General features: G+C 38.8%; 54 protein-coding genes, 3 tRNA genes and 4 pseudogenes (2 of these 61 cut by a window edge). 32 read left to right on the top strand and 29 right to left on the bottom strand.

The window, feature by feature from the left end; translation table 11 throughout:
• Positions 1 to 335, bottom strand: partial view of an arylsulfatase gene (locus EGS47_RS02165; RefSeq protein WP_004990260.1) — the start only. Its footprint begins 1,348 nt before the window's first position; 335 of the gene's 1,683 nt are visible here — the first part of the coding sequence; the start codon lies at positions 333 to 335; its stop codon lies off the left edge, out of view.
• Positions 336 to 519: 184 nt separating this feature from the next.
• Complete coding sequence (locus EGS47_RS02160; RefSeq protein WP_044435967.1) at positions 520 to 1,137, bottom strand: rhomboid family intramembrane serine protease; 618 nt, start codon at positions 1,135 to 1,137, stop codon at positions 520 to 522.
• Positions 1,138 to 1,299: 162 nt separating this feature from the next.
• Between EGS47_RS02160 and nfuA the strand changes: the two genes are divergently transcribed.
• The 3 genes from nfuA to EGS47_RS02145 all read left to right on the top strand — a co-directional run bounded on the left by nfuA (position 1,300) and on the right by EGS47_RS02145 (position 6,550).
• A complete protein-coding gene (gene nfuA, locus EGS47_RS02155; RefSeq protein WP_004996571.1) occupies positions 1,300 to 1,938 on the top strand; it encodes a Fe-S biogenesis protein NfuA in 639 nt (212 codons plus the stop codon).
• A 187-nt stretch (positions 1,939 to 2,125) separates the two neighbouring features.
• The gene (locus tag EGS47_RS02150; protein WP_005003355.1) at positions 2,126 to 4,270 is read left to right on the top strand and encodes a TonB-dependent receptor domain-containing protein; all 2,145 of its coding nucleotides are present in this window, start codon (positions 2,126 to 2,128) and stop codon (positions 4,268 to 4,270) included.
• A gap of 210 nt (positions 4,271 to 4,480) precedes the next feature.
• On the top strand, positions 4,481 to 6,550 hold the full coding sequence (locus tag EGS47_RS02145) for a TonB-dependent receptor domain-containing protein (protein ID WP_005003358.1): 2,070 nt from the start codon (positions 4,481 to 4,483) through the stop codon (positions 6,548 to 6,550).
• Between the two features lie 53 nt (positions 6,551 to 6,603).
• Here EGS47_RS02145 and gspG read toward each other — a convergent pair.
• The 4 genes and pseudogenes from gspG to EGS47_RS02125 all read right to left on the bottom strand — a co-directional run bounded on the left by gspG (position 6,604) and on the right by EGS47_RS02125 (position 8,646).
• Positions 6,604 to 6,954 (bottom strand): annotated as a pseudogene (gene gspG, locus EGS47_RS02140) (type II secretion system major pseudopilin GspG).
• Between the two features lie 9 nt (positions 6,955 to 6,963).
• The gene (locus EGS47_RS02135) at positions 6,964 to 7,401 is read right to left on the bottom strand and encodes a DUF6334 family protein (RefSeq protein ID WP_005003363.1); all 438 of its coding nucleotides are present in this window, start codon (positions 7,399 to 7,401) and stop codon (positions 6,964 to 6,966) included.
• Positions 7,402 to 7,575: 174 nt separating this feature from the next.
• Positions 7,576 to 7,920 carry a DUF3969 family protein gene (locus EGS47_RS02130; RefSeq protein WP_005003366.1) on the bottom strand — a complete coding sequence of 115 codons (345 nt, stop codon included), beginning with the start codon at positions 7,918 to 7,920 and terminating at the stop codon, positions 7,576 to 7,578.
• Positions 7,921 to 8,646 (bottom strand): polymorphic toxin-type HINT domain-containing protein, encoded by a 726-nt coding sequence (locus tag EGS47_RS02125; RefSeq protein WP_035272015.1) that lies wholly within the window; start codon positions 8,644 to 8,646, stop codon positions 7,921 to 7,923.
• Between the two features lie 41 nt (positions 8,647 to 8,687).
• Between EGS47_RS02125 and EGS47_RS02120 the strand changes: the two are divergent.
• The 6 genes and pseudogenes from EGS47_RS02120 to EGS47_RS02095 all read left to right on the top strand — a co-directional run.
• Positions 8,688 to 8,798: pseudogene (locus EGS47_RS02120) on the top strand (IS5/IS1182 family transposase); the annotation flags it as partial.
• Positions 8,799 to 8,888: 90 nt separating this feature from the next.
• Positions 8,889 to 10,021, top strand: a protein-coding gene (locus EGS47_RS02115) for an IS3 family transposase (RefSeq protein WP_223235881.1) whose coding sequence is annotated in 2 segments (ribosomal slippage) — positions 8,889 to 9,141 and positions 9,141 to 10,021 — 1,134 coding nt in all. Because the reading frame shifts where the segments join, the coding sequence is not laid out codon by codon here.
• A gap of 84 nt (positions 10,022 to 10,105) precedes the next feature.
• Entirely contained in the window at positions 10,106 to 12,061 is a 1,956-nt protein-coding gene (locus tag EGS47_RS02110) for an alkyl/aryl-sulfatase (RefSeq protein ID WP_004986921.1), read from the top strand.
• Positions 12,062 to 12,367: 306 nt separating this feature from the next.
• Positions 12,368 to 12,985, top strand: a complete 618-nt coding sequence (locus EGS47_RS02105) for a TetR/AcrR family transcriptional regulator (RefSeq protein ID WP_004986924.1) — start codon at positions 12,368 to 12,370, stop codon at positions 12,983 to 12,985.
• Positions 12,986 to 13,163: 178 nt separating this feature from the next.
• A protein-coding gene (locus tag EGS47_RS02100) for an IS3 family transposase (protein ID WP_223235881.1) occupies positions 13,164 to 14,296 on the top strand; the annotation gives its coding sequence in 2 pieces (ribosomal slippage) (positions 13,164 to 13,416 and positions 13,416 to 14,296; 1,134 coding nt in all).
• 60 nt (positions 14,297 to 14,356) lie between these two features.
• A pseudogene (locus tag EGS47_RS02095) lies at positions 14,357 to 15,181 on the top strand (IS5 family transposase); the annotation flags it as partial.
• Positions 15,182 to 15,238: 57 nt separating this feature from the next.
• On the opposite strand, the gene EGS47_RS02090 reads toward EGS47_RS02095, so the two are convergent.
• Positions 15,239 to 16,234 (bottom strand): hypothetical protein, encoded by a 996-nt coding sequence (locus tag EGS47_RS02090; RefSeq protein ID WP_005003370.1) that lies wholly within the window; start codon positions 16,232 to 16,234, stop codon positions 15,239 to 15,241.
• A 177-nt stretch (positions 16,235 to 16,411) separates the two neighbouring features.
• Entirely contained in the window at positions 16,412 to 17,461 is a 1,050-nt protein-coding gene (locus tag EGS47_RS02085; RefSeq protein WP_005003372.1) for an alpha/beta fold hydrolase, read from the bottom strand.
• A 320-nt stretch (positions 17,462 to 17,781) separates the two neighbouring features.
• On the opposite strand from EGS47_RS02085, the gene EGS47_RS02080 reads away from it, so the two are divergent.
• Complete coding sequence (locus EGS47_RS02080; protein WP_010588747.1) at positions 17,782 to 18,396, top strand: carbonic anhydrase; 615 nt, start codon at positions 17,782 to 17,784, stop codon at positions 18,394 to 18,396.
• A 35-nt stretch (positions 18,397 to 18,431) separates the two neighbouring features.
• On the opposite strand, the gene EGS47_RS02075 is transcribed toward EGS47_RS02080, so the two are convergent.
• Positions 18,432 to 19,019: an arylesterase gene (locus EGS47_RS02075; protein WP_005003374.1), complete on the bottom strand. Its 588-nt coding sequence runs from the start codon at positions 19,017 to 19,019 to the stop codon at positions 18,432 to 18,434.
• Positions 19,020 to 19,112: 93 nt separating this feature from the next.
• Between EGS47_RS02075 and EGS47_RS02070 the strand changes: the two genes are divergently transcribed.
• Positions 19,113 to 19,850 (top strand): ABC transporter ATP-binding protein, encoded by a 738-nt coding sequence (locus tag EGS47_RS02070; RefSeq protein WP_005003376.1) that lies wholly within the window; start codon positions 19,113 to 19,115, stop codon positions 19,848 to 19,850.
• The gene (locus EGS47_RS02065; RefSeq protein WP_005003379.1) at positions 19,847 to 22,312 is read left to right on the top strand and encodes an ABC transporter permease; all 2,466 of its coding nucleotides are present in this window, start codon (positions 19,847 to 19,849) and stop codon (positions 22,310 to 22,312) included. Before EGS47_RS02070 ends, EGS47_RS02065 begins: the two co-directional genes overlap by 4 nt.
• A 32-nt stretch (positions 22,313 to 22,344) precedes the next feature.
• Here EGS47_RS02065 and EGS47_RS02060 read toward each other — a convergent pair whose 3' ends face one another.
• Positions 22,345 to 23,157, bottom strand: coding sequence for a rhomboid family intramembrane serine protease (locus EGS47_RS02060; protein WP_005003380.1), 813 nt, complete (start codon positions 23,155 to 23,157; stop codon positions 22,345 to 22,347).
• 80 nt (positions 23,158 to 23,237) lie between these two features.
• Here EGS47_RS02060 and mtgA point away from each other — a divergent pair, with 80 nt between their 5' ends.
• Both mtgA and ppk1 read left to right on the top strand, forming a co-directional pair.
• A complete protein-coding gene (gene mtgA, locus EGS47_RS02055; RefSeq protein ID WP_005003381.1) occupies positions 23,238 to 23,912 on the top strand; it encodes a monofunctional biosynthetic peptidoglycan transglycosylase in 675 nt (224 codons plus the stop codon).
• A gap of 138 nt (positions 23,913 to 24,050) precedes the next feature.
• Positions 24,051 to 26,144 carry a polyphosphate kinase 1 gene (gene ppk1 / locus EGS47_RS02050; RefSeq protein WP_004990233.1) on the top strand — a complete coding sequence of 698 codons (2,094 nt, stop codon included), beginning with the start codon at positions 24,051 to 24,053 and terminating at the stop codon, positions 26,142 to 26,144.
• Between the two features lie 61 nt (positions 26,145 to 26,205).
• Here ppk1 and EGS47_RS02045 read toward each other — a convergent pair whose 3' ends face one another.
• Positions 26,206 to 26,649, bottom strand: coding sequence for a universal stress protein (locus tag EGS47_RS02045; protein WP_005003383.1), 444 nt, complete (start codon positions 26,647 to 26,649; stop codon positions 26,206 to 26,208).
• A gap of 251 nt (positions 26,650 to 26,900) precedes the next feature.
• Here EGS47_RS02045 and EGS47_RS02040 point away from each other — a divergent pair, with 251 nt between their 5' ends.
• Positions 26,901 to 27,209, top strand: coding sequence for an MGMT family protein (locus EGS47_RS02040; RefSeq protein WP_005003387.1), 309 nt, complete (start codon positions 26,901 to 26,903; stop codon positions 27,207 to 27,209).
• Positions 27,210 to 27,226: 17 nt separating this feature from the next.
• Here EGS47_RS02040 and EGS47_RS02035 read toward each other — a convergent pair whose 3' ends face one another.
• Positions 27,227 to 27,664 carry a universal stress protein gene (locus EGS47_RS02035; protein WP_005003393.1) on the bottom strand — a complete coding sequence of 146 codons (438 nt, stop codon included), beginning with the start codon at positions 27,662 to 27,664 and terminating at the stop codon, positions 27,227 to 27,229.
• Between the two features lie 181 nt (positions 27,665 to 27,845).
• Between EGS47_RS02035 and EGS47_RS02030 the strand changes: the two genes are divergently transcribed.
• Positions 27,846 to 28,544 carry a toxin-antitoxin system YwqK family antitoxin gene (locus EGS47_RS02030; RefSeq protein ID WP_004990225.1) on the top strand — a complete coding sequence of 233 codons (699 nt, stop codon included), beginning with the start codon at positions 27,846 to 27,848 and terminating at the stop codon, positions 28,542 to 28,544.
• A gap of 95 nt (positions 28,545 to 28,639) precedes the next feature.
• Here EGS47_RS02030 and greA read toward each other — a convergent pair whose 3' ends face one another.
• The 3 genes from greA to carA all read right to left on the bottom strand — a co-directional run bounded on the left by greA (position 28,640) and on the right by carA (position 33,593).
• Entirely contained in the window at positions 28,640 to 29,116 is a 477-nt protein-coding gene (greA, locus tag EGS47_RS02025; RefSeq protein ID WP_004990223.1) for a transcription elongation factor GreA, read from the bottom strand.
• A gap of 89 nt (positions 29,117 to 29,205) precedes the next feature.
• Positions 29,206 to 32,439, bottom strand: coding sequence for a carbamoyl-phosphate synthase large subunit (carB, locus tag EGS47_RS02020; protein ID WP_004990222.1), 3,234 nt, complete (start codon positions 32,437 to 32,439; stop codon positions 29,206 to 29,208).
• A 14-nt stretch (positions 32,440 to 32,453) separates the two neighbouring features.
• Positions 32,454 to 33,593 carry a glutamine-hydrolyzing carbamoyl-phosphate synthase small subunit gene (gene carA, locus EGS47_RS02015; RefSeq protein ID WP_005003402.1) on the bottom strand — a complete coding sequence of 380 codons (1,140 nt, stop codon included), beginning with the start codon at positions 33,591 to 33,593 and terminating at the stop codon, positions 32,454 to 32,456.
• Positions 33,594 to 33,914: 321 nt separating this feature from the next.
• Here carA and EGS47_RS02010 point away from each other — a divergent pair, with 321 nt between their 5' ends.
• The gene (locus tag EGS47_RS02010; protein ID WP_004990217.1) at positions 33,915 to 34,340 is read left to right on the top strand and encodes a hypothetical protein; all 426 of its coding nucleotides are present in this window, start codon (positions 33,915 to 33,917) and stop codon (positions 34,338 to 34,340) included.
• Between the two features lie 62 nt (positions 34,341 to 34,402).
• Here EGS47_RS02010 and EGS47_RS02005 read toward each other — a convergent pair whose 3' ends face one another.
• Both EGS47_RS02005 and yhbY read right to left on the bottom strand, forming a co-directional pair.
• A complete protein-coding gene (locus EGS47_RS02005; protein WP_004990215.1) occupies positions 34,403 to 34,939 on the bottom strand; it encodes a DOMON-like domain-containing protein in 537 nt (178 codons plus the stop codon).
• Between the two features lie 13 nt (positions 34,940 to 34,952).
• Positions 34,953 to 35,276, bottom strand: coding sequence for a ribosome assembly RNA-binding protein YhbY (gene yhbY / locus EGS47_RS02000; protein ID WP_004990213.1), 324 nt, complete (start codon positions 35,274 to 35,276; stop codon positions 34,953 to 34,955).
• A gap of 219 nt (positions 35,277 to 35,495) precedes the next feature.
• Here yhbY and rlmE point away from each other — a divergent pair, with 219 nt between their 5' ends.
• The 5 genes from rlmE (at position 35,496) to EGS47_RS01975 (ending at position 39,867) form a co-directional block, all read left to right on the top strand.
• Entirely contained in the window at positions 35,496 to 36,146 is a 651-nt protein-coding gene (gene rlmE, locus EGS47_RS01995) for a 23S rRNA (uridine(2552)-2'-O)-methyltransferase RlmE (RefSeq protein ID WP_004990210.1), read from the top strand.
• A gap of 134 nt (positions 36,147 to 36,280) precedes the next feature.
• Positions 36,281 to 38,176 (top strand): ATP-dependent zinc metalloprotease FtsH, encoded by a 1,896-nt coding sequence (ftsH, locus tag EGS47_RS01990; RefSeq protein WP_104794804.1) that lies wholly within the window; start codon positions 36,281 to 36,283, stop codon positions 38,174 to 38,176.
• Positions 38,177 to 38,307: 131 nt separating this feature from the next.
• Positions 38,308 to 39,159 carry a dihydropteroate synthase gene (gene folP, locus EGS47_RS01985; RefSeq protein ID WP_004990207.1) on the top strand — a complete coding sequence of 284 codons (852 nt, stop codon included), beginning with the start codon at positions 38,308 to 38,310 and terminating at the stop codon, positions 39,157 to 39,159.
• A 126-nt stretch (positions 39,160 to 39,285) separates the two neighbouring features.
• The gene (locus EGS47_RS01980; protein WP_010588745.1) at positions 39,286 to 39,480 is read left to right on the top strand and encodes a hypothetical protein; all 195 of its coding nucleotides are present in this window, start codon (positions 39,286 to 39,288) and stop codon (positions 39,478 to 39,480) included.
• A 72-nt stretch (positions 39,481 to 39,552) separates the two neighbouring features.
• Positions 39,553 to 39,867: a DUF5713 family protein gene (locus EGS47_RS01975; RefSeq protein WP_004990204.1), complete on the top strand. Its 315-nt coding sequence runs from the start codon at positions 39,553 to 39,555 to the stop codon at positions 39,865 to 39,867.
• A 472-nt stretch (positions 39,868 to 40,339) separates the two neighbouring features.
• Here EGS47_RS01975 and EGS47_RS01970 read toward each other — a convergent pair.
• Together EGS47_RS01970 and EGS47_RS01965 are read right to left on the bottom strand one after the other, a co-directional pair.
• Positions 40,340 to 40,425 (bottom strand) — tRNA-Leu (locus EGS47_RS01970).
• A 73-nt stretch (positions 40,426 to 40,498) separates the two neighbouring features.
• Complete coding sequence (locus EGS47_RS01965) at positions 40,499 to 41,662, bottom strand: glycerate kinase (protein WP_004990202.1); 1,164 nt, start codon at positions 41,660 to 41,662, stop codon at positions 40,499 to 40,501.
• Between the two features lie 105 nt (positions 41,663 to 41,767).
• Here EGS47_RS01965 and EGS47_RS01960 point away from each other — a divergent pair, with 105 nt between their 5' ends.
• Positions 41,768 to 42,013: a hypothetical protein gene (locus EGS47_RS01960; protein ID WP_010588743.1), complete on the top strand. Its 246-nt coding sequence runs from the start codon at positions 41,768 to 41,770 to the stop codon at positions 42,011 to 42,013.
• A gap of 73 nt (positions 42,014 to 42,086) precedes the next feature.
• On the opposite strand, the gene EGS47_RS01955 is transcribed toward EGS47_RS01960, so the two are convergent.
• Together EGS47_RS01955 and EGS47_RS01950 are read right to left on the bottom strand one after the other, a co-directional pair.
• Positions 42,087 to 42,172 (bottom strand) — tRNA-Leu (locus EGS47_RS01955).
• Positions 42,173 to 42,185: 13 nt separating this feature from the next.
• Positions 42,186 to 42,259: transfer RNA gene (locus tag EGS47_RS01950), tRNA-Cys, on the bottom strand.
• 153 nt (positions 42,260 to 42,412) lie between these two features.
• Between EGS47_RS01950 and folD the strand changes: the two genes are divergently transcribed.
• Both folD and EGS47_RS01940 read left to right on the top strand, forming a co-directional pair.
• Positions 42,413 to 43,261 carry a bifunctional methylenetetrahydrofolate dehydrogenase/methenyltetrahydrofolate cyclohydrolase FolD gene (gene folD / locus EGS47_RS01945; protein ID WP_004990201.1) on the top strand — a complete coding sequence of 283 codons (849 nt, stop codon included), beginning with the start codon at positions 42,413 to 42,415 and terminating at the stop codon, positions 43,259 to 43,261.
• A 1-nt stretch (position 43,262) separates the two neighbouring features.
• Positions 43,263 to 43,931: a class I SAM-dependent methyltransferase gene (locus EGS47_RS01940; RefSeq protein WP_125269135.1), complete on the top strand. Its 669-nt coding sequence runs from the start codon at positions 43,263 to 43,265 to the stop codon at positions 43,929 to 43,931.
• A 41-nt stretch (positions 43,932 to 43,972) separates the two neighbouring features.
• Here the strand turns inward: EGS47_RS01940 and EGS47_RS01935 are convergent, their stop codons facing one another.
• Positions 43,973 to 44,401, bottom strand: a complete 429-nt coding sequence (locus EGS47_RS01935; protein WP_004990195.1) for a hypothetical protein — start codon at positions 44,399 to 44,401, stop codon at positions 43,973 to 43,975.
• A gap of 241 nt (positions 44,402 to 44,642) precedes the next feature.
• Between EGS47_RS01935 and glpD the strand changes: the two genes are divergently transcribed.
• On the top strand, positions 44,643 to 46,163 hold the full coding sequence (gene glpD, locus EGS47_RS01930) for a glycerol-3-phosphate dehydrogenase (protein ID WP_125269134.1): 1,521 nt from the start codon (positions 44,643 to 44,645) through the stop codon (positions 46,161 to 46,163).
• A gap of 57 nt (positions 46,164 to 46,220) precedes the next feature.
• Here glpD and EGS47_RS01925 read toward each other — a convergent pair whose 3' ends face one another.
• Positions 46,221 to 46,595 (bottom strand): hypothetical protein, encoded by a 375-nt coding sequence (locus tag EGS47_RS01925; RefSeq protein WP_004990189.1) that lies wholly within the window; start codon positions 46,593 to 46,595, stop codon positions 46,221 to 46,223.
• 134 nt (positions 46,596 to 46,729) lie between these two features.
• The gene (locus EGS47_RS01920) at positions 46,730 to 48,559 is read right to left on the bottom strand and encodes a phosphoenolpyruvate carboxykinase (GTP) (RefSeq protein ID WP_125269133.1); all 1,830 of its coding nucleotides are present in this window, start codon (positions 48,557 to 48,559) and stop codon (positions 46,730 to 46,732) included.
• A 396-nt stretch (positions 48,560 to 48,955) separates the two neighbouring features.
• On the opposite strand from EGS47_RS01920, the gene EGS47_RS01915 reads away from it, so the two are divergent.
• Positions 48,956 to 49,891, top strand: a complete 936-nt coding sequence (locus EGS47_RS01915; RefSeq protein WP_004990181.1) for a diacylglycerol/lipid kinase family protein — start codon at positions 48,956 to 48,958, stop codon at positions 49,889 to 49,891.
• Positions 49,872 to 50,633 (top strand): metallophosphoesterase family protein, encoded by a 762-nt coding sequence (locus EGS47_RS01910; protein ID WP_004990178.1) that lies wholly within the window; start codon positions 49,872 to 49,874, stop codon positions 50,631 to 50,633. Before EGS47_RS01915 ends, EGS47_RS01910 begins: the two co-directional genes overlap by 20 nt.
• On the opposite strand, the gene EGS47_RS18335 is transcribed toward EGS47_RS01910, so the two are convergent.
• A complete protein-coding gene (locus EGS47_RS18335; protein ID WP_154647390.1) occupies positions 50,630 to 50,782 on the bottom strand; it encodes a hypothetical protein in 153 nt (50 codons plus the stop codon). The genes EGS47_RS01910 and EGS47_RS18335 overlap by 4 nt on opposite strands.
• A 48-nt stretch (positions 50,783 to 50,830) precedes the next feature.
• Here EGS47_RS18335 and groES point away from each other — a divergent pair, with 48 nt between their 5' ends.
• Both groES and groL read left to right on the top strand, forming a co-directional pair.
• Positions 50,831 to 51,121 carry a co-chaperone GroES gene (gene groES / locus EGS47_RS01905; protein WP_004939735.1) on the top strand — a complete coding sequence of 97 codons (291 nt, stop codon included), beginning with the start codon at positions 50,831 to 50,833 and terminating at the stop codon, positions 51,119 to 51,121.
• A gap of 58 nt (positions 51,122 to 51,179) precedes the next feature.
• On the top strand, positions 51,180 to 52,814 hold the full coding sequence (gene groL / locus EGS47_RS01900; protein WP_104794807.1) for a chaperonin GroEL: 1,635 nt from the start codon (positions 51,180 to 51,182) through the stop codon (positions 52,812 to 52,814).
• A 267-nt stretch (positions 52,815 to 53,081) separates the two neighbouring features.
• On the opposite strand, the gene EGS47_RS01895 is transcribed toward groL, so the two are convergent.
• Together EGS47_RS01895 and EGS47_RS01890 are read right to left on the bottom strand one after the other, a co-directional pair.
• Positions 53,082 to 53,297, bottom strand: a complete 216-nt coding sequence (locus EGS47_RS01895) for a hypothetical protein (protein ID WP_004828347.1) — start codon at positions 53,295 to 53,297, stop codon at positions 53,082 to 53,084.
• Positions 53,298 to 53,582: 285 nt separating this feature from the next.
• Positions 53,583 to 54,275 carry a hypothetical protein gene (locus EGS47_RS01890; RefSeq protein ID WP_005003437.1) on the bottom strand — a complete coding sequence of 231 codons (693 nt, stop codon included), beginning with the start codon at positions 54,273 to 54,275 and terminating at the stop codon, positions 53,583 to 53,585.
• 594 nt (positions 54,276 to 54,869) lie between these two features.
• On the opposite strand from EGS47_RS01890, the gene EGS47_RS01885 reads away from it, so the two are divergent.
• On the top strand, positions 54,870 to 55,817 hold the full coding sequence (locus EGS47_RS01885; protein WP_004885541.1) for a MobA/MobL family protein: 948 nt from the start codon (positions 54,870 to 54,872) through the stop codon (positions 55,815 to 55,817).
• Between the two features lie 150 nt (positions 55,818 to 55,967).
• Here the strand turns inward: EGS47_RS01885 and EGS47_RS01880 are convergent, their stop codons facing one another.
• Together EGS47_RS01880 and EGS47_RS01875 are read right to left on the bottom strand one after the other, a co-directional pair.
• The gene (locus EGS47_RS01880) at positions 55,968 to 56,816 is read right to left on the bottom strand and encodes a hypothetical protein (RefSeq protein ID WP_004885544.1); all 849 of its coding nucleotides are present in this window, start codon (positions 56,814 to 56,816) and stop codon (positions 55,968 to 55,970) included.
• A pseudogene (locus EGS47_RS01875) lies at positions 56,803 to 57,084 on the bottom strand (hypothetical protein); the annotation flags it as partial. The pseudogene EGS47_RS01875 and the gene EGS47_RS01880, both read right to left, overlap by 14 nt.
• A gap of 88 nt (positions 57,085 to 57,172) precedes the next feature.
• On the opposite strand from EGS47_RS01875, the gene EGS47_RS01870 reads away from it, so the two are divergent.
• A protein-coding gene (locus EGS47_RS01870) for an IS3 family transposase (RefSeq protein ID WP_223235881.1) occupies positions 57,173 to 57,671 on the top strand; the annotation gives its coding sequence in 2 pieces (ribosomal slippage) (positions 57,173 to 57,425 and positions 57,425 to 57,671; 1,134 coding nt in all) (it continues 634 nt past the right edge of the window).

The raw sequence follows: 57,671 nt of genomic DNA, 5'->3' as shown, positions 1-57,671 counted from the left end.
GTAAGTTCAGCCATCGCTCCAATACCTGCCAAATGATGATCTGTGCCTGAAATCAGCTGTGATCGAGTTGGAGAGCAAGTTGGAGCAGTGTGATAATCACTCAATAAACGGCCTTCATTGGCTAAAGCATCCAGATTCGGAGTGTGAATTTCTCCACCAAAAGCCCCTATATCTGAATAACCCAGATCATCTGCCATAATGAATAAAACGTTTGGCTTTTTTGCTTCTACCACAGGCGTAGATGTAGCAGATGTGTCATTGTTATCGTGACACGCACTCAAAGATAAACTTAAAAGGATGAAACTTAAGCTTAATACAAGTGGTTGTTTTTTCATGATTAAAGTATTATTGTAAAATTCAACCCAGCTTAACCATACTGTTTTGAATTTTTAAATAATTAGTTTGGGAAACGTCTGCATAAATAATGCTGAACATTTTTTGATATAACTAAATTCCTGACTGTGAAAAAGCCCCGAAGGGCTTCAAAAAGATAGAAATCAAATTAAAAAAGAGAGCAAATCAAAAAGGCAATTGAGTCAGCTTATTTAAGAAATGCTGAATCAAACGAGGTTCTAAGATGATGGTCATCACCACACCGTAAGCCGCTCCCCACAAATGCGCGCTGTGATTGATATTACTGTTGCCGCGTTTACCTGACCAGACACTATATCCCACATATAAAACTGCAAAAATAATCGCAGGCACAGGAATAAAAAATACCAAAATCAATTTCCAGGGTTCAAACAAGATATAGGCAAAAAGTACTGCTGAAACCGCACCCGATGCCCCTAAACTTGCCCAATTGGTATCATTTTTATGTTTTAAATAACTTGGCAAAATCGCAAAAATCAGACCGCCCAGATAAAACAGTACAAAGCCAAGATCGTAAAAAAACTGACGATAAAAACTTTCAATCACACTGCCAAAGAAAAACAGGGTAATCATATTAAACAATAAATGAGTCCCATCGGCATGTACAAAGCCATGGGTAATAAAGCGGTCATATTGTCCACGCTGCATGGCTGGCGGCCAGAAAATCAGACGATTCATGATATTCTGGTTGGAAAAGGCCATGAGGGAGACAATCACGGTAATCGCGATAAGCGTAATCGTATGATTAAAAGGCAAATGAAACATAGTGAAATTTATAAATAATATTAACGTTAACTGCCATAATGCCATTAAAAAAACAACAGAGCACATATTTTCCTATGAATAAATCCGACAATTTTGGTTGATTTTTTTTAATTCTCCCGCATCTTCAGTTAAAATAAGCGCTTCAGCTTGAGGATCATGATTATGTCGACTGAGAACACCAACACTGTGGTTGCAGAAGAAATTCCCAACCTTTTGATTACTCCAACTGCACAAGAGTATTTAAGTGATCTGTTGGACAAACAAAATACTCCAGGGATTGGCGTTCGTATTTTTGTTGAGCATCCAGGTACTCCACGTGCTGAATGTTGTATGGCATATAGTGCGCCTGATGAAGTGGTGCCGACTGACTATAAACAAGATTATGCTGCATTTCCTGCTTATATCGACCAGCCATCGATTCCTTATTTATTAGATGCTGTGATTGACTACAACAAAGACCGTTTTGGTGGTCAATTGACTTTTCGTGCGCCCAACTCAAAAGTGCCGCGTGTCGGGCCTGATGCATCGATTGAAGAGCGTATTACTTATATCCTTCAGTCAGAGATTAATCCTGGTTTGGAAGGACATGGGGGTAATTGTGCTTTAGTAGAAGTACAAAATGATCCTGAAAAAGGTTTAACTGCTGTACTTAAATTTGGTGGTGGTTGTCAGGGCTGTTCAGCAATTGATGTGACTCTTAAACAAGGTGTTGAAACTACTTTACGTCAACATATACCTGAGTTACAGCGTGTCGTAGACCAAACTGACCATTCACAGTCGGAAGGTGCATATTTCAAATAATGTTTTGAAATATGTAGAAAACCTCTAATTCGTTAGAGGTTTTTTTTGGCCTAAAATCGGATTTATAAATAAAATAGATTAAAATAATGATAATTATTATCATTAGTATTGTTTTTTATATATGAATTGTTACAATGCAATCGTTTTTTTAAGCTTCTTTTAATATTTCTTAAAATAGGGGATGAAAATGTCTCAACCTATATTACGCACAGTTCTCTCGGCTGCAATTGCAGCGACACTTTTTTCAATGGTTCATGCAGCGGAAGATAGCACTGTAAATGCTGAACAAAGTACTACACAAACAGATTCAGCAAAATTAGAAAAAATTGTTTTAACTGCTAGTGGTCAGGCAGTCGATTTAAAGGAGGCTCCAGCCTCTATTTCTGTGATTACTGCTGAGGAAATAGAAAAACGTCCAGTATCAAGTCTGGCCGATTTATTAAAACGTGTGCCAGGCGTAACAGGTGGTTTAAGTACAAATGGCGACGGATCAAAAATAAAATTACGTGGTTTACCAGATAATTACACACTGATATTGATTGATGGTAAGCGGATTGGTTCATCACGTGATACCAATTATCGTCCAGATTTAGGAAGACAGGATCTAAACTGGATTACTCCAGATATGATTGAACGGATTGAAGTGGTACGGGGGCCAATGTCATCTCTTTATGGTTCAGATGCAATGGGGGGTGTAATCAATATCATTACGAAAAAAATTCAGGATCACTGGACAGGTAGTGCAACTTATAATTATACCCAGCCAACGACATCTGGAGATAAAGGTCGTACATTCCAAACGGGTGCTGTGGTGAGTGGGCCATTAGCCGATAATGTTGGATTGCGTTTAAATGCGAGTCAGATTCGTCGTGAATCTGATAAAGGTTACACAGTAACCAGCCCTCCTAGAGGTGGTGATGCAAATTTAAATAATGTTGAAGGTACAACAGGTTACGTTAATAATAATTTTGGTAGCCAATTAAACTTTCGATTAAATGAAAATCATGATTTATCGTTGGAGGCGACCTACGGTATCGAAAAGAATTTAAAAGCCAAAGGAGTGACTACTCAAAATGGAGCAACAGGAGCAATTACTGGTCAAAATACAAATCAGAGTTGGGGAGCTGATAAATTAGAAAAACAAGGTTATGTGGCATCTTGGGATGGCAAATGGGGACATGAAATTACCTCAAAATTATCTGCTTATTACAATGATTATGATCAATCTGGCGATGGCTTAACCGCAAAATCCAATGAATCAATTGTTGAAGGGCAGGTCAATTTACCTTTTAATCTCATTGTACCGAATAAGTTAACTGTGGGCGGACAATGGCGTCGATCAGAGCTTAATAATACAGATACAATTGGTACACCGATTAAAGATGCCAATGGTAACGTAGTACCTAGCTATGATGGTGCAGATTATGCTGGTAATGCTAAGCTCGAAGGTAAAACATGGGCTGTATTCATTGAAGATACTTTAGATTTGAGTGATAAATTTAAATTAACCTTGGGTAATCGTTATGACCACGATGAAAAATTTGGGGATCATAATAGTCCAAGAGCTTATCTGGTCTATTTACCAAGCGAAGATTGGGCGATTAAAGGTGGAGTAGCAAGTGGTTTTCGTGCACCTACCATTAAAGAAAGTACTGCTGGTGCTGCAACGCAGTCAGGAGGTAATGGTTGTACCTCTTTAGCTTCAATGGGATACATTTCTGGTGGTTGTTATATGGCGGGCAATGCTGATTTGCAACCAGAAAAAAGCACAAACTATGAAATTGGAGTGAATTACACAGGCTTTGGTACAGATATTAATCTGACTTATTTCTACACAGACTTTGAAAATAAAATTGAATATGCACCGCTAGGTCGAATTAATGGTGTTTGGTGGACTCAGCTCAGAAATATACAAAAAGCAAGAACAGAAGGATTAGAGTTTAGTGCAGCAATCCCTGTGACTGATCAACTCAAATGGACCAATAGTGCAACGTACTTCTTTGAAGCAAAAAATCTGGATACAGGTGCAGCCTTAATTAATACTCCAGAATTAACAGCGACTTCCTCTTTAGACTATCTTATTAATGATGCTTGGGCGGTAAACCTGTTAGCAGAATATACTGGAAAACAATATTCAACCACAGTTACGAAAGATACAACTTTGCAAAAAGCCCATACAGTTTTGGGTTTAGCGACAAATTATGATGTCAATGACGATATCACTATCCGTGCAGGTATGAATAATTTGTTAAACAAAAAGTTAGCGCGAAGTACCTCTGGATACTATTTGGAAGGTCAATCAGCATTTGTGGGAATGACATATCGTTTCTAAGAATTAATTTAATCTAAGAATCTTAAAAGACGCCTCGTGCGTCTTTTTTTACCTAAAATTTATTATTAAAATTTCCTAAATAATTTGATTGTTGGTTAAATCATTAATAATAATAATTCTCGTTTTTATTGAATTTTACAATTTGTTTGCTAAAATGCCTGCGAGTTTTAAGCTTATTTTAAGTTTTTAAGAAATCAAAAGGGGTGGGAAATGATTCGGCGTTCACTTTTAGCGGCATCAATTTTGTCAAGTATGTCTGCTATTGCAAATACTGAAATTAATCAAGATGGTGCGATCAGTAACAAACCGACGGAACAGGTAAAACTTGAGACCATCGTTGTTACTGCTACAGGTTACGAACAGGACGTCTCTAAAGCACCTGCATCTATGACCGTCATTAGCCGTGAAGAGCTGGATAAACGTGAATATAACGATATAACTGATGTGCTTAGAAATACGCCAGGGGTGGTCATTTCAGGTTCAGGTTCTGCTCAGACGGTCAGTATCCGTGGTATGTCATCAAACTACACGCTATTTTTGGTCGATGGTAAACGTCAATATTCTAAAGATGTAAACCCTAATGGGGATGATAATGGATTTGAAAAAAATATCTTGCCACCAATAGCGGCAATTGAACGTATCGAAATTATTCGAGGACCTGCGTCAACGTTGTATGGTACGGATGCCATGGGTGGTGTCATCAATATCATTACTAAGAAAGTAAGTGATGAGTGGACAGGTACAGTTGAGCTAGGTACGGTCATTCAGGATCAAGGCGATGCTGGAGATATTAAAAATGGATCGGTTTATCTTGCAGGACCACTTATTCCAAATAAGCTAGGTTTACAACTCAATGTTAATAAACAAGAACGTGAAGAAGACCAATATGTCGGTGGTTTTCGTGGTAATGAACGAGAAAGCTTAAATACACGTTTAACCTATTTGATTAATGATCATCATGACCTTGCTTTAGATGCTAATTTTGTTAAACAAGAAAGTAAATCGACGGTCGGAAAAACAGTGGAAGCTGTAGCCAATGCCGCTGATTCATCTTCACGCAATTATCGCGATGTTTATTCGATTACACATAATGGGCGTTACACAGACAGCCTGAATAGCACGACGTATTTACAGTACGAAAATTCTAAAAATCCTGACCGTGAAAATACTACGTTAGACACTAAAGGTATAGAACTAGAGACTTGGACGTTCAATAACCAATGGAACTGGACTTTAGCCGATCATGTTTTATCTTTTGGTGCTTACTATAAAGATGAATCATTAAATGACAAGGCGACTAACCGTAATCCAAACATTCCAACTTTTAGTGAACTGACGCGTTGGTCTGCTGCTGTATTTTTGGAAGATACTTGGAGTATGACCGATCGTTTTAATCTCACAGGTGGTTTACGTTATGATTATGATGAAAACTACAAAGGAAATCTTTCGCCGCGCCTATATGGTGTGTATAGCTTCAATGATAACTTATCATTAAAAGGTGGCGTTTCCACGGGATATAAACAACCTGACATTCGTTCAGCAACGGAAGGTTTCTATAGCGTCACAGGTGGTGGTGGTTCTCCAACACCTACAGGACGCGGTATCATTCGTGCCAATCCAGAGCTTGATCCAGAAAGTAGTGTATCTTCAGAGCTAGGACTTAACTGGAAAAATGATTATCTTCGAGCATCACTAACAGGGTATATCACTCAGTTTAAAGATAAAATTACCGAAGTTCGTACCTGTGAAACAGATACAGATGGCTCTACAACCAACCGAAATAATGTTGCTGCGTGGAAATGTGCTGAAGGTGCGATACCATTTTATTTTATTAGTGACCGTATCAATGTTGATAAAGCGGAACTTAAAGGGATCGAAGCGACTGTAGAATCAGATGTGAACGAGTATATGACTGTAAGTGCAAACTATACTTTCACAGATACAGAAATTAAATCGGGTGAATTTAAAGGTCGTCCTTTAAACGAAATGCCTGAACATATGTTTAATATTACGGTTGATTACGACATTAATGATGCTTTAAATATCTGGTCACGTTTGCATTATCGCGGCGAAACTTCTGCATATCTAAGCCGCACATCAATGTCTAATCCAAATCCTGGCTATGAGTTTTTAGATGTTGGTTTTAACTATCAATTTACCTCAAATCTGAAAGGTAAATTTGGTGTATACAACCTGTTAAATGAAAAAGCAGAAAATGCTGATGGTGACCAGTTGCTTGATGGTCGTCGTTATGGCATTAGTTTCGTAGCCAACTTCTAATCCTCGCATCCCAATCTTGTCATTGCCATCTAAAAAGCCGCATCAGCGGCTTTTTAGGTCAATCTGTCCACTTTTCTTAAACTGAGACAGTGATAAGTCATCCCCCAAGGATCAGAAGGTATCTTTTTGATATAAGGTCCATTCCATCAATTTGCTCCCGAAGGAGCAGTTAATAAAGCATTTAAACCACAACCATTATCTGGAAATGAGCCATTATCAAGACGATATTGGTCAATTGCCTTAGTCAATGCATCAATTTGCGACTTAGCCGTAGTTTTCTCAGACTTTTCCAAGTTTTTAAATAAATTTGGCCCAATTATACCCGCTAGCAAACCGATGATGACTAGAACAATCATTAGCTCTAGAAGAGTGAAACCATTATTTCTTGGAAATCGTTTATACATTTTCATCCACTAAATCAAATATGTATCAATACCTGTCTGTCTTAATTCATAGTGTAGTCCAGAAGCTAATGCTACTATTGTTAATACTGCAAAAAAGGGATTATTTTCAGGTTCTGAATGATTGTAGAGACTTAATTTAATGCCATCGGTATATCCTCTTTCATTTATTATCGCAAACATTGTTCCTATTTCTAAACCTTTTAAATTTGACAGATTATCCAAACATCTCTCTGGACTAAAATCTTCCATTAAATGAGGTAGTATCTTTAACTCAACTTCATCAAAATCATTATTTACAGTAATAATCCAAAACTTATTATTAATTTCGAATATTATGCTTTCAACGAAATTCTTAGAATCGGCATGCTCATTACCTATCAAATAAACACTATCAATTTTTCTAATTTCAACATTATCTTTGACAACATCAAAAATATTACTTTCCATAATATTATTTCACCTTCTTTTTTCTTGTTTAATTAAATTTAATGCGGCATCTAAATCTTTAGACATACATCAATTAATATTTCACAAACCTCTTTCAAGGAAGTCTAAATCTAACTAAAAAATACAATCACATCCATGTGATTTTATTATCAACATTCTTACATCAACCTCTGATCAGTCATATTTATCAAATAAATTTTGATCATACCATTTTTCACATTCAAAACTAACCTTGGGAATTTTTTTGATCATCTCCTCACATTCTTCAAACATTTTTTCAACTTCATTTTTAAAATCAATATTTAATCCCTTAAGATCTTCTAGCTCAGTCCCCTTATGAATCATATTAATTAAATCAATAGAATAATTATTTTCCTTCAAGAGTCTAAGCATATACGGCGTATACAAAAAATATTCAGCCTCATTTATATCTATATAATTGTTTCTTAAAGAGTGTAAAACACCCAAATTAACTATTAAAATTAACTTTTCCAAATCAATTTTTCCGAACTCATTCATTTATTTATTACTCCAACCATTTTTCACTTTAACATCAAAAACCTTTCCAGACTGACTTTGGAAATAATGGATAGATACCTTCGCACCATTTGAGGCATATCCATCTGAATATACTTTTTTCCAAACACCAGCTTCATGTTCTCTTAGGCCTTTTAGAACATCTTGATTTTTAACTGTATTAAATGTTTTTCCATCCTGAATGGCTTTAAATCCTGCAGGATAATTAGGTGCATTTTTGATACCATTATACACATTTTTTAAATTACAATTATGTACCCACATATTTGCGTCACCTGCAAAATATGTGTGATAGCCCTCAACTTCCAAATTATAAGTGGTTTCTACTCTATCTGTTTCAGTAAATGAAACAACTTTATGAACTTGATTATTTGCATCTAAAAGTTGATCACCTACTTTAAGGTCAATACTTTCCACCCATTTCTTGTCTACTACCCAGAATGGATGATCATCAGAAACTTCAATTGTATTTTCTTTACCAGTACTATCAATTGTTTTAAGCAAATAAATACGACGGTTCGGTACAACAAATACGCGCTTAACGGGCTTATAAGCTATTTCACCAGTTTCTTCATTTCGAGCAAGAACTAGATCACCCTCTTTAATTTCAACAATACGTTTTGCACCATCTTTTGTTAAGACTGGTGTGTCGTCATCAAAGCACCCGCAAGGATATAAGGATTTTAAGTAAGCACGGCTTTGTTGCATAAAGCTATTCATGAAGGCTTCTTCAGCAATATAATTTCCAGATGAAGAAGCCTGCTCCTAAAATCTACCGTACAACCAATTGGTCCTCGTATAACCAAGCTTTAATCAAGCGAGGGAATATTTCAATCTGGTTTGATCCCAAGACCCAATGGTAAGAGGTGGATCAGGAAATTTGAACAACACTTATAAGTGATATTTTGCTCCCCAAATGATGTTATAAACATCAATATATGGAGTATTTTATGGCACGTAGACCAAGAAGAAATCATTCAAATGATTTTAAAGCTAAGGTAGCACTTGCTGCGATTAAAGCAGAAAAAACACTTGCTGAATTGAGTGCTGAATTTGATGTTCATCAAAACCAAATTATCGACTGGAAAAATCAACTGATTTCAGCTTCCTCGCAAGCTTTCGATCAATCAAAAGCTCCAACAGAACCACCCATCGATCTAAAAAAACTACATGCAAAAATCGGTGAGCAGGCATTAGAAATTGATTTTTTAGAAGGTGTGTTGAAGAAACTGGGCCGCTTCAACCACAAAAGTTAATCGATGACTCACTTCAGATTTCAGTATCTAAGCAAGCTCAGCTGCTGAAAGTCTCCCGTGGTTGTTATTACTATCGCCCAAAACCTGTGAGTGCATCAGATCTGAAGCTAATGCGGTGTATGGATGAGTTACATATGCAATACCCTTTTGCAGGTAGCCGGATGATGCGTGATTTGTTGAATCGTCAAGGACATCATATAGGACGACGTCATACACGTACTTTAATGAAGAAAATGGGCATTAATGCGTTATATTGCAAACCAAATTTAAGCCAGGCTAATCAAGCTCACCGCAAATATCCATATCTGCTCAAAGGATTGGCTATTCAGCGCAGTAATCAAGTGTGGTCTACGGATATAACGTATATCCCTATGGCAAAAGGCTTTGTTTATTTATGTGCTGTGATTGATTGGCATAGCCGCAAGGTACTTGCGCATAGAGTATCGATTAGTATGGAGGTTACATTTTGCATAGAAACATTAAATGAAGCTATTGAAAAATATGGTCGACCTGAAATATTTAATACAGACCAAGGCAGTCAGTTTACCAGTGATGCATTTATTGATGTATTGAAATCAAATGGCATTCAAATCAGTATGGATGGTAAAGGTCGATGGGTTGATAATGTGATGGTTGAACGATTATGGCGGAGCGTTAAATATGAAGAGGTGTATCTCAAAGCCTACAGCAATGTTTTGGATGCGAAGAAGCAATTAAACGCATATTTTGAATTTTATAATTTGAAACGACCTCATTCGAGTCTGGACAAAATGACTCCAGATGAGTTTTACTATGACCAGCTACCACAACAAAATAAGGTAGCTTAACTAGAGCAGAGTATCACTTATAAATAAGCTTTTAGTTGTTCAAACATGTGGGACCACCTCTATATTTTGAAAAAAGGAATGACAATGAAAATTAAATTTTTAACAGTCTCATTGATGTTTATTTTGCCATTTTCTGTTTTGGCAGCAAATGGGCAAGTCGAAAAAGCGGTCATTGAATCAAATAATGCGTATAAAACGAAATATAATTTAGACGATATGACTGAGTTTAATCATGCGCAAAAAGGTTTTATTGCTAAGCCAACCGGTCAAATTAAAAGTGAGAAAGGCAATGTGATCTGGGATTTTGATGCATTTAATTTTTTAAATGATCCAGCACCAAATACTGTTAATCCTGCGCTATGGCGACAAGCAAAGCTAAACAACAATGTTGGTCTATTTAAAGTGACAGATCGAGTTTGGCAAATTCGTGGTTTTGATTTGGCAAATATGACCATTATTCAGGGTGATACTGGCTGGATTATTGTGGATACATTAACCTCCAAAGAAACGGCAGAAGCAGCACTTAAATTTGCTAGGCAGCATTTAGGTGAGCAAAAAATTTCAGCCATTATCTTTACCCATAGCCATATCGATCATTTTGGTGGGGCGTTAGGGGTTCTTTCTAGTGACGAAATTAACGCAAGAAAAACTCCAATTATTGCGCCACAAGGTTTTATGGAAGAAGCGACCAGTGAAAATGTAATGGCAGGTTCAGCCATGATACGTCGTGCGACTTATATGTATGGAACTTTTTTACCTAAGAATGCCGAAGGATTGGTGGATACTGGTTTAGGTAAGGCTGTTGCTGTGGGAAAAATGGGAATCCTTGAGCCTACACAACTGATCACCCAAGCAGAACAGAAAATGAGCATTGATGGTTTGGATTTTGTGTTCTATAACGTGCCGGGTTCAGAAGCACCTGCTGAATTAACATTCTCTATTCCATCACTGAAACTTTATAATGGCGCAGAAATTCTTTCGCATACCATGCATAATCTTTATACCCTTCGAGGTGCTAAAGTACGTGATGCCTTAAAATGGGTGGGCTATTTAGACCAAGCAATGCAGCATGCCAAAGCATCCGATGTATTGATTGCACAACATCATTGGCCGGTCTGGGGCAATGACAATATTCAAGATTTTATTAAAACCCAGCGAGATGTTTATAAATTCACTCATGATCAGACGGTAAGATATATGAACTCTGGTTTTAATGGTGCTGAAATTGCCGAGAAAATTCAGCTTCCAGCGGCACTTGATCAAAAGCTATATGCGCATGGCTATTATGGAACCTTAAAGCATAATGTAAAAGCGGTATACCAATACTATATGGGATGGTTCGATGCTCATCCTTCCAATTTAGATCCTTTACCGCCTAAAGCTGTTGCAAAAAAATATATTGAGTTAGCAGGTGGAGAGAACAATGCATTGAAAAATGCGCAGGATGCCTATGCTCAAGCTGACTATAGATGGGCTGCCGAGATTTTAAAACATATTGTGTTGAATAACCCTCAAAACCAACAAGCGAAAGACTTATTGGCAAATACTTATCGTCAATTGGGCTATGCTGCTGAGGCTTCGACTTGGCGTAATTTCTTTTTGGTGGGCGCTCAAGAGTTACAGAATAATGTACCACTACAAAATACCTCTGATCCGAGTGATTTATTGATTCACACGCCAACTGAAAGATTTCTTGAAGCCATGGCGACAAATTTAGATGTGGAAAATTTAAAAAATGAAAACCAGTGTATCAATCTGGTTTTGTCGGATACCCAAGAGAATTTTTCATTATGGGTTGAAAACTCAGTCATGCAGTTTAAACGTCATGATGACAGTAATGGTTTGGCATCGGATTGCCCAACATTAACCGTAACCAAGCCCTTATATCTAAAAATGATTACAGGTCAAATAGAAGGGGTAAAAGTCCTGCTTTCTAAAGACAGTAAAGTCAAAGGCAATCCATTGAAAATTGGAAAATTCTTTACAATGTTTAAACGTCCAGATTCAATTTTCCCAATTGTGACTCGACCAAATGGTTAGGGGGGAAATAACGAAACTTAAATGTGTAGGCTTAGATCAATAGCACAGAATAAAATGGGAGAACTTATAGACTCAGTTCTCCCATTTTTTATATCAGTATTAAAAAATATTTAGACATTTTAAGTAGGTCTATTTTCATTAGAGAATTTAAAAGAACAAGTCTCTTTATCAGCTAAAATATTATTTGGTATGACTGAACTAGGATTATATCCACATTGATGTATTCGGGAACTCGTATTAGCTTGAATTGTGAATTAGATAAGGCTCATCTATAATTAAATTCTTGCGTGTAGAAAATAGAGAAGTATGTCATCACAATCTCAAGTCGCTTCTACTCAGGTGACAAAAAGGCAAACCAAGCCAGCAGAAGTCCGAATTGATGAGCTGATGAATGCTGCACAAACGCTTTTTTTAGCAAAAGGCGTTGAAGCCACCACGATTAGTGAAATTATTGCCAGTGTGGGCGTTGCTAAAGGGACCTTTTATCATTACTTTGAATCGAAACAGCATATTGTTGAAGCCTTAAAAAAACGTTATATCGATTTTTTTATCGCGGCCTTAGACACAGCTGTTGCAACATGTGATGCTGAAGATTGGGTCAGTCAATTTAAGGTTTGGATCTCTGCCAATATACAAACCTATCTCGAAAGCTATGCTATACATGATATTGTTTTTGGTGCACATCACCATGAACGAAAAAATAATGAAAAAAATATGATATTGGAACAACTGCTGCAAATCTTAAATGGAGGGCAGCAGGCGGATATTTGGCATTTAGAACAGCCAAGATTAACCGCTTTGTTGATTTATTCAGGTGTACATGGGGTTGCAGATGAAGCAATTGCCAATCAACTACAAGATAGCACAGATTTTTCTCAACAAATTGCGCTGCAATATTTAAAAATGCTCCATCATGATGGCTGACTTTCACTATGACCTTGAATCATATAAATCGCTTCTCGTCTGATATTCTTTTATTATCAATTTTAATTAGAACCCTAAACGATGCATTTTAGAGGTGGATCAGGAAATTTGAACAACACTTATAAGTGATATTTTGCTCCCCAAATGATGTTATAAACATCAATATATGGAGTATTTTATGGCACGTAGACCAAGAAGAAATCATTCAAATGATTTTAAAGCTAAGGTAGCACTTGCTGCGATTAAAGCAGAAAAAACACTTGCTGAATTGAGTGCTGAATTTGATGTTCATCAAAACCAAATTATCGACTGGAAAAATCAACTGATTTCAGCTTCCTCGCAAGCTTTCGATCAATCAAAAGCTCCAACAGAACCACCCATCGATCTAAAAAAACTACATGCAAAAATCGGTGAGCAGGCATTAGAAATTGATTTTTTAGAAGGTGTGTTGAAGAAACTGGACCGCTTCAACCACAAAAGTTAATCGATGACTCACTTCAGATTTCAGTATCTAAGCAAGCTCAGCTGCTGAAAGTCTCCCGTGGTTGTTATTACTATCGCCCAAAACCTGTGAGTGCATCAGATCTGAAGCTAATGCGGTGTATGGATGAGTTACATATGCAATACCCTTTTGCAGGTAGCCGGATGATGCGTGATTTGTTGAATCGTCAAGGACATCATATAGGACGACGTCATACACGTACTTTAATGAAGAAAATGGGCATTAATGCGTTATATTGCAAACCAAATTTAAGCCAGGCTAATCAAGCTCACCGCAAATATCCATATCTGCTCAAAGGATTGGCTATTCAGCGCAGTAATCAAGTGTGGTCTACGGATATAACGTATATCCCTATGGCAAAAGGCTTTGTTTATTTATGTGCTGTGATTGATTGGCATAGCCGCAAGGTACTTGCGCATAGAGTATCGATTAGTATGGAGGTTACATTTTGCATAGAAACATTAAATGAAGCTATTGAAAAATATGGTCGACCTGAAATATTTAATACAGACCAAGGCAGTCAGTTTACCAGTGATGCATTTATTGATGTATTGAAATCAAATGGCATTCAAATCAGTATGGATGGTAAAGGTCGATGGGTTGATAATGTGATGGTTGAACGATTATGGCGGAGCGTTAAATATGAAGAGGTGTATCTCAAAGCCTACAGCAATGTTTTGGATGCGAAGAAGCAATTAAACGCATATTTTGAATTTTATAATTTGAAACGACCTCATTCGAGTCTGGACAAAATGACTCCAGATGAGTTTTACTATGACCAGCTACCACAACAAAATAAGGTAGCTTAACTAGAGCAGAGTATCACTTATAAATAAGCTTTTAGTTGTTCAAACATGTGGGACCACCTCTGGTATGAACAGCCACAAGGCAAGCATGGACGAAATCAAATTTATTCCGACACAGCGATTCAAAGCTGTTTAATGATCAAATCTCTATTCCGTCTTTCTTTACGTATGGTCACTGGCTTTGCTCAAAGCCTGATTAAACTCTGTGGTTTGAATTGGACAGCACCAGATTACTCCACCCTCTGTAAATGACAAAAGCATATTGATATTGCGATAAGCTATCAGAAAAGTCGTGATAGGTTACACCTATTCGTCGACTCTACAGGGTTAAAATTTTTAGGTGAAGGCGAATGGAAGTGTAAGAAACATCAGCCTGAATATCGTCGCCAATGGCGCAAACTGCATATAGATATAGATGCTAAGACCCTTCAAATACGAGCAGTTCAGTTCACAATAAACAATGTGAGTGATTCACAGGTGCTTGGTGATTTGCTTGATCAAATTCCGTTGGATGAACGAATTGATTCAGTCTATACAGATGGTGCTTATGACACAAAGCACTGCCGACAAGTCATTTTAGATCGAGCTGCACATGCAGTCATTCTACCTAGGAAGAATGCAAAGCCTCGGAAAGATAAGAAATTGAGATATTTAGAGAGGAATGACTTATTAAAAACAGTCAAACGGTTAGGTAGGTCACTTTGGAAAAAATGGTCTGGTTATCATCGTCGAAGTTTAGTGGAAACCAAAATGCATTGCATCAAATTATTAGGCGATAAATTAACAGCAAGGAGTTTTCCTAGTCAGGTGAATGAGGTTCATGCACGTGTAGCAGTTTTGAATAAATTCACAGAATTAGGTCGCCCTCATACCCAAGTTGTCCCTTGAATTTAGCTCACTTAGGGCAGCATTATCTTTCAAACCTTTTTTGCAACAAAGCCGTAATCATTTAAAAATATTTTTAACCTGTTCAGAATAATAAAACTTTTCCAAATAATGTCGTGCACGTTCACGCAAATGTTTGGATTGAACCATTTCCTGAATAATGGGGGTTAATAATTCGGTCAGTTGATTCTGAATCAGTTCTTCATTGATATTTATATCGCGTAACAACAAATCAAAAGAACGTTCCTGATTACGTGCGTACCATGCATAGACACCATCATGCACTTGTTGTTTTAAATAATCGGTCTGGCGGATGTGTTCCCAGATTTCATGACCCATTCCCACAGTTTTAGGCAAGTCATTGACTTCAATATAATTACGCACAACATTTACAGGTAATTTTTTGATCTTGTGCCATAAATTCGCCTGAAATTGATAAAGCTTTTCATCATTAAAATGCTGATTCAGTACTGTTTCGCTCAGCTGACTTAACTTAATAATATTCTTTTGTAAATAATTAGCGACTGTGTCATCCAGATTGGAGTCGGTTACAGATTCAAGTACAGATTTTCCCATTTTCATAAAACGTCCAACACCGGGAACTTTTTTATTCATGAGGGAATTATCCAGATAATCCTGAATGGAATGTTGGATGAGCTGCGTCACCATGGTTGAAAACGCAGGATTATTGGTAATGCGTTTAATCAGTGCTTTACGGTGTTCGCTTTTACTCGCCACATATTGGGCGATATGGTCAATCGTTACCACAGGGATAATATCTTCAATCGTTGTCTGATCATTGCTTGGATGAATCAAGGCAAAACGAATATGTTCGGTAATTTGCTCGATTAAAAAGGGACTTGCAGCAGTATCTAAAATTTGCGTTTGAATCAAATGATAAATTTGTTCAAATGACCATAAATCTTTTAATTGTTGCTTTCTAAACCAATGATAAAATTCAGAAAACTCAGACTGAATCGTCGTTTTTTGAGAAAACTCCTGATCCAGAAAATCAAGCTGTGCTTCTATTAATTGGTCAATGATCGGGTTGCTCATAATATCTCTAAATTGAATGTCTGAGTTTTAAACACTTTACTTTAAAAATCATCTCTGCATGTTTAACTTTTAATGTGTAGTAGACTTTTTCATAACTCCCTTTTATTTCTCCCTGTAGGAGAAAAATAAAGAGGGTTTAAACAATGATGAAACAAGTCTAGTGATTTATCTATTGTTTTAATCGGAAACGGAATGTCTACCTAGAGACACTAAAGGATCGGTTAGTGGATTTTTTTGTTTTTGGGTTTTTTCCAAAAAAGGCAAGTAGTATTGAATAACCAATTGATCCGCTTCCAGTATTGGCATATGTCCGACATGATTTAAAATAATCGGTGCTTCGGCACGTTTCAACATTTTCTTTAATTCACCCGCGGCTTCAACATTGACAATTTTATCGTCTGCACCCCATAAAATTAAGGTGGGCGCTTCAATCGAGCGAGCTAAAACTGAAAATGTATCTGGTGTATATAGACGTTTAAGTGCTACCAGTTGATCGACAATTTTACTGGTTTCCTGTGCATGGGTGATTAAATTTTGTTCCAACGCATTTTTATAATCATTGGACAAAAATGGCTGATGATACATGACTTGATTCAGCACATAATTCAGATCGCCTTTCTTGGAAACAATCAATTGTTTGAGATAAGTTGGATCTTTCAGGTAAATAGTATTGGCGGAATGATAAACGCCCGCACTGCTGATGAGAAATAGACTTTGTGTGTCAAACGCATATTGCGATGCATATAGCATAGCAATTGAACCGCCAACCGAATGCCCGACAATATTAATCTGATTGGACACATGTGCAGCTTCGGTAAAACGTCGAAGTTTCTCAGTGACATTGGGTACAGATAAATCAAAATCCTTTGGAACGATGGTATCGCCCGCCATAGGCAGATCAGGAATGATCACGTGATAATAAGGGGTTAATACTTTGGCAATTGAATTCCAGTTATCACGGCTGCCTGCTAAACCATGAATCAATAAAATCGTTGGTTTATTTGATGCACCGCCTTCGCTATAGACCCAAGTAATATCATCTACTTTTAAGCTTTTGGTTTTTAAGCCAGCCCAGTTACGTTGCTGTTGCAGTTCATCATGTAAATTAAAATGACAGTCTGCGGCTTGAGCATTTTGTAAACTTCCACCAACAAATAGTCCCATACATATACTCATAGCAAATGCCCATGTATAGAAAAAGTTAATGTGAGGAATACGGAAAGTCATTTAACTTCATCCTTGAAAGTTGCTGACGTTTTGAGTCTTTATATTATGAAATAAAGGCTTTGTATCCGTCATTTGCTGCTAAAAAAAATCTAGGAGAATTATAGTCAATTTGGTCAACTGCTTAGACTCAAAAAATGTTAAATAGGTCGTATTATTATCGAAATAAAATGTAAATAAATTTATAGACAACAAGTCATTATCTTAAATTGATTAAAAAAATATCAAAATGGAGAAAGATTGTCATAGTTTAGTTTTTGTCAGTGACTTTCAGAGTTTAGCTTATTACACTATTTTGAACTCATTATTTGATGGCAAAACAAATGATCACTGCTCAGGAAGCGCTTGAACGTCTTAAAGCGGGTAATAAGAGATTTGCAACAGGTGAAGTGACTCACCGCAAATTATTATCACATCAAGAACGTACCGATATGGCTCAAGACCAAAATCCATTTGCCATTATTTTGGGATGTTCTGATTCGCGTGTCCCTGCTGAAATTGTCTTTGATCAAGGGCTAGGTGATTTGTTCGTGATCCGTGTGGCAGGCAATATTGTTGCACCGTCACAAGTGGGAAGTGTGGAGTTCGCGGCTGAACGTTATGATTGTGCCGTGGTTGTGGTGTTAGGTCATAGTCACTGTGGGGCAATTCAAGCCACGGTCGATACGTTGATGAATCCAGATCATCCGCCATCTGACAACTTGATGTCAATTGTCAATCGAGTCCGTCCTTCCGTTGAAATTTTGCTGCAAACTGATCTAAAACACGACCATGCAAAGTTATGTATGCATGCGGTTCGTTCCAATGTGTTTGCTTCTGTGAATCAACTGCGTCATGGTTCTGCTGTACTTGAACACCTGATCGAAAAGGGCAAAATGATCGTGGTCGGTGCAGAATATTCACTGGAAACAGGTGAAGTGACTTTTTTTGATTTTTAAGCATCCTATAGATGTTTAATTGAGTTAAAGGCGCGTTATAACGCGCCTTTAATATATGGGTAGGCATTATTCAATAAAATACTTTGTGCTTTGGCATTCGGGTGAATCTGGTCATTTTGCATCAGATCTTTATGTCCCGCGATGCCTTGCATAAAGAAAGGCAGTAGTTTGATTTTGTATTGTTGACTGATCACTTTATAATTATTTTCAAAGGTTTGGCTATAAGCTGTGCCATAGTTAGGCGGAATTTTCATACCAAATAATATTACTTTCGCGTTGGCTTGCTGACTCTGTTGTACCAGTTGCCCCAAATTTTTTTGGATCATTTGAGGCGGTTGACCGCGTAATGCGTCATTACCACCCAATTCGATGACGACCACATCAGGTTTATAACTTTGTAGTAGTTTTGGCATTCGAGCCAGCGCACCGCTGGTGGTCTCACCACTCACACTTGCATTGACCACTTTATGCTGTTTCGGATACTGTTGGTCAAGACGTTTTTGCAATAATTGAACCCAGCCTTGTTCATGATTGATTCCATAACCTGCACTGATGCTATCTCCCACAATCAAAATGGTTTTTGCCTCTATGGCAAAAGGGATCAGACTGAGCGTAGCAACCATGTAGTATTTTACAGTTTTGGGTTTGAACAAGCGTTTTAAAATTTGCATATTAAAAAATGACCGATCATTGCATCAGACAGGATAATGACCATCATGCCACAACCGATTATTTCTGCCCATCAACTGACACAATCCATTCAATTTAATAACAAAATATTAACTATTTTAAATGATATCAATCTCGATATTTATGCAGGTGAGCAAGTTGCAATTACTGGGCGTTCGGGGTCAGGAAAATCCACTCTTTTAGGGATGTTGGCAACATTGGATCAGCCGAGTTCAGGCGAGGTATGGGTTTGTGAGCAAGCCGTACATCAACTGAGTGAAGAAGCAAGAGCAAAAGTTCGTCTGGAAAATATTGGTTTTGTATTTCAGTCTTTTCAACTGTTACCACATTTGAGTGCCCTAGAAAATGTGATGCTGCCTTTACGTTTGCAGCCAAAGTTTGATTATCAGCAGGCTGAAGAAAAAGCCTTGTCTTGGTTAAAACGAGTAGGATTAGAGCGCCAAGCGCTGCAAACCCCCAAAGTATTATCGGGTGGTGAGCAGCAACGTGTAGCCATTGCACGTGCTTTAATTGCATCACCTAAAATTATTTTTGCCGATGAACCAACAGGAAATCTGGATGGTCAAACTGCACAAGACATTGAGAGCCTGTTATTTGAACTGAATCGTGAATTAGGCACGACACTGATTTTGGTCACGCATGATGCCAAGCTGGCAGCAATGTGCCAGCGTCGCTTACAACTGATCGATGGTAAATTATTTGAAGATCAAGTCTCTGCCCAAGAATCCTCTCATCCAGTTGATCAGATGGAGGATGGGACATGAGTGCATTGCTTAAACCCTTATTTATCCAAAGTTTTCGGTCGGGCGGTATTTATTTACTCATCATTGCCTTGTCACTTGCCATCAGTGCAACCACTGCACTTAAATTTAGTAATGATCAGATCCAAAATGCTGTGACTTTACAAGCTGCTGAAATGCTAGCAGCCGATTTAGTTCTTTCTGACAATGAACCCATTGCAGATACATGGAAGCAACAAGCAACTACTGAAAACTTTCAGCAATCTAATGTCACTGTTTTTAGCTCAATGGCACGAACGAATGATCAATTTGTCATGGTCAATGTTAAAGCCATTGATACACACTTTCCGTTACGTGGAAAATTACAGATTGAACCCGAGGCAAAGCAGATCAAATCTGGTGAAATCTGGTTAAGTCCACGCGCAATGGATTTGCTTAAGGTCAAATTGGGTGAGCAGGTCTTTATCGCAGATGGTGCATTTAAAGTTGCGGGTGTGATTAAGCATGATTCCAATCAGGAATTGGGCTTTTCTGGATTTTCTCCCACTGTCATGATTAACCAATCAGATATTGCCAAAACCAATGCGATTCAAGTCGGTAGTCGGATTGAATATCGGTTGCTAATGTCTGGTTTGCCTGAAAATATTCAAAATTTTGAAAAAAAATTTAAAGCGCAACATCATGTTCAGGATGATACAGAGGCCGATCCAGAATCGAGCTTAAGGCTGCGTAACGCTGCTCAAGGCAATACACGTTTGATGAAACCGATTGAAAATCTGGATACGTTTTTACAGTTGACCAATATTTTAACGATTTTGCTGTGTGGTATCGCCATTGCTTTAACCAGTCAGCGCTATGTCCAACAAAATCAGGATCACATTGCCTTGATGCGTTGTCTCGGGGCAACTCGTGTACAGATCGTCTGGGCATATCTTGGATTATTGGCTGTAGTCAGTCTCATTTCAATTTTGATTGGCTCATTATTAGGCGTGGGACTTGGCTATGGCTTATTACAACTGATGTTGCAGTTGATTCCGCAACTCGAGTTAAGTTTTTCAGTGATTGCATTTTTGTTCGGCCCATTACCGATTGCGATATTCACCAGTATCGTAGTGATGGCCGGATTTATCTTGCCGAGTATCTGGGAGTTACTAAATACGCCTCCAATTCGAGTGATTCGTCAGGAAACACGTTCCAAACGATCATTTGCCTTTATGTTTTTAGCAGGTGTGTTGAGTTTAGCGGTGTTTAGTATGGTGTTGAGTGAAAATATTCAACTGAGTGGTCTGATGCTGGCAGCGATACTCTTACTGAGCGCGATTCTATATGGGATTGTTTGGAGTCTGTTAAAATTTTTTAAGCAACTCAAAAATCGATTTTCAGTGTATATACGGACACCAGCGCACACCAGTTTACAGATTACCGCACTGGCTTTGGGCTTAAGTTTAATTACCGTATTAACTGTATTACGCACCGATCTATTGCAGCGTTGGCAACAACAATTACCAGAAGGAACGCCAAATCAATTTGTGTATGGCTTGCCGCCTTTTGATATGCCTGAGTTTAAGCAACAAATTGAACACAATGGCTGGCATAGTACGCCTTTATATCCGAATATTCGGGGAAGGTTAGTTGCCAAAAATGATCAGCCCTTTGCAGCCGACTTGATTCAACACAATAATTCTTTACGTCGTGAGCTAAATCTGACTCAGGCAGAGGCCTTGCCAAAGGACAATGTCATTACACAAGGTCAACCCTTATTTAATCAGGTCAATCAAGTCTCAGTTGAGGCTAAACTCGCTGAAGAATTAGGCATACAAGTCGGAGACAAGCTGACATTTAATTTGCCAGAAGGGACGTTATCTGCGCGGGTCATCAACTTACGAAGTGTAGAGTGGGAAAGTTTTAGTCCGAATTTTTTCTTTATTTTTTCACCACACAGCATGGATGAAAATGCAGGAAGTTATTTAGGTAGTTTTTATGTTCCACCACAGGATAAGACGCAATTGATTCAGGTGATTCAACGTTTTTCTAACACTGTCTTTATTGATGTCAGTTTGATACTGGATGAAATTAAAAGACTGGTCAGCGTATTGGTTCAAGTGATTACGGTATTGGCAATATTGGTTGGGCTGTCTGGGATTTTGGTCTTAGTGGCGTGTTTGAATCTACTCATGGATGAACGCCGTCGAGAAGTGGCATTGATGCGTTCCTTTGGATTATCCAAGTCAAAACTTAAACATATGTTGAGTTTGGAAATCGGCTTTATCGGTTTAATTGCAGGGGTAGTATCCTGCTTCTTCGCTGAAATTATCAGTGCCATTGCCAGCTATAAAATGAACATTGCGCTACAATGGCATCCTGAAATCTGGCTGATTTTACCTGTTGCCATGATGCTGATTTGTGCCTTGATTGGACGATATCGACTTAGTTATCTATGTGATATTCCACCTTTACAAAGCTTAAGAGAAATCAACCAATCTTAAACTTTAAGTAAAATCAAACCATAAAAAGCCAGCTATAAACCCAGCTGGCTTTTCATTTGCGTTAAAATTTCTTGCCAAAGTGGCTCAATCGGTGGAATCAGACTGACACAGTATTGATAAAATAAGACACACAGCACCGCTCCGATGATCAATCCAACCACTGCGCCTAGATTTGCTTGATGTATCTTTTGGCTGATATACCAAATCGTTGCCAGTAAAGCGCCCATGATCATCCCGCCAATATGAGCGGCATTATTAATTCCAGTTGCAATGAAACCAAAGGCAAGGTTAATTGCCATGACCATGACTAAAGATTTTTTATCTAAAATAAAACGCTGATCGGGTAAAGCAGGCAACAAGGCCAAAATGGTGAGTGCTGCGCCAAGTCCCATGACTGCCCCAGAGGCACCTGCGCCAACATGAGGAAGTAAAGTTGGATCAAAATGCTCAAGTAATGCATAGCTGTCACGAATAGTGACGTAACTGCTGAGCAAACTGCCCATCAGTCCTGCCAATAGATACAACCCGATAAAATAAAAACGCCCGAGCATTTGTTCTGCAATACTGCCAAAAATATACAGCGCCCACATATTCAGCATCAGATGTACCAGTCCAAAATGGAAGAACATACTGGTAAATAAACGTTGTGGTTGTTCCAGAAAAGTCAGGGGCGAGAAGTCTGCACCCCAACGGATGGCATCGGCTGTTGTCGGGCTGGTGGCATCGACACCTGATAGCACTTGCCAGCCATATAAACCCACATTCATGGCGATTAAAACTGCGGTAATCCACCATAGATTGACTTCAAGTTTACGATTTACTTGCGGAGGACTATATTCAGACATGATATGCTTTTGTTATATATCAATAATGCTTAGTTTAAGCTTAACATGAAATACGTGATTTTCTGGAGAACCCATCTGGCATGAAGAAATTTATTGTTCGCGCTGTTTTAATTCTTGTCAGTTTTATTCTTCTGGTTCAGTTATGGATTTTTTGTAGTTTGGCTTGGTGGCGAACGCATCCCGTTGAAACGACGATGTTTATGCGCATCGATTATTGGTCAGATCCTTCTGAGCCGTTGCATCATGAATGGCGTGACTATGACCATATCAGCGATACATTTAAACGCGCAGTTGTCGCGGCAGAAGATGGTAAGTTTTTACAACATCATGGCTTTGACTGGGATGGTATTCAGTATGCACTTGAGAAAAATGAAAAATCAGGCGAAGTCGTCAATGGTGGTTCCACTATTTCGCAACAATTAGCAAAAAATTTATTTTTATATAATAAACGTTCATTGATTCGCAAAGGTCAGGAAGCCGTTGCAACATGGATGATGGAACGCATGTGGTCAAAGCAACGTATTCTTGAGGTATATATGAACTCGGTTGAACTCGGAGATAATATCTATGGCGTGGAAGCCGCCTCTCAATATTATTTTCATAAAAGCGCGAGAAGCTTAACCAATCAACAAGCTGCATTTTTGGCTGCATTATTGCCAAATCCAAAAGGTTATCAAGCCAATCGTAATGATCCAAAATTTAAGTTTAAGCAGCGTTTTACCTTAAAATATATGCGCTATAGCCAGATTCCATAAATATCTGGTTTTAGAATATGGTAATTTTTAAAAAAGCTTGTGAATACGAGCTTTTTTTATGAAATTGTCATAATTTTGCAGCATACTATTTAAAAGCCTTGTTTAGGCATCAAAAATTTATAATGTCAGGTTGAATGCATGAATACCGCGATTACAACACCGTCTGAAACTATGCCGACAGAAGCAGAGTATACTTATAATGATCGCTATATTAACCGCGAGCTTTCAATTCTCGATTTTCATTTGCGAGTTTTGGAACAAGCGGTTGATCCATTACATCCACTTTTGGAGCGGATGAACTTCCTGCTGATTTTTTCGCGTAATCTGGATGAGTTTTTTGAAATCCGAGTGGCTGGTGTCATGGAGCAAATGTATTTGGGCAATGAAAGTCGTAGCCCAGATGGTTTGACCCCACGACAGGTTCTAGATCAAATTTCTAAAACCGCACATGCCGCCATTGAACGCCAATATCGGATATTAAACGAAGAAATTTTGCCAAAGCTGCGTGAAGAAGATATTTGCTTTTTACGTCGCGGTGAGCTGACACCTGCCCAGTCGTCATGGATTAAAAAATATTTTCAGGAACAAGTTGCACCTGTATTAACACCGATTAGTTTAGATCCTGCGCATCCATTTCCGCGCTTGGTCAATAAAAGCCTGAACTTCATTGTCACTTTAGAAGGCAAAGATGCTTTTGGTCGTCAGATTGATTTGGCTGTTGTACCTGCACCACGTTCGTTGCCACGTGTAGTACGTTTACCCAATGAATTAACTGGCGGTAAAGAACATCATGTGATGCTTTCTGCGATTATTCATGAACATATTTCTGACCTGTTCCCAGGAATGACTGCGACAGGTTGCTATCAGTTCCGTGTGACGCGTAATGCAGACTTGGCCCTGAATGAAGACGTTGAAGATCTGGCTAAAGCCTTAAAAGGTGAATTAAGTTCACGCCGTTTTGGTCGTGCAGTACGTTTGGAAGTCACTGAAAACTGTCCAAAGCATATCTATGAATATTTACTAGATGAGTTCGATCTGGACGAAGAACAACTTTATAAAGTCGATGGTCCCGTCAATCTTGCACGTTTATTATCCAATTTTAAACGTCCGCATTTGCGTTATGATTCGCATACGCCTGTCATTCCAAAAATACTCAAAAAATCAGAAAATATTTTTGCAGCGATGCAGAAGCAGGATATTTTACTGCATCATCCGTTTGAATCTTTTGCTCCTGTCATCAATTTACTGCGTGAAGCAGCACGTGATCCACAGGTTCTTGCAATCAAGCAAACCTTATACCGTAGTGGTGCGGATTCTGAAATTGTCCAAGTTTTGGCAGAAGCAGCGCGTAATGGTAAGGAAGTGACTGCTATTATTGAGTTACGCGCGCGCTTTGATGAAGAATCCAATATCGAAGTGGCAAACCTGTTACAAGAAGCGGGAGCAGTCGTGGTCTATGGTATTGTGGGTTATAAAACTCACGCCAAAATGATCATGGTGGTGCGCCGTGAAAATAATAAATTGGTTCGATATGTACATTTGGGTACAGGGAATTACCATGCAGGTAATGCCCGTATTTATACCGATTACGGCTTGCTGACCACAGAGAAAGAATTATGCGATGACGTCCATCGTATTTTTCAGGAACTGACGGGAATGGGTAAAATGGCAAAGCTGAAAAAGTTATTGCATGCACCATTTACCTTACATGCTCAATTGATTAATTTTATTGATGATGAAATTGCCAATGCCAAAGCAGGCAAGCCCGCCCAGATTATTGTCAAAGTCAATGCATTGACTGAAATGCAGTTGATTAACAAACTATATGAGGCTTCGCAGGCAGGCGTTAAAATTGATTTGATCATTCGTTCGATTTGCTGTTTGCGTCCTGGTTTACCTGGACTATCTGAAAATATTCGTGTTCGATCTATTGTCGGCCGTTTCTTAGAACATACCCGCGTTTATTATTTTAGTAATAATGGCGATGCTCGGATTTATTGTTCGAGCGCGGACTGGATGGATCGTAATCTATTCAATCGTGTTGAGGCGTGTTTCCCAATCGAAGATCCAGTGTTGAAGAAACGAATTTATCAGCAAGGTTTGGTGAATTATTTAAAAGATAACCAGCAAGCGTGGTTGCTGCAAGGGGATGGAACATGGGTGCGTGCTCAACTCGCTGAAGGTGAGGAACCTCATAATGCACAGCAAACTCTATTGGAAATTTTTAAGTAAATTAAATCTGAATCCAAAGAGAATCGAATGATTCTCTTTTTTTATGTCTGAATATTTATGCTTAACTTCGAACAATCAATACTGGAATATAAATCTCTCCCAATACTTTTTGTGCCACACTACCCAGTACTAACTTTTTAAACCCTGTACGGCCATGTGAACCCATCACTAAAAGGTCAGCATTTACCTCTGTTGCAGCATTCACAATTTCTTTGTAAATTTCCTGACCTTCGACTATTTTAGTCTTTGCTTCGACACCTTGTGATGAAAACACTTGTTTTGCTTCTTCCAAAATATCTTGGATCATAGCGCGTCCACGATTAATGGCATCTTCTTTTTGGCTTTCAGCATTAACATATTCAACCCCAATAAAAGGATCAATCGTCACGACCAGTAAAATGGTCACCTGACTATTATAGGTTTTTGCTAATTGTGCCGCTTGATGAACCGCAGCAAGGGCAGTGGATGAACCATCAACAGGAACCAAAATATGTTGATATGACATCGGTAAACTCCTTTTCATTATAAAAAATTGTTTGTAAAAGTTATTGTGTATATATTTTCAACATTATCATCATATTGCCTGAAATATGTCGTTTGAACCGAACGAATATTCGAGGATTACTTTGAGTTAATCACATGCAATACAGTGATAAAATAGCATAATTAATCGGCAACTTTATCATGCTTACACTAAAGTCGAGCAGATTGAGAATCCTATTCAACAAAGACGATCACGATATGTGTGGCGTATAAATGACCAAAGAACTTCATATCCAGATACTCGAAGTAGTGGCTCTGATTCCTTATGGTACAGTCGCCAGTTATGGACAAATTGCCCAATTGGCGGGGCTCCCTAAGCATGCGCGGTTAGTGGGATATGTTTTAAAACATCTTGATCCTGAAAGTGATTTGCCGTGGCATCGTGTGATTAATGCTCAAGGCAAAATCAGCACCAACCGATTAAATGCACATGGAGAAAATATCCAGCAAATGAAATTACTAGAGGAAGATGTTGTGGTAGTTGCAGGGAAAGTGAGTCTAAAAAAATACCAATGGAATTGATCTCTTGAAAAATAGATTTATTTAGCAATAAGAACAGGTACTGGACTTTGAGCCAATACGGTTTGAGCAACACTACCCAATACAAGTTTCTTTAAACCTGTGCGTCCATGTGACCCCATCACCAGTAAATCAGCTTTAAGCTCTATAGCGGTCTGAATGATTGTTTCGGCAATTGAGAGGCCTTCACGATATTGAATGCTTAAGCTTAGTCCATCTTCTGAATATTGGGCTTTAATCTTTTCTAGCGAAGCCAAGATATAATCCTTTGCTCGATCGATCAATACGTTACTTTGCCCCTTATTTATATAGTCCTCAGCAATCATCGGGTCGAGTTCCAAGACCTCTAAGACCGCCACTTGACTACCTAAACTCTTGGCTAATTGTATGGCGTGTTCTAGTGCCTTGATAGAAGGTTCAGAATCATCTACACAAACCAGTATATGCTGATAGCTCATTTTATAGTCTCATATTAAGTTTAGGTATGCATTAGGTGGATAAAGAGAATAAACCTTAAATGATATTTTTAGCAGAAAGAACAGATGGCAACAATGTGATTTTGTTAAAAATGAATATGATATATTGATAAATATAATTAAAAATAATGTGCAAAACTTTATTGTTTGTATTGGGGACTGAATGAAAAAGTGTGCAGTTTTTACTTTGATGATGACATCATTTTTAATAGGCTGTTCTTCAGATGGTCTACTTGGTGTTGCTTACTGGGTGGGTTCTTTAGGCGATCCTAAAGATGATTTTAAATACAATTGCCAGATTAAGCTAATTAAGAAAGATGATCAGGATAATTTATTCATCCAGTATTACCATGAAAATAATCAAAAAAATTCGAGTGCGTTTTGGGTCAAAAGTTTAGATCCAAATTCGGGTCAACATTACGCTGAGTGTCTTAGATTTGATGTTGAAACGAATTTTGATTTTTTTGAAGATATCGTAAAAAATAACGATATCCAAGTTTGGGATTATGATGGACATAAAGTGGCTGAAGGTCATTATATTGGCAATAAAAAGCAAGGAACGTGGAAAAGTTGGTATCGCTCAGGTCAATTAAGATCTAACCATCACTATCAAAATGATCAATTATTGGGTTTGCAGCAATCTTGGTATCAAACTGGGCAACAGGAAATTCAGGCGATCTATGGAGAGGGGAATTATCAAGAAACTTACTGGTATGAAAAAGAAGATACGCGACGTGAAACTCAACAAAAAATAGTCAATGGCATTGAACATAAAACCATCACCGAGTTTGACGCTTCAAATAAAATCACAAGCATCATGCAATATGAAGGAAAAGAAATTGTTCGTTGGGATACATTTTAAGTGCAATAAAAATATCCAAATCTAAACCTTTGCAGGCGTAGCATTTGGATATTCATTTTTGAGTCTTGTGGGTTTTAAGTCATTAAACTAGATGTTTAGAGATACTCAACACTTACGACTTCATATTCGACTTCACCTTGTGGAGTGACAATTTTGGCTTCATCGCCTTCATTTTTGCCCAAAAGCCCACGTGCAATAGGGGAGTTCACAGAGATTTTATTGATTTTGAAATCAGCTTCATCATCACCTACAATTTTATAGGTCTTACGTTCTTCAGTGTCCAGATTTTCAATGGTCACCGTTACCCCAAAAACCACACGACCATTTTTTTCAAGTTCATGAATATCAATGACTTGAGCTGCACCTAATTTGCCTTCGATGTCCTGAATACGACCTTCACAAAAGCCTTGTTGTTCACGTGCAGCATGATATTCAGCATTTTCTTTCAAATCGCCATGTTCACGTGCCTCAGCAATCGCCTGAGTAATACGTGGACGTTCCACAGTCTTTAGCTGGTGTAATTCTTTCTCAAGAGCTTCTTTGCCCTCTGGAGTCATTGGATAACGTTGCATTTTAGTCCCTCTAAATGAAATGGGAGTTGACCTTTTTAAAAAAACAAAAAACCCGCCACCGATAAAGTGACGGGCTTATCGGTAACGAATTAACCTACAGTTTGTAAATCTTGCAAGCGATATACATCCATTGGTAATTGAATTGCAAAAGCTTGGCAAACTGCTTCAGCACCATTAATAGTCGTCGTATAATACACTTTGCCTTGTAGGGCTGCACGACGAATCATGGCTGAGTCATACTGAGCTTGTTTACCTTCAGTGGTATTGACAATAAGGTGTATTTCACCATTTTTCAAGCGGTCAACAACATGTGGACGGCCTTCAGTTACTTTATTTACACGTTCGCATGCCAAACCTGCATTTTTAAGTACCTGATAAGTTCCACCTGTAGCAAGCAGTTTAAAACCATAGTCCACGAGTTTTTTAGCAATATCAGCAATATATTTTTTATCTGACTCACGTACAGACAAGAAAGCATGCTTGATTTCACCTTCAGTCGGTAATCCAGGCAGGCGTTCATTTGAACCCAATACTGCTTTATAGAACGCTTCACCAAAGGTTTTACCGACACCCATCACTTCACCTGTCGATTTCATCTCAGGCCCAAGCATTGGATCAACGCCTTGGAATTTCGCGAATGGGAAAACTGCTTCTTTTACAGCAAAGCGAGTCGGAATGATTTCTTTAGTAAAACCCTGAGAAGCAAGCGTTTGACCTGCCATACAACGTGCAGCAACTTTAGCTAAAGATTCACCAATACATTTCGATACGAATGGAACCGTACGCGATGCACGTGGATTTACTTCAAGCACATAAACGTCATCACCTTTTACAGCAAACTGAACGTTCATTAAGCCCACTACACCCAGTTCTTTTGCCATCGCGATAGTTTGACGACGCATTTCATTCTGAATGGTGTCAGAAAGAGAATAAGGTGGGATTGAACATGCAGAGTCACCTGAGTGAATCCCTGCTTGTTCGATGTGTTGCATAATACCGCCAATCACCACATCTTTACCGTCAGATACGCAGTCGACATCAACTTCAGTCGCATCATCCAAGAAATGATCAAGCAAAACAGGTGCTTCATTGGATGCTTGAACTGCATCACGTAAGTAACGTTTCAGTTCTTCATCATTGTAGACGATTTCCATAGCACGACCACCCAATACATAAGATGGGCGAACAACCAACGGATAACCTACTTTAGACGCTTCTGCCATACCTTCTTCAGCAGATTTGACGATGCTGTTGTTCGGTTGACGAAGCTGTAAACGCTGAATCATTTGCTGGAAGCGTTCACGGTCTTCTGCACGGTCAATGGCATCTGGAGATGTACCAATGATAGGCGTACCTGCTTCTTCTAAAGCACGCGCCAATTTCAAAGGCGTTTGACCACCGTATTGTACGATTACGCCTTTAGGCTTCTCGGTACGTACGATTTCAAGCACATCTTCAAGGGTAACAGGTTCAAAGTACAAACGATCAGAAGTATCGTAGTCGGTTGAAACTGTTTCAGGGTTACAGTTGACCATGATGGTTTCATAACCATCTTCACGCATTGCAAGTGCCGCATGTACACAGCAATAGTCAAACTCGATGCCTTGACCAATACGGTTTGGACCACCACCAATCACCATGATTTTGTCACGGTTTGATGGATTTGCTTCACATTCTTCATCGTAAGTTGAGTACATGTAAGCCGTTGAAGATTCAAATTCGGCTGCACACGTATCCACGCGCTTGTAAACAGGATAGACACCTAAATTCCAGCGTTGTTTACGGAATTGTTTTTGTGAAATACCCATGAGGTCAGCAATACGCAGGTCAGATAAACCTTTACGTTTAAATGCACGAATATTATCGGCATTCAAGTCACCAAAGCCCAAGGTTTTCACTTGTTCTTCAGTTTTGATGATGTCTTGAATCTGGATCAGGAACCAACGATCAATCTTGGTTGCATTGAATACGTCATCAAGGCTAAAACCGTGACGGAAAGCATCTGCAACATACCAGATACGCTCTGGTCCAGGAACATTCAGTTCATGCTGGATTTTCTCGCGTGCGCCTTCAGTCCCAATTTCAATTTTTTCATCAAAACCAGATACACCTACTTCCAAGCCACGAAGTGCTTTTTGTACAGATTCCTGGAAGTTACGACCAATCGCCATGACTTCACCGACCGATTTCATCTGCGTCGTCAGTACAGGTTCAGCTTGTGGGAATTTCTCAAAGTTAAAACGAGGAATCTTGGTTACGACATAGTCGATCGATGGTTCAAATGATGCAGGTGTGGTTCCACCTGTAATGTCATTTTTCAACTCATCAAGGGTATAACCCACTGCCAGTTTTGCCGCAATTTTAGCAATCGGGAAGCCTGTTGCTTTAGAGGCAAGTGCAGATGAACGAGAAACACGTGGGTTCATCTCGATCACGACCATACGGCCGTCTTGAGGATTGATACCAAACTGAACGTTAGAACCACCCGTTTCAACACCAATTTCACGAAGAACGGCAATCGATGCATTACGCATGATTTGATATTCTTTATCTGTCAGTGTTTGGGCTGGTGCAACTGTGATCGAGTCACCTGTATGAACACCCATTGGGTCAAAGTTTTCGATGGCACAGACAATGATACAGTTGTCGTTTTTATCACGAACAACTTCCATTTCGTACTCTTTCCAGCCTATCAATGATTCATCAATCAATAACTGATGCGTTGGAGAAAGATCGAAACCACGTTCACAGATTTCAAGGAATTCTTCACGGTTATACGCGATACCACCGCCTGAACCACCCATGGTGAACGATGGACGGATAATGACAGGGAAGCCAAAGCGTGATTGAATTTCCAAAGCTTCCTGCATGTTTTCTGCAATGGCGGCTTTTGGACATTCCAACCCGATTTTACGCATTGCGATATCAAACAGTTTACGATCTTCTGCTTTTTCAATTGCGTCTTTGCTTGCGCCGATTAATTCAACGTTGTATTTCTCTAAAACGCCGTTTTCATCCAGTGCCAATGCACAGTTCAATGCCGTTTGACCACCCATGGTTGGGAGAACCGCATCTGGACGTTCTTTTTCAATAATCTGTGCAACCGTTTGCCAAGTGATTGGCTCGATATAAGTTGCATCCGCCATAGAAGGGTCGGTCATAATCGTCGCAGGATTGGAGTTCACCAAAATCACGCGATAACCTTCTTCACGAAGCGCTTTACAGGCTTGTGCACCAGAATAGTCAAACTCACAGGCCTGACCAATCACAATAGGACCCGCACCAATAATCAGGATGCTTTTTATGTCCGTACGTTTAGGCATTATTCGCTCCTTAATTACTTCTTAGCGGCTTCAATAAGTTCGATGAAATGATCGAACAATGGGGCACAGTCATGTGGACCTGGGCTGGCTTCAGGATGACCCTGAAAACTAAATGCTGGTTTGTCAGTGCGATGAATTCCTTGGTTTGTACCATCAAACAGTGAGCGATGTGTCACTTTTAAGTTTGTTGGTAAGGTACTTTCATCAACAGCAAAGCCGTGGTTTTGAGAAGTAATCATCACTGTACCTTGTTCAAGATTTTGTACAGGATGGTTGGCACCGTGGTGACCATGATTCATTTTCATGGTTTTGGCACCTGAAGCAAGTGCTAAAATTTGATGTCCCAAACAAATACCAAATACAGGTAACGTCGTGGTTTCAACAATCGTTTTTACCGCTTCAATGGCATAGTCACACGCGGCTGGATCGCCTGGACCATTAGATAAAAACACACCATCTGGATTTAACGCTAATACTTTTTCAGCAGGTGTTTGAGCCGGAACAACAGTCAATTTACAGCCGCGGTCTGCAAGCATACGCAAGATGTTGGTTTTGACACCGTAATCGTATGCAACCACATGATATTTTAATTCAGGTTGACTAAAGCCTGTACCCAGCTCCCATGAACCTTCAGTCCATTCAAAGCCATCTGGGTCACAGCATTCTTTCGCAAGGTCTAAACCATTTAAGCCGCCAAATGCTCGTGCTTTCGCAAGTGCTTCTTCTTCTGTAATATTTTCGCCCGCAAGGATACAGCCATTTTGGGCACCTTTATCACGCAAAATACGTGTCAATTTACGGGTGTCAATATCGGCAATCGCTACGACATTATTTTGTTCTAAGTAGTCGCCTAAGGATTGCTCTGCACGGAAATTACTATGCAGTAATGGAAGATCACGAATGATTAAGCCATTTGCCCAAACTTTGTGGATGCGACCCGATTCATTATCTTCGCTATTGCAACCAGTGTTACCAATATGAGGATAAGTTAACGTCACCAGTTGTTGTGCATAACTTGGATCGGTCAGAATTTCTTGATAGCCAGTCATGGCTGTGTTAAAAACGACTTCACCAGTCGTTGATCCCGTTGCACCAATAGACGTTCCTTTAAAGATCGTTCCATCAGCAAGGGCTAAAATGGCGGGGGTGCTCAAACCAAAGCTCCTGAATTAAAACCACAAAAATAGGGCTGTAAAAAAGCGAGTAGACATAAAAAAAGGCCGGCTGTCTTAAAAAAACACGCCCTCCTTCTTGGTCTGCTCGCTTATAACTTAACAGCGCATTATACGCATGAAGTCTGTGAAAGTCTACGCATTTTAAAGCAAATCCTGACTTATTTAGGTAATACAAATGATGTTGGCCTTTTATCGGGATCAGTTTGTAAAATAAGTATTGTCTAACAATTTTGTATGGTGGGTAAATGTTGATCGATTTAAAATAAAAACTGACATAATTCAAAAAAAGAGGATCATCACATGCCAGCAAAAAAACCATTGAAGGCCGTTGTTGAAGAACACCAACAACAAGTTGAACAGTTATATACTGAAACAAGTGCTCAGGTAAAAGATGTTCTAACTGAGACACAGGAAAAAATTGAAGCTGAAGCAAAAGAATTGAATCAAACCATTCAAACCCAACTTTCGCATCTTAAAGAAGATGTATTACAGCGCGTTGACATTATTAAGTCTCAATTTAATAACTCTCAAGGTGATTTAACCGAACTTGGTGATGTCATTAAAAAAGAGTTTGGAACTTTGGTAGAAGATCTTGGTAAAGTCGGTCGTGAAATTAAAGATGATTTAGGTCAAATTACTTTAAAACACAAGGATACTTTAACTGACGTACTCAAACGCTCAAAAGAACATGCTGTTGAAGCATGGAATAAAGTACGTGAGAACTAAAAAACAAAAAAACCAGTAAAAGTAACTACTTTTACTGGTTTAAATAGCTCAAAATAATTGTATTAAAACTCATGTAGCCAATCGCGTTTATTATGAAAATCAGCTGATGGGCTGCTGTGTTGCATGGCATAAAAATGCATACCTTGTGATGTGTTTAAAACGGCGCTTAAACCTACATAAAGATCAGACCATTTCAGTTGATGCTTTTGCATAAACACTGTTAAGTCCACACTTACATTCATCCCATAATGGGTTCGTTTCAATTGATTTAACTCAATGTCGTAAGCTGCGATTGGCGGTATATTTTCAGGATAACGATACTCTTCAAACTGATAGGCTTGCCATGCTTCAGAAGGGGATAAATTAATCTCGCGATAAAAATCCTGATTTTTCACCCCAATGAAAATTTCAAAACAGGTTTGCTCCCACAAAAAATCACGGCGTGGATGAGCTGCAACTTGCTCTGGCCAAAGCATTAAATGATTAGGATCACGTAGCCAATAACCAACATTGAGTGTAAATGGAGATTGTTGTTCGATCGCTCCAACCAATGAGATTGATTCAAAACGATCGAAAGACATCAATTCATAACTTGCCATAATTAAAATCGATTTATTTGGCTAAATGAGCGTGACGAACCAGATTGGATAAATTCGGATTTTGTTTCGGTGCTTTTTTGTAGAGTAATACGATTTTGCCAATTTTCTGAACTGCTTCTGCACCTGTGGCTTGAGCAAGCTCATCAATGACTTGTGCACGAACTTCGCGATCTTCACCTGCAACTTTTACTTTAATCAGTTCATGGTCGTTTAAAGCACGGTTGGTTTCTTCGATCACGTTTTCAGTTAAACCTTGCCCACCGATCATGACCACAGGATTTAGCGCATGTCCGATCTGACGTAAACGTTTGCGCTCTTGAATAGATAAAGCCGCCATGAAAACTACCTGAATGTAAAAACGACCTAGTATAACTTGCATCCCGTATCTAAGATAGATTCAGCATGCAGCCAATACGCATAAATATACGAAATATTCGATCATGATCATTGAAAAAAAGATCATGAAAGTGTTAATTCTAGATACATATGCATACTGCAAAATCAGTATTTTTCACGTACAATAACAGATCAGAAGTTTTTTATAATTTAGTGAGTTATGGCGACACGCATTACCAATCAGAAGTTATCGAAGAGTAGTCGTGCGTGGATGCGGGAACACCTTGATGATCCTTTTGTGAAAAGAGCACAAAAAGAAGGTTACCGTGCCCGTGCTGCATACAAACTTCTTGAAATTCAGGAAAAATACAAACTGATCAAACCGGGTATGACGGTGGTTGATCTAGGTGCAGCCCCAGGCAGTTGGTCGCAAATTGCAGGAAAACTGGTGGGAAGTAAAGGATTGGTCATCGCATCTGATATTTTAGCTATGGATGCACTTCCAGATGTTACCTTCCTACAAGGTGACTTTCGCGAAGAGGAAGTCTTCGAAAAATTGTTAAATATTTTAAATGGTCGTACTGTAGATATTGTAATTTCAGATATGGCCCCCAATACATCAGGTAATAGGGCTGTCGATCAACCTCGACAGATTTACTTATGTGAACTGGCTCTCGATTTTGCCCAGAAAGTACTCGGCCCCAATGGACAATTTGTGGTAAAAGTGTTTCAGGGCGCTGGTTTCGATGAGTTTCGAAAGCAAGTCGTCGATAGTTTTGATGTGTTGAAAACTGTAAAACCTGAAGCTTCCCGTGCGCGTTCAAAAGAAGTATTTTTGATCGGGCAGGGGCGTAAAAAGGCAATGCGATAAAGTTTACTTGCCAAGTCGAGAAAAATTGTGCATTTTGTACAATTTCAACTTGTAGCAAGCATTAGACTTGCTGTTTACTAGGGTCTACCCCGTAATGGGCATGATCAAATTAGATTGATAATGGGAATAAAGCTTTGAGCGATCTCTTCAAGAATGCCGTATTGTGGCTAATAATACTTGGTGTTCTGATTTTGATTTTCAGTAACATCAATGACCGCAATAAGCCATCAGCAATGAATTATTCAGAATTCGTTACTGCGGTGAATGCTGGTCAAATTAAGCAAGTCACTATTGATGGTTTAAATATTAGTGGTGAAAAAACCAACGGCTCTCATTTTGAGACAGTACGTCCGCAGGTTGAAGACACCGAGCTTTTACCAAGCCTAAACAAAAATAACGTCGTGGTTGAAGGAACTGCACCACAACGTCAGGGCTTGTTGATGCAACTTCTCATTGCTAGTTTTCCTGTACTTCTCATCATTTTGTTATTCATGTTCTTTATGCGAAATATGGGTGGGGGAGCTGGTGGCAAAAACGGACCAATGAGTTTTGGTAAGTCTAAGGCCAAGATGCTTTCAGAAGACCAGATTAAAGTGACATTTAAAGATGTCGCTGGCTGTGATGAAGCGAAGCAGGAAGTCGTTGAAATCGTTGATTTCTTAAAAGATCCTGCAAAGTTTAAGCGTTTGGGTGCAACCATTCCACGTGGTGTGCTTATGGTGGGTCCACCGGGTACGGGTAAGACTTTATTAGCCAAAGCCATTGCGGGTGAAGCCAAAGTTCCGTTCTTTAGTATCTCTGGTTCTGACTTTGTTGAAATGTTTGTCGGTGTGGGTGCGTCCCGTGTCCGTGACATGTTTGAGCAAGCGAAACGCCATGCACCATGTATTATCTTCATTGATGAGATTGATGCGGTCGGTCGTCACCGTGGTTCAGGTACAGGTGGTGGGCATGATGAGCGCGAACAGACTTTGAACCAAATGTTGGTTGAAATGGACGGTTTTGAAGGTAATGAAGGGGTAATTGTCATTGCTGCAACTAACCGTGCAGATGTTCTGGATAAAGCTTTGTTGCGTCCAGGTCGTTTTGACCGCCAAGTGATGGTTGGTTTGCCTGATATTAATGGTCGTGAGCAAATCCTGAATGTTCATTTGAAGAAACTTCCTTCAGTTACTGGTGTAGATCTAAAAGTTTTGGCACGTGGTACACCGGGTTTTTCTGGTGCACAGTTGGCTAACCTTGTAAATGAAGCAGCTTTGTTTGCAGCTCGTCGTAATAAAAATACGGTGGATATGCATGATTTTGAAGATGCTAAAGACAAGATCTATATGGGACCTGAGCGTAAATCGATGATTCTTCGTGAAGAAGAGCGTCGTGCAACGGCTTACCATGAGTCTGGACATGCGATTGTTGCTGAGATGTTGCCGGGTACTGATCCTGTACATAAAGTGACGATTATGCCGCGTGGTTGGGCCTTGGGTGTCACTTGGCAATTGCCTGAACAAGACCAGATTAGTCATTATAAAGACAAAATGCTGAATGAAATTTCGATTTTATTTGGTGGCCGTATTGCCGAAGAGATTTTTATCAATCAGCAATCCACCGGTGCATCCAATGACTTTGAGCGTGCAACTAAAATGGCGCGTGCGATGGTGACCAAATATGGTATGTCCGATAAGTTAGGCGTGATGGTCTATGAAGATGAGAACCAGAATGGTTTCTTTGGAAATGTAGGCAGTCGTACCATTTCAGAAGCAACACAGCAGCAGGTCGATCAGGAAGTTCGTCGCATTCTGGATGAACAATATAAAGTTGCTTGGGATATTCTTGAAAATAACAAGGATAAAGCGCATGTGATGGTTAAGGCGCTTCTGGACTGGGAAACGATTGATCGTGAGCAGGTACGTGACATTATGGAAGGTCGTGAACCACGTCCACCAAAAGTCTATGTGGCTGAAAATCCTGTGGTAGATTTGGATCCGCCAAGTAGTGGTCCTTCTACACCACCACCGTTGCCTTCAATGGGTTAATGATTTAAGTGTTACAAGAGCTGCTTCGGCAGCTCTTTTTATTTGCATATTATTCAGCTTGATGTGAAATTAAATCAACTAGCATTAGAAAACATACTGTTAAAATACGCCTCAACAACAGGAGTCAATTCATGCGTTTAATGCCTTTACCTCAGCGACAACTCAAGTGTGGTCAGCACCTACTCGATTTATCTCAACCTCAGGTGATGGGTATTTTAAATGTAACGCCTGACTCATTCAGTGATGGCGGGCAATATCATCAAAAACAGCAGGCTTATGAGCATGCCATGCAAATGATTGCAGATGGCGCTTCCATTATTGATATTGGTGGGGAGTCTACACGACCGGGGGCATCACCTGTGGAGGTTGAGGAAGAAATTCGACGAGTAGTGCCCGTTGTTGAACTATTGGCAAAGCAAGACGTGATTTTATCAATTGATAGCAGTCAACCTCATGTGATTAGGGCTGCTGTCGAGGCTGGCGCACATATCTGGAATGATGTTCGAGCATTAACTCGCCCTCAAGCGCTAGAGACTGCTGCTGAGCTGAACGTTCCCGTGATTGTCATGCATATGCGCGGTGAGCCAACGACCATGAATCAGTTGGCTCAATATGGCGATGTAACACGAGACGTCATCGATGAGTTGAAGATTCGGATTGATGAAGCATTGGCTGCGGGTGTGAAAGCAGAAAATATTATGATTGATCCGGGATTTGGATTTGCTAAAAATGCGCAACAAAATTTAAAGCTCTTGCAAGAGTTTTGGAAGTTGAATGAATTGGGTTATCCGATTTTATCGGCATTATCACGTAAACGTTTTATCGGCGAGGCATTGGGCGGTGCTGATGCGCAACAACGTGCGGTGGGTAGTGTGGCAGCGCATTTGTTGAGTATCCAGCAGGGGGCTTCACTGGTGCGCGCACACGATGTTAAGGCAACTGTGGATGCAATTCGAATTTGGCAGGCAATGAATCAAGCTTAAAAGCGTCAATCTTATTTTGCCTAAAGATCCTTCAATTGCTGAATTGTTTGAGAAGATGAAGTTTTGGGTATGTGAAGATAAGGCTGAAAGTGAAGCGCATGTTAATTTATAAATTGGTTGTTATCGATGAGTAAAGTGATCATGCAGCTTCATCCATTCATTTTTGTGGTGTTTATTGCTTCTATCCTTTTAGACATCCTTTTTTTATTTGTTGCAATTTTTACTGCAAATACCTTATTTGCCTTTATGGCGATCTTATTGTTGCTTGCAGGTTGGTTGATTTTTGAAGAACATCGACTAAATTTTGAACTCTGGGATTAGTGACTAGTCGAATTTAATTTGAAGGTATGTTATAAGCATCACCGAATTTTTAATGTTGTTAAGCCTTTATCCATGTTAAATGATCTACTTCTCCCTATGTTTGATGATGGTTATTATCCTCAAATCTTGGTGGCTGAAATAAAGCAAGACCTAATTGATTTTTCAAGAAAAATTCAAGCTAATCCTAAAACTGAATCTGAAATTTATCAATTAGCAGATTCAACTTTACTGAAAATCAATGAAATGAAAGCTGATTTTGAAGATTTGGATTCAAGCCTTGATGATACTGCCACGGATTATATCGCTGAAGCTATGATGATGGTGGTGCAGGATGCGGGATACCTTGAGATTGATTTAGAGGAATTGGTCGCGAGTAGAGAGTGGTAATTTCTCTTGTAAGTCTGAGGTTATTTCTGTTGGCTTGTGTGGGAATCGGCTAAGAATAAATCTAGCAACATTTGGTTTATGTCGCAACTTTGATTCGGATGTACATCTGTAATGTCTTCAACGTTTAATTTTAATTGTGAATGATTATATTTAGCGGTTGCTAAAAGACGTAGCCAAAATTGAGAATAATTTTGCTTGAACTTTTCTAGTTATTTTATTACTTCAACTTTTTTACTTTGAATAAGATATTCATTTGCCGCCACTGCGCGATTTTTTAAATAGAGCTTCTGTTTTTTTTTATTTTTACTGGTTCGAAAAATATCTTGAGCATGACGGGGCGTCATGTTTAATGCTGATACTAAATATAATAGGTAACAGTTCAGTTTTTTTCATCAGATTATTATCTTACTAGATATAAAAAAACCAGCATTATGCTGGAAATTTTATTTTACACCATTTCAACAGTTTAAAATGGTGCCCGGGGCCGGACTCGAACCGGCACGCTTTGTGGGCGGGGGATTTTAAATCCCCTGTGTCTACCTATTTCACCACCCGGGCATGTCGGCAATGATAGATGAACTGCCCAATATTGGCAAGAATATCTGAAATTATTTGTAGTTTTTTCAATCAACTACTCGTTTTTAAATGTGCTTGCGTCAATGCTGCGAATTAATCTGGCAATATTTTCGCAGCATCGACTTAGATTTTTGGGGCCATTTTGCAGTGCTGTTTTGAGATCACTGCTTTGATCAAGTATTCCGAATATTGCAGTAATGCCTTCCTCATACAGACTTTCGATTCCTTCACCCATATAGCCTGCACAAACAAAAACGGGTTTATCATATGTGTGCGCAAGACGTGCTACTCCGATGGGCGTTTTTCCAAATTTGGTTTGAAAATCAATTCCTCCTTCGCCTGTAAACACATAATCGGCCTGTTGTATGGTGTGTTGCATATCTAACAGATTAATCACTGTTTCTACGCCAGACTGGATTTTGGCTTGTGTAAACACCAAAAGCCCAGCAGCTAATCCACCCGCTGCACCAGAACCTGCAATATCTTGAACTGTTATATTGAGCTGCTTTTCAATTAAATTGGCAAAGTGAGTGAGGTTTGATTCAAGTTGTATAACTATTTCAGGACTTGCACCTTTCTGTGGGCCGAATACATGACTTGCACCATTTGGTCCTAATAGAGGGTTATTCACGTCGCTAGCAATGATAATTTCAACGTTATTCAGGCGTTGATCTATTTCAGAAATATCTATGAACTGAATGTCATTGAGATAACCACCACCTAACCTAACGGGTTGTTTCTCTTGGTCTAGAAATTTAACTCCTAAAGCAGTCGCCATTCCCATGCCTGCGTCATTGGTCACACTTCCACCTAAACCTATAATGATTTGAGAAACACCGTGATCCAGTGCTAAGCGAATCATTTCACCCGTTCCATAAGTTGAGGTAAGTAAAGGGTCACGCTGTTCGGAAGAGAGAAGGTGAATACCGTTGGCTTTTGCCATCTCAATGATTGCTGTTTTGCCTTGATTGATTAAGCCAAAATAAGTTGAGATTCGCTGTGAAGGTAAAGGCCCCATCACTTCAATATCAATTTTTTGTCCATGCTGAGCATTAATTATGGTATCGACTGTACCTTCACCACCGTCTGCCATAGGGTACAAAATAAAATAAGCATCAGGAAATACCTTTTGCAGCCCACTTTGCATCGCTTGACAAGCTTCAAGTGCAGTCATACTTTCTTTAAACGAATCTGGGGCGAGTACAAAAGTTTTAGGCATAGATGACGGCAGCTTTTCTGGAGTAAATTGTTAATTTAAAATCAAATGCTATTTAAGATAACATCGCTTTAAAACAATACGAAATATTTTAATTGGGTGATAATAATGAAAAAAAGAATGGAGCAGTGGACTTTGACGGATCGATTTGTATTCGCAGGATGTTATGGATTATTAGGTTTGGTTTTCGGGTTTCTGATTGCACTATCTATGGCGAAATACTTAGATACAGGCTTTAGTTCTTCAACGATTATTTTAGTCATCAGTTTGACGTGTACATTGATGGGGTTTTTTGCACCTGATACTGCGAGTCGGTGTTTGAATAGATTATGGCTTTGGTTTAAATATTGGTAAAAAGGATCATTTAGACATAAAAAAACCAGCTTATGCTGGATTCTTTATTGGCACCATTTTAACTGATTTAAAATGGTGCCCGGGGCCGGACTCGAACCGGCACGCTTTGTGGGCGGGGGATTTTAAATCCCCTGTGTCTACCTATTTCACCACCCGGGCTTTTTACCAAATTTGGAGGCGGAGGTCGGAATCGAACCGGCGTACACGGAGTTGCAGTCCGCTGCATGACCACTCTGCCACCCCGCCATCATTTGGTGATGCACATATTAGCAAGCTTCAGAAAAAAAACAATAGTGATTTCAGCGAATATGCACAGAAAAACAACATCTAAAATAAAATTGACTCAATTATCATGTATCATTTGCAAAATCGAATTCATATCTACTTTGGAGATGTGCTGTGGCATTGGTTCTTGATGGTCGTGCATTGGCAAAACAAATTGAAGCTGACTTGCTTACACGTGTAGAAGCGTTAAAAGCAAAATCAGGTCGTACCCCAATTTTGGCTACCATTTTGGTCGGAGATGATGGTGCATCTGCAACCTATGTACGTATGAAAGGTAATGCCTGTAAACGTGTAGGCATGGATTCAGTTAAAATTGAATTGCCACAGGAAACCACCACTGAGCAACTTCTGGCTGAAATCGAAAAATTAAATGCCAATCCAGATGTACACGGGATTTTGTTACAACATCCAGTACCTGCTCAAATTGATGAGCGTGCCTGTTTTGATGCGATTTCTTTGAATAAAGATGTCGATGGCGTGACTTGTTTGGGTTATGGTCGTATGGCCATGGGCGAAGCGGCTTATGGTTCAGCTACACCTGCTGGGATCATGACGATTTTAAAAGAAAACAACATTGAAATTGCGGGTAAACATGCGGTTGTGGTTGGGCGCTCTGCGATTTTAGGCAAGCCAATGGCGGCGATGTTACTTGAAGCGAATGCGACTGTGACGATTTGCCATTCACGTACACAGAATTTAGCTGAATTCGTAAAACAAGCAGATATTATTGTGGGTGCTGTGGGTAAAGCAGAACTCATCCAAAAAGACTGGATTAAACAAGATGCAGTCGTGGTCGATGCGGGTTTTCATCCGCGTGATGGCGGCGGTGTAGGTGATATCCAATTACAAGGAATTGAAGATATTGCATCGGCTTATACGCCTGTACCAGGTGGTGTTGGGCCAATGACGATTACGACTTTGATTCGTCAAACTGTTGAAGCGGCTGAAAAAGCTTTAGTTTAATATGAACTCTACATTTCAGTGTTCAAAAGTGCCTCAGCATTTGCTTGAGGCGCTTCATCACGTGATTCCTCAGTGTGAATTATCACCACAGCAATTACCAGAAACGCCAATTTCACTTTGGTTAATTCCACCTGTCTTTCCATCCGATCGTTTGGATGATGAAGTGATTCGACGGATTTGGAATGACACACCTTACTGGATTTTTTGTTGGGCTTCTGGATTGGCGATGGCGCAGTGGTTGCTGGCAGAGCCACAGCATGTCAAAGATAAAGTGGTTTTAGACTTTGGTGCAGGTTCTGGTGTTGTCGCTATTGCAGCGAAAATGGCAGGGGCTAAGCGAGTCATTTGTTGTGATATCGACCAAGTAAGTTTGGCTGCCTGTCGTGAGAATGCATTGCTTAATGATGTTGAGCTTGAATATCTGGATGATTTATACAAGGCAGAACAAGTGGATGTGTTACTTGCTGCCGATGTGCTATATGATCAATCTAATCGTTTCTTTTTAGATGAATTTTTAAAATTTGCCCCAGAAGTGTGGGTGGCAGACAGCCGGGTCAAAAATTTTAGTCATCCTCAATATATGAAGATTGATGAACGTAGTGCCACAACATGGCCTGATCTGGATGAAGCAAAAGAGTTTCGCAACGTGAGTTTTTATAAAACGCTGTAAGATTACAGCGTTTTTTTTATTTGGAGGCGATTAAGTAAAGCTTATGAGCAGGTATAGCGTACAACTTTAAGTGTGCTGGGTTTAGTGTCTAACGCTTGACGTGTCGCATAGCCTTCACTGTTGTTGAGACTAGGAGAGTCCATTAATCCCACAGACATACGTGAGTTGCCGACTTGTAATCCATCCTGACTTGATTGATTTGCCGCAGGATTGGCGATTTCATTAATACTTAAAATAGATAATTTATAAGTTTGTGTGGTGCCTAAAACTTGTTGGCAGGCGCGTTGTAATTTTCGTTCATCAAGTTGTTGGTTAGAGCGTCCAGCAAGTGTATAAGCCAGTGTTGCAGAAGATGCCGTTTTATTTTCAACCTGATAGCCTGTGTTGCCGTTGTATTGACGTGGGGTACTCTGACACGCAGTTAATACAATGACACTCCCTGTAATTAAAAATAATAAGCTTTTTTTCATGAGGTTGTTCCTTCTAATCGTATTTAAGTCAGTAGTTGAAAATATGCAGATGTATTTTTTATATTTTAAGCATTTACGGACCTAAACAAACCATAAAATTGTATTAACTTTAAAACCATTCAGCTTGGCAAATAAAATACGTACCGTATATGGCGGGTAAAGCTTTCACTTTGTGTTTAAATTTGCTAATTTCAAATGATCTTGATTAAAGATTGATAATAATAAAAAGGGGGAATCACACATGTTATCTCATTTTAATGATCTTCCTCTTTATGATATTGCGGTGATCGGTGGTGGTATTAATGGGGTAGGGATCGCCAATGATGCTGCTGGACGGGGACTCTCCGTTTTTCTTTGTGAAAAAGATGACTTTGCGAGTCATACCTCATCTGCCAGTAGTAAATTGATTCATGGTGGTTTGCGCTATTTAGAGCATTTTGAATTTCGTCTGGTGCGTGAAGCACTTGCTGAACGCGAAGTTCTTATGGCGAAAGCTCCGCATATTATCCGTCCTTTACGTTTTGTCTTGCCACATCGTCCACATTTACGATCAGCATGGTTGATCCGTTCTGGCTTATTTCTATATGATTATTTGGGAAAACGAGAAAAATTACCTGCATCTAAGCGTTTGGTCTTGGATCAACGAAGTCCTTTAAAACAGGATATTGTATTGGGCTTTGAATATTCAGATTGTGCAGTAGATGATGCGCGCTTAGTGATTTTAAATGCGATGCAAGCTAGAGAAAAAGGGGCAGAACTGGTAACTCGAACTGAGTGTGTTGCCGCAGAAGTAATTGATGGTACATGGTTATTAACTTTGAAGCAGCAACAAACACAGTATCAAATTCGTGCAAAAGCCTTGGTCAATGCAGCGGGGCCGTGGGTTGAACGTTTTCTAAAAGATACGCTTAAACTGGATTCTCCTTATAAAATTCGCCACATTCAGGGTAGTCATTTGATTATTCCCAAACTTTATGAGGGAGACTATGCCTATATTTTACAAAATGAAGATCGACGTATCGTATTTACCATTCCTTATTTAGATGAATATACATTGATCGGAACGACGGATCGGATTTATCAGGGAGACTTGCAGCAGGTCGCAATCACACAGGATGAAATTGAATATTTATTGACAGTGGTAAACTGGCACTTTGAACGCACGATTACTCAAGCAGATATTATCGAAACTTATTCTGGGGTTCGACCCTTATGTGATGATGAGTCAGATCAACCCTCAGCAGTGACCCGAGATTATACTTTGGCAATGACGATGCTGAATGAGACGGTGCCGTTGCTATCGGTATTTGGGGGTAAGTTAACCACCTATCGAAAACTTGCTGAATCTGCACTGGATGAATTAACCCCTTTTTTCCCTGAGTTACAGACTGCGTGGACTGAATATGAGCCATTACCAGGAGGGGAGTATTTTAAAAGTTTAGATGGGTTAATACGAGGGATTCAGCTCAGAATTAAACATATTCCAATCGAAATTGCGACACGTTGGGCGAGTAGTTATGGCACTCGTGTCTGGCAGTTGCTCAGAGAAGTCTATACTTTGGAGGACTTTGGCATATATTTTGGGCACGGGCTCTATCAACTTGAAGTCGATTACTTGACCAAAGTGGAATGGGCACAATCAGTAGATGATATTCTATGGCGGCGTAGTAAACTGGGATTAAAATTTGGTAAAGCTGATATGACATTATTGGATGATTATCTTCAAAGCGTTCTAGGTCATCAGCACAGCAAGATTGCTTAATATCAATAAAAGCTACATAAAGTCAATTTATGCAGCTATAAAACAATTGATCGACGTTTAGATTTCCTTACCGCCTAAACTTTGACAATCTACATTCGGTGCATTCCATCTGACTGCTGTTCCTGTTGCTACAGGACGAACGATACGCCATGGCCAAAAGCCAAAACGTTGACTCGCATTATAATCCACAATCGCATTGGCATTCAGTTTTTGCGCAGCATTGCCTAATTTTGGATAGAGTTCTTCAACACTTCCATAGGTGCCTTTTGCAACTTTTACACGTTTAACGACCACATATTGCTGCGATGGAACACCACTAATAAGACATACCCCGAAATGATTCTTCGCTTTTTCATTTGCTGTTACCTCATTTGCATGGGTGATGTTGCAAAGAACAAGTAAAGACAAAGTACAAAGAACAAGTTTTTTCATTGTTTGTTTCTCTTTGGTTGTAAAAAAATAAAATTTATCAGTATATTAAAGATTATTTGCCGATATTTCTTAGCATATTGCACATAATAAAACAGGCCATTTAAATGGCCTGTTTTATGATGCGATTAACTGATTTAGTGGTTTTTAACCGCATTTAATAACGCTTCTTGGCGTTCTTTTAATGCTTGTGGTAAACGATCACCAAGTTTGGTAAACAATTCTGTGTGACTTTCGATTTCAGTAATCCACTGATCTTTGTCTTGTGCAGTGATCAGATCAAATTCTTCTTTAGAAAAATCTGTACCTGCCCAGTTAAGATCGTCATAAGTTGGAACATAACCAATTGGTGTTTCAACTGCATTGGCACGACCTTCAACACGGTCAATCATCCACTCAAGCACACGCATATTTTGACCAAAACCAGGCCATACAAAGTTACCTTCAGCATCACGACGGAACCAGTTGACGTTGAAGATTTTTGGTAATTTATTGCCCGCAGCTTCAGCTTTTTCACCGACTTGCTGACCCACTTCTAACCAGTGTTGGAAGTAATCTGCCATGTTGTAACCAGTAAACGGCAACATAGCAAATGGGTCACGACGTACTACGCCTTGTTGACCAACAGCCGCCGCAGTAGTTTCAGAACCCATGGTTGCTGCTTTATAAACACCATCAACCCAGTCAAATGCTTCTGATACTAAAGGAACCGTATCGGCACGACGACCACCGAAGATAAATGCAGAAATTGGAACACCTGCTGGATTTTCCCAGTCAGCATCAATAGAAGGACATTGGCCTGCTGAAACAGTAAAACGTGCATTTGGATGTGCTGCTTTTTCACCATTTACATGAGGTTGACCTTTCCAGTTGGTCAAGTTTGCTGGAACTTCTTTAGATAGACCTTCCCACCATACTTCACCGTTATCAGTCACAGCAACGTTAGTATAAATTACGTCTTTGTGTAGGGTTGCCATACAGTTCGGGTTGGTTTTGGTGTTTGTACCAGGCGCAACACCGAAGAAACCAGCTTCAGGGTTGATTGCATACAGACGACCATCTTCACCTGGTTTGATCCAAGCGATATCATCACCAACAGTTTCAATTTTCCAGCCTTCATAGCCTACTGGTGGAATCAACATTGCAAAGTTGGTTTTACCACAAGCAGATGGGAATGCTGCTGCGATGTAGTGCTTTTCACCTTGTGGGTTAGTGACACCTAAAATCAGCATGTGTTCAGCGAGCCAGCCTTGTTCGCGACCCATTGCAGAAGCGATACGAAGGGCTAAACATTTTTTACCGAGTAATGCGTTGCCGCCGTAACCTGAACCGTAAGACCAGATTTCACGCGTTTCTGGGTAGTGAACAATATATTTTTCAGGATTGCATGGCCATGCAACATCTTTTTCGCCTTCAGCAAGAGGCGCACCAACTGTGTGAACACAGGGTACAAATTCGCCATCGGTGCCAAGAACGTCATAAACCGCTTTGCCCATGCGAGCCATTTTACGCATGCTGACAGCAACGTATGGAGAATCAGTTAATTCGATACCAATCTGTGCAATGTGGCTGCCCAAAGGACCCATTGAGAATGGAACCACATACATGGTACGACCTTGCATTGCGCCATCAAACAAACCGTTGAGTTTTGCGCGCATCGCTGCTGGCGCTTCCCAGTTGTTTGTCGCACCCGCATCTTCCTGTTTTTCAGAACAGATGAACGTACGGTCTTCAACACGCGCAACGTCAGAAGGGTCAGAGTTTGCAAGATAAGAACCTGGATGTTTTTCTTGGTTGAGTGTTTGCATTGTGCCGTTGGCGACCATCAAGTCAATCAGACGTTGATATTCTTCTTCGCTACCGTCACACCACTCGATTTTTGCAGGTTTGGTTAATTTTGCAATTTCTTCAACCCATGCAATAAGCTTAGGATGACGAACGAATTCTGGTGCGTTCACTTGGGTCATGGTGAGGCCTATTTAAAAAACGTACTAAAGTACAAATCTAAATGCTGAGATACAGCAAGTAGATGAAGTAAAAAAAAGTGGCGCTATTAAAGCATAAAATGACAAAAAAAATAAGACTAAAGACTAAATTAGAGTAGTAGGTCGAAAAATAGTTTAACTCTATATAAATCATTAATTTAATATAATTATGAGGCATTAAATATATGTATTAAGATATGTAATATATGTTATTTTTTAATTAAATGTTTATAAAAAACAAAGTCTTGATTCTAAAATAAATTTGAGAACAATTATCGATTAAATAAATGATCATCATTTAAATTTTACATAAAGCGTATTTTATTTGTCTAATTCTTGGACAAAAATAGGATAAATCATCAGCTTAGAACGATAAATATGCCAACACTTCGACCTTTATCCCTTATTTATAATGAAAAATCTGGATTCCATGCATCCAATAAAGAAGGCGTATATGAGCAAATCATGACGATTTTTACGCAGCATGATTTTGAGATTCAGGTCTTTGAATTGAGTGTTGAGGATAATTTCGACGATTTTATGCAGCAAGTTCTTGTGCGTCATCATGGCGATGATCATGGTGTGGTGGTTGCAGCAGGTGGGGATGGGACATTAAATGCAGTGGCTTCTAAGCTCAAATACACAGATATTCCGATGGGGATTTTGCCTTTAGGCACGTTTAACTATGTGGCGCGCGTTTTAAATATCCCCCAAGATTTGCTTCAAGCGGCTGAGGTGATTGCAACGGGAACACCTAAAAATGTTCACTTGGGAACGATCAACGACAGAATTTATTTAAATAATGCCAGCTTGGGTCTCTATCCTTTATTTATTCAAAAACGAGAGCAATATAATCAACGTTTGGGTCGACATACTTTAAATGCATATACATCGGGGCTTGATGTCTTAATTCGTGATCATAAAGAATTAAAACTTTCATTAACTGTTGATGGGCAAGTTTATCCTGTTAAAACATCGCTGGTCTTTTTTGGCAATAATAAATTGCAATTACAAGAAATGAATCTAAATATTGCTGAATGTGCTGAAGAAGGTCATGTGGCAGGTATTGTGGTCGCCAAAAGCGATAAATTGAGTTTATTTCGCATGTTATTTCAATTGATCAAAGGGGATCTCGAACATGCCAAAGATGTCTATAGTTTTGCTGCTGATCAGGTAGTGGTTGATTCAAAAAGTAAAACTTTAACGGTTGCTGTAGATGGCGAAATCGAAGAGTTGAAGACGCCTTTGACACTTGCTGTGGCAAAAAATGCATTAAGTATCATGGTGCCTGTCGATGCTACTTCATCTGTCTGATTTGCATTTTGGTACGGAAAAGCCAGAATGTCTGATTGCAATCGAAAAATTTTGTCAGGAACATCAACCTGAACTGATTGTGGTGAGTGGGGACTTAACCCAACGTGCAAAATTTATTCAGTTTTACAATTGTCGGCAGTTTTTGGATTCTCTTAAAATTCCCTATATTGTGGTGCCAGGGAATCATGATATTTCTTTGTATAATTTATGGAATCGTTTTTTTTCTCCATTTGCACGTTATCAGTTCTTTTTTGGTGAATTAGAGCCAACTTTGCAAACTGAACATTTTTTTATTGTTGGAGTGAATAGTATTCGTCGGCGTTACCATACGCGGGGATATATTTCACTGGAGCAAATTCAGAGAACCAATGAAACCTTAAAACACGCGCCTGATGATAAGTTGAAACTGGTGGTATTACATCAACCTTTTTATACTTCTCCAGATGATCCACATGGAATAAAAGATTGTCCAGTACTAGGAAGAATGGCACTTGAGAATTGGAGTCGAAGTGGTCTATTTGGGGTATTGCATGGGCATTTACATAAAACTGCGGTCTATAACTTAACTCAAATCTATAATTTGAAAATTGATCATCCTGTTTATGATATTCATGCGGGCACAGCGACCTCTTATCGTTTACATAAAGGCTTGCCGAATAGTTTTAATACAATTTCAAATGATGGACTGATTCAGCACTTTTGGTTCGATGAAAGGACAAAATCCTTTGTTTTGCACAATTAATCTGAAGCTAAAAACAAGCAAAGTGTTTGAGTGTTTAAAAAAGACACAAAAAATAGCATTTTTTTTGATTTTTCCCCTTGAAGCGTTTTTTTCCATCCCCACAAAAGTGTCATCAAATTCATTTTGGTGCTTGCTAAAGCAATAATCATGGTAAGCATCATTTATCAAATCATAGACTTAGTCTGATGGAGTTATTTATGAGCAACATTCGTCCATTACATGACCGTGTAGTAATTCGTCGTGTTGAAGAAGAAACAAAAACGGCTGGCGGAATTTTATTGCCAGGTTCTGCTGCTGAAAAGCCTGCTCAAGGTGAAGTAATTGCAGTTGGTAATGGTCAAATCACCGACAACGGCGTTCGTGCACTAGACGTTAAAGTGGGTGATAAAGTGTTATTTGGTACTTATGCAGGTACTACTGTCAAAGTAAATGGTGATGAATTCTTAATTATGAAAGAATCTGACATTTTAGCTGTACTTGAAGGCTAAATTTTTACTTAACTCATTGATAAATCAGATCAAGCATATATAAAATTTGGAGTAAATAATGTCAGCTAAAGACGTTAAATTCGGTGATTCAGCGCGTTCAAAAATGATCGCAGGTGTCAATGTTCTTGCAGATGCAGTGAAAGTGACTTTAGGCCCTAAAGGTCGTAATGTCGTGATTGATCGTTCTTTTGGTGCACCGCATATCACTAAAGATGGTGTGACGGTTGCCAAAGAAATCACGCTAAAAGATAAGTTTGAAAACATGGGTGCGCAGCTTGTACGTGAAGTATCAAGCAAAACCAATGATATTGCAGGTGACGGTACGACAACTGCGACTGTACTGGCTCAGGCGATCTTAAACGAAGGGATCAAATCAGTGACTGCTGGTATGAACCCAATGGATCTTAAACGTGGTATCGATATCGCGGTGAAAGCAGTTGTAGAAAATATTCGTGCAACAGCGAAACCTGCTGATGACTTTAAAGCGATTGAGCAAGTCGGTTCAATTTCTGCAAACTCTGACGAAACTGTGGGTAAATTGATCGCTCAAGCAATGGAACGCGTGGGTAAAGAAGGCGTGATTACCGTTGAAGAAGGTTCAGGCTTTGAAGATGCGCTTGATGTTGTAGAAGGTATGCAGTTTGACCGCGGTTATATCTCACCATATTTCGCAAACAAGCAAGATACTTTAACTGCTGAACTTGAAAATCCGTTCATTCTTCTTGTTGATAAAAAAATCAGCAATATCCGTGAATTGATTACAGTTTTAGAAGCGGTTGCAAAAACTGGTAAGCCACTTCTTATTATTGCTGAAGATGTTGAAGGCGAAGCGCTTGCTACACTTGTTGTGAACAACATGCGCGGTATCATCAAAGTATGTGCAGTTAAAGCACCTGGTTTTGGTGATCGTCGTAAAGCAATGCTTCAAGACATCGCGATCTTGACTGGCGCAACAGTGATTTCAGAAGAAGTAGGCATGTCACTTGAACAAGCTTCTCTTCAAGATTTAGGTACAGCGCATAAAATCACAGTTTCTAAAGAAAATACAGTGATTGTCGATGGTGCTGGTGATGCCAATGCGATTGCTGAGCGTGTTCAACAGATCCGTGCTCAAATCGAAGAGTCAACCTCTGAATACGACAAAGAAAAACTTCAAGAGCGCGTTGCTAAATTAGCAGGCGGTGTTGCAGTCATCAAAATTGGTGCAGCAACTGAAGTTGAAATGAAAGAGAAGAAAGACCGTGTTGACGATGCGCTTCATGCAACGCGTGCTGCGGTTGAAGAAGGTGTGGTTGCTGGTGGTGGTGTTGCACTGGTACGTGCTGTAAATGCACTCGACGGTTTAAAAGGCGCCAATGATGACCAAACTGTGGGTATCAATATTTTACGCCGTGCAATTGAAGCACCACTTCGTCAAATCGTATCAAACGCGGGTGATGAACCTTCAGTCGTGATCAATGCTGTGAAAGCGGGCGAAGGTAACTATGGTTACAACGCTGCGACAGGTGTATATGGCGACATGCTTGAAATGGGTATTCTTGATCCAGCGAAAGTAACACGTTCTGCGCTTGAGCATGCAGCTTCTGTTGCAGGTTTAATGTTGACCACTGAAGCGATGATTACTGATATTCCAGAAGACAAACCAGCTATGCCAGATATGGGCGGCATGGGTGGTATGGGCGGTATGATGTAAACCGCGCACATGTTGTTTAAGTTATTGTAATTTAATAATATTTAAGCAGTATTTATTAAGCTTACTCATAATGTTACTCACATTCAAGTTTGTTACAAAAAAGGTCACAAATTTTATTTGTGACCTTTTTAATTTTATAGATCTACTAGATCTCTTAAAAACTAAAGTCATCATATTAGATAAGAATTTAACTATTGGATGAATGAAAATATTGAAAAAATACGCCTGAGAAAAATCAGGCGTTTTTGACTTAGAACAACAGCTATTTCATTCTGACGTAAGAGTGGAGTTTTCCTCATGAATAATACAGGAAAGGACATAGCTATTAAGCCAGTAATTTTTACGTCCATCTTTGATTGGTCTTGTCACGCGACCAGTTTTAATTCGATCATATAGCTCCTTTTCTGAAATATTCATGCGCAAAGCGAATTCGGCAGTAGATACTCGACGTTCGGTATTAGTTAGGTCTATAGATACAGCCATTAAATATCTCCTTCAATAAAGTTTTAAGAGAAAACCTCTTAAAATAAAGGCTATCAAAATATAAAAAAAAAAGATGAGATATATGGAAAAAAACCAAAAAAAGATGAGATATATGCAGAAAATAAAAAAGATGAGATATGTTTAAAAAAATAAAAAAAAGACTTATTTTTTTATTATATCAGTAAATAATCTTTTGTTAGTTGTCAGTAATAACAACGTTGACTACTCAGCTCATTTAAAATAAATGAGATAAACGTATACTGCATTTTCTTTTAATCTATATTTTTATTTAAAAGGATTTTTAGGATCAGATAAAATCGCGTTTTTCTTATCGTTAAATTTTCTACCTTGTTCTGAAAATTTAAATTCATTTATTTCATATTCTGAAAATACTTTTCTGCTAAAATAATTTTTAGTCTGATAAAGCTCTATCATCTTAAGTGTAATATCAAGATAATTCATTTCAACATCTTTAGATTTTAAAAATGATATAAGCACACTGCCAAGAAAAAACTTCTCATGATTCTCTTTCTTCCTATTTTTTATCTTCTGATCTCTTTGCTTATACGAATTATTCAAAGATTTTTTAATTTCATGGTGTGCTTTTTGTTTAATTTCATCGGGAATTTTTTTATTATAATTTTTTAGCATCCTTAATGCTATTTTTAATCTTTCATCAGTCTGAGAGGAAAGGTCTTCATATCCACTAAAATCAACAATGTCCTTTTCAATATCAGAGCGATCACTTTTTTTGATTGAGCAGATAGAGTCAATTAACTTTTCAAGTTTTTGTAATTCTAAAACTTTGTGATATTTATTTTTTAATTTTATTATATCTTCTTCGGTAAATTGATTTACAGGTTTAGATTGAATTAATTGAAGTACCAACTCATCTGAATGAGTACGTCTTGCTATCTGTTTTAAATTTTTTTCAACTCTTAAAGTAATTTCATCTACTGTTAATCTAGCTCTAGCCATTTTTAAACCATCTGCACTTAAGAAAATGTTGGTATATCACAGAGTCTAAAAAAAAATCGTCATAAGTTGAGGTTTTCAAAAAATACTACTCTTCTGTTAATTTGAGCTGTTAATTTATGGCTGTTAATAGTGGGACAGATAAAAAATCTTTTTTGCGAATGCAAAAAAGATTTTTTATATCTCGTATCCGTGTCTTTTAAATTTCGCTTCGCTTTCATTTAAAAGACACTTCTTCTCGTGCTGCGCAGCCCTGTTAATTTTTAAGTCTATGATTTTTAATGGTTATAGGGTGTTACTCTTATTTTTAATTGGTGTTACTCATATTTTTATTAAGTGTTACTCTTATTTAGTTAAGCTGTTACACGTTTTTTATGAATAGCCTATATATCTGTTTTTATTGATAAAAATTGATATTTTTTAACTTTTTCAGCCTGTTACTCTTATTTTTAGGTTTTGTTACTCATGCAGTTTTATTGAATGTGTATTTTTTGATCTAAATTTAAGTTTTTTTCATTTTTCTTCACGAAACGAATCATGAAATTTTAAAATTTTGTAGGATCCGATATTCCAGTTAAATTAATATCGGAAGTAAAAATGTATTATTTTCATTTAAGTCATAACGTTAAAGGTAATAGTCAAATAAAATTGAGTGACGGTCATTCAAAGTATCGACTATCAAAAAGTGCCTATCACTATATTACTCGCACCTTATATTTTTCTAAGCATAAAAGTGAGATTGAAGAGCTTGAATATTGTGCTTCATATCATATGCCAGCTTGGGTCGATAATCATCCCGATCAGTTTTGGTATGCGGCAGATCAATATACAAGTGTGACCCGACGAACGTCATCACATATTACAATCGCTTTGCCAAAAGAATTGGATAAAAATCGCCGTATTGAATTGTCTGAAATGTTAATGCATGAATTTTGTGGTCAATATAAAATGCCATGTACAATTGCAATTCATAATCATGTAGCTGCGCTAGATGGACAGTCAGAACAACCACATTTACATTTATTATTTTCTGAAAAAAGTATGCTGGATAATATACAACGTTTACCTGAGCAGTTCTTTAAACAATATCGTCAAAAAAATCCTGAAAAAGGTGGTGCATTAAAAATTACTGCGGATGTGCTCGGATTTCGTCGTAATATATTATTTCACTATCGAACAAAAACTGAAGAAATAATAAATGAATTTTTAGAAAAATATGCGCCAACCAAGATTGTAGAAATCTATGGTATTCAATTAGAAGTGAGTAGTGCGGTGTCATGTTTATCTAATGAAGATTATAATAAAAAATATGGAACTAAATTAATGGATGTTACTCAAGTTCCTAGGGAATTATTGTATAGCACTAACCCTGAAGATCAAGATGAGGTGGCAAATTATAGAAAGGAGATTCGGGAAATTCGTCAACATAACCTGTGTGAACTCTATAAAAAAGAGTATGAGTTAGAATTATCTAAAAAACGTGAACAGGAAAAGGAAAATACACATCATCTTGATCAATCGAAAAATCTAGATTTTGAGTTTTAATATATAGATGAAAAACCCAAAGTTTGTTATCTCTGATGAGCCAGTTCAATGGATTTAATCAGTCTTTGTTCAACCTTTGATTTAATCAAATGATCCATCTATGGACTTTAATAGATGAATCATTTGAAATTGGTCTTAGTACGATTTGACCTACTTCTTTAAATAATTTTCCATTTGCAATTGCTCAACCGTGTGCCATTGGTAACGCTCTTGTCCCGCAAATGTCTGTTTGATATATACAATATGTTGAAGAATTCGCTTTTGATATTTTAATAGTTGTTGAATACGTTGATCATCATAAGCAATATCTACACGTTGCTGTCGCAGTGCCTGATAAAAATGGCGGTAATTCATTGCCATATTTTTTAATATTTCCTTTGATGCAGGAGGGTGGAGTGGTTGGCTTAATCCCTTTACTGAATAAGATTCAGGCGTTACAAAGTTGGGGCGTAGACGGGATTCTTTTGCCACTTTTAATGAGGGTTCAACTGTATTTGATTTAACCTTGATATTTTGAAATGCCTGTTGAATTGACTTTATTAATACAGAGGGTTGCGCGGCTTGAGCAGGCTTCGCCAAGGATGGTGTGATTACTACTGGATCAGAAGTTGTAACTACCTCGTTAGGTTGATTTCTTTGCTTGTCATTCGAGCTAATGAGTTGTTTTAACTTTTTATAGTTAATCGTATAAAAATTGGTTTGTAGCCATTTATTCTGTGCCAATTTTTCAATGATTAAAATTCCAGCCTGCTTTAACTTAGCTACGATTCTTTTAATCGTTGATATGCTATACACGCCAAGTGTGGTTTGCCATTGCTCATAGCTGTGAAACCAGTATTTTTTACCATTATAAGTTTTGCCCTCGTTATTTTCTAAACAGTAATGCAGTTTCTGTAGCAAATGAGCGGCAGCCACGCCAAACGCTTTTGCAAGCGTTGGCGAAGCGATCAAAGGATAGTCTCCTGAAATCAGGAGATTGTTCTTATTAGCTTTGGGCATAACCAGCTCCAAGCAGTACACGCTGTGCACGTTCAATCATCTTTTGACGTTGATGTGTGCGGAATGCCCAGAGAGAGGAGAGGTTATTATTTTGATTGAGCTTTGCAACTTCAAGAATTTGTTCATCATCCATCTCACGCATACACTGACGAATGATTTGATGTGCTTGTTCAAGCTCATTAAGTAAGGAATTTGCGGTATCAACTGCAATATAAAGATTGGCCAGCGTTTGACGCTGCGGATTTGAAATTGTTTCACCTAGTTCAACAGAGGTGGATCAGGAAATTTGAACAACACTTATAAGTGATATTTTGCTCCCCAAATGATGTTATAAACATCAATATATGGAGTATTTTATGGCACGTAGACCAAGAAGAAATCATTCAAATGATTTTAAAGCTAAGGTAGCACTTGCTGCGATTAAAGCAGAAAAAACACTTGCTGAATTGAGTGCTGAATTTGATGTTCATCAAAACCAAATTATCGACTGGAAAAATCAACTGATTTCAGCTTCCTCGCAAGCTTTCGATCAATCAAAAGCTCCAACAGAACCACCCATCGATCTAAAAAAACTACATGCAAAAATCGGTGAGCAGGCATTAGAAATTGATTTTTTAGAAGGTGTGTTGAAGAAACTGGGCCGCTTCAACCACAAAAGTTAATCGATGACTCACTTCAGATTTCAGTATCTAAGCAAGCTCAGCTGCTGAAAGTCTCCCGTGGTTGTTATTACTATCGCCCAAAACCTGTGAGTGCATCAGATCTGAAGCTAATGCGGTGTATGGATGAGTTACATATGCAATACCCTTTTGCAGGTAGCCGGATGATGCGTGATTTGTTGAATCGTCAAGGACA

The sequence above is a fragment of the Acinetobacter sp. FDAARGOS_515 genome, assembly GCF_003938865.1.
In the GTDB taxonomy this organism is placed as follows: domain Bacteria; phylum Pseudomonadota; class Gammaproteobacteria; order Pseudomonadales; family Moraxellaceae; genus Acinetobacter; species Acinetobacter ursingii.
The sequence above is the reverse complement of the archived record's forward strand: the minus strand, read 5'-3'. Positions and strand labels throughout refer to the sequence as shown.

Coding starts and splice junctions, on each gene's coding strand:
- EGS47_RS02160 (WP_044435967.1), bottom strand. CDS start 1,137: ATGTTTCATTTGCCTTTTAATCATACGATTACGCTTATCGCGATTACC.
- nfuA (WP_004996571.1), top strand. CDS start 1,300: ATGTCGACTGAGAACACCAACACTGTGGTTGCAGAAGAAATTCCCAAC.
- EGS47_RS02150 (WP_005003355.1), top strand. CDS start 2,126: ATGTCTCAACCTATATTACGCACAGTTCTCTCGGCTGCAATTGCAGCG.
- EGS47_RS02145 (WP_005003358.1), top strand. CDS start 4,481: ATGATTCGGCGTTCACTTTTAGCGGCATCAATTTTGTCAAGTATGTCT.
- EGS47_RS02135 (WP_005003363.1), bottom strand. CDS start 7,401: ATGGAAAGTAATATTTTTGATGTTGTCAAAGATAATGTTGAAATTAGA.
- EGS47_RS02130 (WP_005003366.1), bottom strand. CDS start 7,920: ATGAATGAGTTCGGAAAAATTGATTTGGAAAAGTTAATTTTAATAGTT.
- EGS47_RS02125 (WP_035272015.1), bottom strand. CDS start 8,646: ATGCAACAAAGCCGTGCTTACTTAAAATCCTTATATCCTTGCGGGTGC.
- EGS47_RS02110 (WP_004986921.1), top strand. CDS start 10,106: ATGAAAATTAAATTTTTAACAGTCTCATTGATGTTTATTTTGCCATTT.
- EGS47_RS02105 (WP_004986924.1), top strand. CDS start 12,368: ATGTCATCACAATCTCAAGTCGCTTCTACTCAGGTGACAAAAAGGCAA.
- EGS47_RS02090 (WP_005003370.1), bottom strand. CDS start 16,234: ATGAGCAACCCGATCATTGACCAATTAATAGAAGCACAGCTTGATTTT.
- EGS47_RS02085 (WP_005003372.1), bottom strand. CDS start 17,461: ATGACTTTCCGTATTCCTCACATTAACTTTTTCTATACATGGGCATTT.
- EGS47_RS02080 (WP_010588747.1), top strand. CDS start 17,782: ATGATCACTGCTCAGGAAGCGCTTGAACGTCTTAAAGCGGGTAATAAG.
- EGS47_RS02075 (WP_005003374.1), bottom strand. CDS start 19,019: ATGGTTGCTACGCTCAGTCTGATCCCTTTTGCCATAGAGGCAAAAACC.
- EGS47_RS02070 (WP_005003376.1), top strand. CDS start 19,113: ATGCCACAACCGATTATTTCTGCCCATCAACTGACACAATCCATTCAA.
- EGS47_RS02065 (WP_005003379.1), top strand. CDS start 19,847: ATGAGTGCATTGCTTAAACCCTTATTTATCCAAAGTTTTCGGTCGGGC.
- EGS47_RS02060 (WP_005003380.1), bottom strand. CDS start 23,157: ATGTCTGAATATAGTCCTCCGCAAGTAAATCGTAAACTTGAAGTCAAT.
- mtgA (WP_005003381.1), top strand. CDS start 23,238: ATGAAGAAATTTATTGTTCGCGCTGTTTTAATTCTTGTCAGTTTTATT.
- ppk1 (WP_004990233.1), top strand. CDS start 24,051: ATGAATACCGCGATTACAACACCGTCTGAAACTATGCCGACAGAAGCA.
- EGS47_RS02045 (WP_005003383.1), bottom strand. CDS start 26,649: ATGTCATATCAACATATTTTGGTTCCTGTTGATGGTTCATCCACTGCC.
- EGS47_RS02040 (WP_005003387.1), top strand. CDS start 26,901: ATGACCAAAGAACTTCATATCCAGATACTCGAAGTAGTGGCTCTGATT.
- EGS47_RS02035 (WP_005003393.1), bottom strand. CDS start 27,664: ATGAGCTATCAGCATATACTGGTTTGTGTAGATGATTCTGAACCTTCT.
- EGS47_RS02030 (WP_004990225.1), top strand. CDS start 27,846: ATGAAAAAGTGTGCAGTTTTTACTTTGATGATGACATCATTTTTAATA.
- greA (WP_004990223.1), bottom strand. CDS start 29,116: ATGCAACGTTATCCAATGACTCCAGAGGGCAAAGAAGCTCTTGAGAAA.
- carB (WP_004990222.1), bottom strand. CDS start 32,439: ATGCCTAAACGTACGGACATAAAAAGCATCCTGATTATTGGTGCGGGT.
- EGS47_RS02010 (WP_004990217.1), top strand. CDS start 33,915: ATGCCAGCAAAAAAACCATTGAAGGCCGTTGTTGAAGAACACCAACAA.
- EGS47_RS02005 (WP_004990215.1), bottom strand. CDS start 34,939: ATGGCAAGTTATGAATTGATGTCTTTCGATCGTTTTGAATCAATCTCA.
- yhbY (WP_004990213.1), bottom strand. CDS start 35,276: ATGGCGGCTTTATCTATTCAAGAGCGCAAACGTTTACGTCAGATCGGA.
- rlmE (WP_004990210.1), top strand. CDS start 35,496: ATGGCGACACGCATTACCAATCAGAAGTTATCGAAGAGTAGTCGTGCG.
- folP (WP_004990207.1), top strand. CDS start 38,308: ATGCGTTTAATGCCTTTACCTCAGCGACAACTCAAGTGTGGTCAGCAC.
- EGS47_RS01980 (WP_010588745.1), top strand. CDS start 39,286: ATGAGTAAAGTGATCATGCAGCTTCATCCATTCATTTTTGTGGTGTTT.
- EGS47_RS01975 (WP_004990204.1), top strand. CDS start 39,553: ATGTTAAATGATCTACTTCTCCCTATGTTTGATGATGGTTATTATCCT.
- EGS47_RS01965 (WP_004990202.1), bottom strand. CDS start 41,662: ATGCCTAAAACTTTTGTACTCGCCCCAGATTCGTTTAAAGAAAGTATG.
- EGS47_RS01960 (WP_010588743.1), top strand. CDS start 41,768: ATGAAAAAAAGAATGGAGCAGTGGACTTTGACGGATCGATTTGTATTC.
- EGS47_RS01940 (WP_125269135.1), top strand. CDS start 43,263: ATGAACTCTACATTTCAGTGTTCAAAAGTGCCTCAGCATTTGCTTGAG.
- EGS47_RS01935 (WP_004990195.1), bottom strand. CDS start 44,401: ATGAAAAAAAGCTTATTATTTTTAATTACAGGGAGTGTCATTGTATTA.
- glpD (WP_125269134.1), top strand. CDS start 44,643: ATGTTATCTCATTTTAATGATCTTCCTCTTTATGATATTGCGGTGATC.
- EGS47_RS01925 (WP_004990189.1), bottom strand. CDS start 46,595: ATGAAAAAACTTGTTCTTTGTACTTTGTCTTTACTTGTTCTTTGCAAC.
- EGS47_RS01920 (WP_125269133.1), bottom strand. CDS start 48,559: ATGACCCAAGTGAACGCACCAGAATTCGTTCGTCATCCTAAGCTTATT.
- EGS47_RS01915 (WP_004990181.1), top strand. CDS start 48,956: ATGCCAACACTTCGACCTTTATCCCTTATTTATAATGAAAAATCTGGA.
- EGS47_RS01910 (WP_004990178.1), top strand. CDS start 49,872: ATGCTACTTCATCTGTCTGATTTGCATTTTGGTACGGAAAAGCCAGAA.
- EGS47_RS18335 (WP_154647390.1), bottom strand. CDS start 50,782: ATGATTATTGCTTTAGCAAGCACCAAAATGAATTTGATGACACTTTTG.
- groES (WP_004939735.1), top strand. CDS start 50,831: ATGAGCAACATTCGTCCATTACATGACCGTGTAGTAATTCGTCGTGTT.
- groL (WP_104794807.1), top strand. CDS start 51,180: ATGTCAGCTAAAGACGTTAAATTCGGTGATTCAGCGCGTTCAAAAATG.
- EGS47_RS01895 (WP_004828347.1), bottom strand. CDS start 53,297: ATGGCTGTATCTATAGACCTAACTAATACCGAACGTCGAGTATCTACT.
- EGS47_RS01890 (WP_005003437.1), bottom strand. CDS start 54,275: ATGGCTAGAGCTAGATTAACAGTAGATGAAATTACTTTAAGAGTTGAA.
- EGS47_RS01885 (WP_004885541.1), top strand. CDS start 54,870: ATGTATTATTTTCATTTAAGTCATAACGTTAAAGGTAATAGTCAAATA.
- EGS47_RS01880 (WP_004885544.1), bottom strand. CDS start 56,816: ATGCCCAAAGCTAATAAGAACAATCTCCTGATTTCAGGAGACTATCCT.